Annotated in this window: 32 protein-coding genes and 2 pseudogenes (2 of these 34 only partly in view); 12 read left to right on the forward strand and 22 right to left on the reverse strand. The window is 71.6% G+C overall.

Translation table 11 applies throughout. From position 1 onward, the window contains the following. From ACIA79_RS04810 to ACIA79_RS04830, 5 genes are all read left to right on the forward strand, one after another. Window positions 1–65, forward strand: the end of a protein-coding gene (locus ACIA79_RS04810; RefSeq protein ID WP_399426706.1) for a DUF3000 domain-containing protein. The gene continues 592 nt to the left of window position 1, outside the view; only the last 65 of its 657 coding nucleotides appear in the window; the start codon falls outside the window, past its left edge; the stop codon is at window positions 63–65. A gap of 381 nt (window positions 66–446) precedes the next feature. Then, window positions 447–1,106 (forward strand): LuxR C-terminal-related transcriptional regulator, encoded by a 660-nt coding sequence (locus ACIA79_RS04815; RefSeq protein WP_399426707.1) that lies wholly within the window; start codon window positions 447–449, stop codon window positions 1,104–1,106. A gap of 78 nt (window positions 1,107–1,184) precedes the next feature. Beyond that, on the forward strand, window positions 1,185–2,480 hold the full coding sequence (locus ACIA79_RS04820) for an HRDC domain-containing protein (RefSeq protein WP_399426708.1): 1,296 nt from the start codon (window positions 1,185–1,187) through the stop codon (window positions 2,478–2,480). A 283-nt stretch (window positions 2,481–2,763) separates the two neighbouring features. Beyond that, window positions 2,764–3,984, forward strand: coding sequence for a thiolase family protein (locus tag ACIA79_RS04825; protein ID WP_399426709.1), 1,221 nt, complete (start codon window positions 2,764–2,766; stop codon window positions 3,982–3,984). Beyond that, a complete protein-coding gene (locus ACIA79_RS04830) occupies window positions 3,981–6,110 on the forward strand; it encodes a 3-hydroxyacyl-CoA dehydrogenase NAD-binding domain-containing protein (protein ID WP_399426710.1) in 2,130 nt (709 codons plus the stop codon). The genes ACIA79_RS04825 and ACIA79_RS04830 overlap by 4 nt, the downstream gene beginning before the upstream one ends. 145 nt (window positions 6,111–6,255) lie before the next feature. Here the strand turns inward: ACIA79_RS04830 and ACIA79_RS04835 are convergent, their stop codons facing one another. Further along, a complete protein-coding gene (locus tag ACIA79_RS04835) occupies window positions 6,256–7,368 on the reverse strand; it encodes a hypothetical protein (protein WP_399426711.1) in 1,113 nt (370 codons plus the stop codon). Window positions 7,369–7,480: 112 nt separating this feature from the next. Between ACIA79_RS04835 and ACIA79_RS04840 the strand changes: the two genes are divergently transcribed. Then, window positions 7,481–7,873: an NTP pyrophosphohydrolase gene (locus ACIA79_RS04840; RefSeq protein ID WP_399426712.1), complete on the forward strand. Its 393-nt coding sequence runs from the start codon at window positions 7,481–7,483 to the stop codon at window positions 7,871–7,873. A gap of 13 nt (window positions 7,874–7,886) precedes the next feature. Here ACIA79_RS04840 and ACIA79_RS04845 read toward each other — a convergent pair whose 3' ends face one another. The 9 genes from ACIA79_RS04845 to ngcE all read right to left on the reverse strand — a co-directional run bounded on the left by ACIA79_RS04845 (window position 7,887) and on the right by ngcE (window position 20,040). After that, complete coding sequence (locus ACIA79_RS04845) at window positions 7,887–9,407, reverse strand: amino acid permease (protein WP_399426713.1); 1,521 nt, start codon at window positions 9,405–9,407, stop codon at window positions 7,887–7,889. Between the two features lie 157 nt (window positions 9,408–9,564). Then, entirely contained in the window at window positions 9,565–11,475 is a 1,911-nt protein-coding gene (dxs, locus tag ACIA79_RS04850; protein ID WP_399426714.1) for a 1-deoxy-D-xylulose-5-phosphate synthase, read from the reverse strand. A gap of 185 nt (window positions 11,476–11,660) precedes the next feature. Continuing rightward, complete coding sequence (locus ACIA79_RS04855; RefSeq protein WP_399426715.1) at window positions 11,661–12,944, reverse strand: sugar ABC transporter permease; 1,284 nt, start codon at window positions 12,942–12,944, stop codon at window positions 11,661–11,663. Next, entirely contained in the window at window positions 12,941–13,735 is a 795-nt protein-coding gene (locus ACIA79_RS04860) for an ATP-binding cassette domain-containing protein (protein ID WP_399426716.1), read from the reverse strand. Before ACIA79_RS04860 ends, ACIA79_RS04855 begins: the two co-directional genes overlap by 4 nt. A gap of 250 nt (window positions 13,736–13,985) precedes the next feature. Next, the gene (locus tag ACIA79_RS04865; RefSeq protein WP_399426717.1) at window positions 13,986–15,086 is read right to left on the reverse strand and encodes a substrate-binding domain-containing protein; all 1,101 of its coding nucleotides are present in this window, start codon (window positions 15,084–15,086) and stop codon (window positions 13,986–13,988) included. Between the two features lie 121 nt (window positions 15,087–15,207). After that, the gene (locus ACIA79_RS04870) at window positions 15,208–16,407 is read right to left on the reverse strand and encodes an ROK family protein (protein WP_399426718.1); all 1,200 of its coding nucleotides are present in this window, start codon (window positions 16,405–16,407) and stop codon (window positions 15,208–15,210) included. A gap of 226 nt (window positions 16,408–16,633) precedes the next feature. Next, on the reverse strand, window positions 16,634–17,581 hold the full coding sequence (locus ACIA79_RS04875; protein WP_399426719.1) for a carbohydrate ABC transporter permease: 948 nt from the start codon (window positions 17,579–17,581) through the stop codon (window positions 16,634–16,636). 12 nt (window positions 17,582–17,593) lie between these two features. Next, window positions 17,594–18,517, reverse strand: coding sequence for a carbohydrate ABC transporter permease (locus tag ACIA79_RS04880; protein ID WP_399426720.1), 924 nt, complete (start codon window positions 18,515–18,517; stop codon window positions 17,594–17,596). Between the two features lie 74 nt (window positions 18,518–18,591). Continuing rightward, on the reverse strand, window positions 18,592–20,040 hold the full coding sequence (ngcE, locus tag ACIA79_RS04885) for an N-acetylglucosamine/diacetylchitobiose ABC transporter substrate-binding protein (protein ID WP_399426721.1): 1,449 nt from the start codon (window positions 20,038–20,040) through the stop codon (window positions 18,592–18,594). 396 nt (window positions 20,041–20,436) lie between these two features. Between ngcE and ACIA79_RS04890 the strand changes: the two genes are divergently transcribed. Continuing rightward, window positions 20,437–24,261, forward strand: a complete 3,825-nt coding sequence (locus ACIA79_RS04890; RefSeq protein WP_399426722.1) for a GH92 family glycosyl hydrolase — start codon at window positions 20,437–20,439, stop codon at window positions 24,259–24,261. Between the two features lie 67 nt (window positions 24,262–24,328). Here the strand turns inward: ACIA79_RS04890 and acnA are convergent, their stop codons facing one another. Next, complete coding sequence (acnA, locus tag ACIA79_RS04895; RefSeq protein WP_399426723.1) at window positions 24,329–27,046, reverse strand: aconitate hydratase AcnA; 2,718 nt, start codon at window positions 27,044–27,046, stop codon at window positions 24,329–24,331. A 533-nt stretch (window positions 27,047–27,579) separates the two neighbouring features. Here acnA and ACIA79_RS04900 point away from each other — a divergent pair. The 3 genes from ACIA79_RS04900 (at window position 27,580) to ACIA79_RS04910 (ending at window position 30,548) form a co-directional block, all read left to right on the forward strand. Beyond that, window positions 27,580–28,314: a dienelactone hydrolase family protein gene (locus ACIA79_RS04900; RefSeq protein ID WP_399426724.1), complete on the forward strand. Its 735-nt coding sequence runs from the start codon at window positions 27,580–27,582 to the stop codon at window positions 28,312–28,314. Window positions 28,315–28,611: 297 nt separating this feature from the next. After that, window positions 28,612–28,968 (forward strand): VOC family protein, encoded by a 357-nt coding sequence (locus ACIA79_RS04905; protein WP_399426725.1) that lies wholly within the window; start codon window positions 28,612–28,614, stop codon window positions 28,966–28,968. 50 nt (window positions 28,969–29,018) lie between these two features. Further along, complete coding sequence (locus ACIA79_RS04910; RefSeq protein ID WP_391816140.1) at window positions 29,019–30,548, forward strand: helix-turn-helix domain-containing protein; 1,530 nt, start codon at window positions 29,019–29,021, stop codon at window positions 30,546–30,548. A gap of 474 nt (window positions 30,549–31,022) precedes the next feature. Here ACIA79_RS04910 and ACIA79_RS04915 read toward each other — a convergent pair whose 3' ends face one another. Beyond that, window positions 31,023–31,313: a hypothetical protein gene (locus tag ACIA79_RS04915; protein WP_399426726.1), complete on the reverse strand. Its 291-nt coding sequence runs from the start codon at window positions 31,311–31,313 to the stop codon at window positions 31,023–31,025. 727 nt (window positions 31,314–32,040) lie between these two features. Here ACIA79_RS04915 and ACIA79_RS04920 point away from each other — a divergent pair. Further along, window positions 32,041–32,815 (forward strand): annotated as a pseudogene (locus ACIA79_RS04920) (transposase family protein). A gap of 403 nt (window positions 32,816–33,218) precedes the next feature. On the opposite strand, the gene ACIA79_RS04925 reads toward ACIA79_RS04920, so the two are convergent. Further along, complete coding sequence (locus ACIA79_RS04925) at window positions 33,219–33,410, reverse strand: DUF397 domain-containing protein (protein ID WP_399426727.1); 192 nt, start codon at window positions 33,408–33,410, stop codon at window positions 33,219–33,221. Then, window positions 33,407–34,288, reverse strand: a complete 882-nt coding sequence (locus ACIA79_RS04930) for a Scr1 family TA system antitoxin-like transcriptional regulator (protein WP_399426728.1) — start codon at window positions 34,286–34,288, stop codon at window positions 33,407–33,409. The genes ACIA79_RS04925 and ACIA79_RS04930 overlap by 4 nt, the downstream gene beginning before the upstream one ends. A gap of 157 nt (window positions 34,289–34,445) precedes the next feature. Between ACIA79_RS04930 and ACIA79_RS04935 the strand changes: the two genes are divergently transcribed. Then, window positions 34,446–34,892 carry an ATP-binding protein gene (locus ACIA79_RS04935; protein ID WP_399426729.1) on the forward strand — a complete coding sequence of 149 codons (447 nt, stop codon included), beginning with the start codon at window positions 34,446–34,448 and terminating at the stop codon, window positions 34,890–34,892. A gap of 20 nt (window positions 34,893–34,912) precedes the next feature. On the opposite strand, the gene ACIA79_RS04940 is transcribed toward ACIA79_RS04935, so the two are convergent. From ACIA79_RS04940 to ACIA79_RS04975, 8 genes and pseudogenes are all read right to left on the reverse strand, one after another. After that, on the reverse strand, window positions 34,913–35,668 hold the full coding sequence (locus ACIA79_RS04940) for a thioesterase II family protein (protein WP_399426730.1): 756 nt from the start codon (window positions 35,666–35,668) through the stop codon (window positions 34,913–34,915). A gap of 13 nt (window positions 35,669–35,681) precedes the next feature. Continuing rightward, window positions 35,682–36,467 carry a thioesterase II family protein gene (locus tag ACIA79_RS04945; RefSeq protein ID WP_399426731.1) on the reverse strand — a complete coding sequence of 262 codons (786 nt, stop codon included), beginning with the start codon at window positions 36,465–36,467 and terminating at the stop codon, window positions 35,682–35,684. 163 nt (window positions 36,468–36,630) lie between these two features. Further along, window positions 36,631–44,844, reverse strand: a complete 8,214-nt coding sequence (locus tag ACIA79_RS04950) for a type I polyketide synthase (RefSeq protein WP_399426732.1) — start codon at window positions 44,842–44,844, stop codon at window positions 36,631–36,633. 51 nt (window positions 44,845–44,895) lie between these two features. Further along, on the reverse strand, window positions 44,896–45,777 hold the full coding sequence (locus ACIA79_RS04955) for an SDR family oxidoreductase (protein ID WP_399426733.1): 882 nt from the start codon (window positions 45,775–45,777) through the stop codon (window positions 44,896–44,898). A 63-nt stretch (window positions 45,778–45,840) separates the two neighbouring features. Beyond that, complete coding sequence (locus ACIA79_RS04960; protein WP_399426734.1) at window positions 45,841–47,055, reverse strand: aminotransferase class I/II-fold pyridoxal phosphate-dependent enzyme; 1,215 nt, start codon at window positions 47,053–47,055, stop codon at window positions 45,841–45,843. A 66-nt stretch (window positions 47,056–47,121) separates the two neighbouring features. Beyond that, entirely contained in the window at window positions 47,122–47,700 is a 579-nt protein-coding gene (locus ACIA79_RS04965) for a DUF2867 domain-containing protein (RefSeq protein ID WP_399426735.1), read from the reverse strand. Beyond that, entirely contained in the window at window positions 47,697–49,007 is a 1,311-nt protein-coding gene (locus tag ACIA79_RS04970; RefSeq protein ID WP_399426736.1) for a cytochrome P450, read from the reverse strand. The genes ACIA79_RS04965 and ACIA79_RS04970 overlap by 4 nt, the downstream gene beginning before the upstream one ends. Window positions 49,008–49,180: 173 nt before the next feature. Continuing rightward, window positions 49,181–57,671, reverse strand: a pseudogene (locus ACIA79_RS04975) (SDR family NAD(P)-dependent oxidoreductase) (its annotated part continues 3,665 nt past the right edge of the window); the annotation flags it as partial.

A 57,671-nucleotide genomic window follows, 5' to 3' on the forward strand; every position in this document is an offset into this window, starting at 1 on the left:
GACCGCTGGACGCGGGCGCCGGGGTGGTCTCCCTCCCCCAGCGCCGGGGTCCGCAGCACCCGTAACCTCACCAACACGGCCCGGCACGACACGACACGACACGGCACTGCGCTGCACCGCACCGGACCGCTGTCGCACGGACTCGTGCGGCGGCGGGCCGCTGTCGGGGGTTCCGCGCGTCCGTGGCCGCCCGGGCGGGGGATCCGTACGCCTGACCCCTGTACGGACGAGCGGCTCCGGAGCGCGGGGGCGCGCCGGGGCTATCGGAAGGGGGCGCTCGTAGGATGATCGATCACCCGTCCGAATTGCCCCAATTGTTACTCACCAAATCGTGATCTTCCCCTAAAGGCGGGCGGAAGGGCTGCCGAATAGGTCTGTGACCCTTCAAACACGGTTCGCCCGGCTTCTTCCCCGAGCCGGTGTCCCGCACCTTCCCAGGAGGCCTGGTGTCCGTTCTCCTCGAGCAGCCCGCAAGCCTGGTCGCCTACCGCCCGAACAAACCGACGGCCATGGTCGTCGTGGCCGACCCGCGCGTCCGCTCCACCGTGACCCGCCATTTGTGGGCCCTCGGAGTGCGTGACGTCATCGAGGCGTCGTCCATCGCGGAGGCCCGCCCCCGCATCGGCAACCCGCGCGACATCTGCGTTGCCGATGTCCACCTGCCCGACGGTTCCGGGCTGACCCTGCTGTCCGAGACCCGCGCCGCCGGCTGGCCCAATGGCCTGGCCCTCTCGGCGGCGGACGACATCGGCGCCGTACGCAACGCCCTCGCCGGTGGCGTCAAGGGCTACGTCGTCACCGGTACGCGCACCAACATCGGCCACCCCACCCGTCCCGGCGCCGCACCCATCGGCGCCGCCGCCCGGCTGCACCGCCGTCCCCCCGGCGCCCCGAGCCACCCGGGCGGCTACCGCGAGCTCTCCGGCCGTGAGGTCGAGGTGCTGCGGCTGGTGGCGGAGGGCCAGTCGAACAAGGCCATCGGCGTCTCGATGGGCCTGTCGGCCCTGACCGTCAAGAGCCACCTCGCCCGCATCGCCCGCAAGCTCGGCACCGGTGACCGGGCGGGCATGGTCGCCGTCGCCCTTCGTACAGGAATCATCCACTGACCGGTTTGCATGACATCGGCGCCCGCCGACGGAACGTTCCGTCGGCGGGCGCTTGCCGTTCACAGATACCCTTGACAGGTGACCGACGCCCAAGAGACCGCAGCAGAGACAGCACTGCGCACCGCCGGGGGCGGCCCTCCGGACGACGGCGTCGCAGACGGCGTCATCGACGGGACGCCGATCCCCTTGCTGGAGCCCCGCGAGGGCGTACCGCCCGTGGTGGCCGACGAGCATGCCCTCGCCGAGGTGATCGCCGCCTTCGCGGCGGGCACCGGACCCGTCGCCGTGGACGCGGAGCGCGCCTCCGGCTACCGCTACGGGCAGCGCGCCTATCTGGTGCAGCTGCGCCGGGAGGGTGCGGGTACGGCACTGATCGACCCGGTCGGCTGCCCGGACCTGTCCGCGCTCGGCGACGCCCTCGCCGGCACCGAGTGGATCCTGCACGCCGCAACCCAGGACCTGCCGTGCCTGCGGGAAATAGGCATGGTGCCGACCCGGCTGTTCGACACCGAGCTGGCAGGACGCCTCGCGGGCTTCCCGCGCGTCGGGCTCGGCGCGATGGTCGAGTCGGTGCTGGGGTACGCCCTGGAGAAGGGGCACTCCGCGGTGGACTGGTCCACCCGCCCGCTGCCCGATCCGTGGCTCCGGTACGCCGCGCTGGACGTCGAGCTGCTCGTCGACCTGCGTGACGCACTGGAGAAGGACCTCGACCGGCAGGGCAAGCTGGACTGGGCCCACCAGGAGTTCGACGCCATAGCCTCCGCCCCGCCGCCCCCGCCCCGCAAGGACCCCTGGCGCCGTACGTCCGGGATGCACAAGGTGCGCAGGCGCCGGCAGATGGCCGTCGTGCGGGAGCTGTGGACCGCCCGCGACCGGATCGCCCAGCGGCGCGACGTGTCGCCGGGCAAGGTCCTCAGCGACGCCGCGATCGTCGAGGCGGCCCTCGCCCTGCCGGCGAACGTGCACGCGCTGACCGCGCTGCCCGGGTTCGGGCACCGCATGGGCCGCCGCCAGCTGGAGCAGTGGCAGGCGGCCGTCGACCGCGCCAAGGCGCTGCCGGACGCCGAGCTGCCCCAGCCGGGGCAGCCGCTGCAGGGTCCGCCGCCGCCGCGTGCGTGGGCGGACAAGGACCCGGTGGCCGCGGCCCGGCTCTCGGCCGCCCGGACGGCGGTCTCGGCGCTCGCCGAGTCGCTGAACCTGCCGCAGGAGAACCTGATCACGCCGGACACCGTGCGGCGGGTGTGCTGGGAGCCGCCGAAGGAGGTCACGCCGGAGACGGTGGCAGGCGCGCTCGCCGGGTTCGGGGCGCGGCCCTGGCAGATCGAGCAGGTCGCGCCGGTGCTCGCGGCCGCGCTGGCCTCGGCGCCGTCCTGACCGCAGTCCTGTATCGCAGCCTGACCGCGGTCCGCGGAGGATCCCATTCCGGAACCCCCGGCCTTCCCGGCCGGGGGTTCGGCCGTCCCCGGGGCGGGGACGAGAAGGCCGTGACCGGCTGCGCCGCCCCGTCCGGGGGTGCGCCACGGGTGTGACCTTCAACGCTCCGGGCGGGGGGACTGGGCAGTCTGGTTACCCGTAAGTAGCATGTGGGCAAGCAAGCACGCGCTTAGCCGCGCGTCGCAGCAGTGCAGTGCCATCCCGCACCTGGAGGAGAGCCATCGTGCCTCGTACCGTCAGGGACGTCGTCTTCGTCGACGGCGTCCGCACCCCGTTCGGCAAGGCGGGCCCGAAGGGCATCTACCACGAGACCCGCGCCGACGATCTCGTCGTGAAGGCGATCCGGGAGCTGCTGCGCCGCAACCCGGGCCTCGACCCCGCCAAGATCGACGAGGTCGCCATCGCCGCGACCACCCAGATCGGCGACCAGGGTCTGACCCTCGGGCGCACGGCCGGCATCCTGGCGGGCCTGCCGCAGTCGGTGCCCGGCTACTCGATCGACCGCATGTGCGCGGGCGCCCTGACCGCGGTGACCTCGGTCGCCGGCTCCATCGCCTTCGGCGCGTACGACGCCGTCATCGCGGGCGGTGTCGAGCACATGGGCCGCCACCCGATGGGCGAGGGCGTCGACCCGAACCCGCGGTTCGTCAGCGAGAAGCTGGTCGACGAGTCGGCCCTGTTCATGGGCATGACCGCCGAGAACCTGCACGACCGGTACCCGCACATCACCAAGCTCCGCGCCGACGAGTACGCCGTGCGCTCCCAGGAGAAGGCCGCCAAGGCGTACGCCAACGGCAAGATCCAGGCCGACCTGGTGCCGATCTCGGTACGTCGCACCAACGCCGAGGCCGGCGAGACCGGCTGGGGCCTGGTCACCGCCGACGAGCCGATGCGCCCGGGCACGACCCTGGAGTCGCTGGCGAACCTGAAGACGCCGTTCCGCGTCCACGGCAACGTCACCGCCGGCAACGCCGCGGGCCTCAACGACGGCGCCACCGCGTCGATCATCGCGTCCGAGGACTTCGCCCGCGAGAACGACCTGCCGGTCAAGATGCGCCTCGTCTCGTACGCCTTCGCCGGCGTCGAGCCGGAGGTCATGGGCTACGGTCCGATCCCCGCGACCGAGAAGGCGCTGGCCAAGGCCGGGCTCTCGATCGAGGACATCAACCTCTTCGAGATCAACGAGGCGTTCGCCGTCCAGGTCCTGGCCTTCCTGGACCACTACGGCATCGCCGACGACGACGCGCGCGTCAACCAGTACGGCGGCGCCATCGCGTTCGGCCACCCGCTGGCCTCCTCCGGCGTCCGCCTGATGACGCAGCTGGCGCGCCAGTTCGAGGAGCAGCCCGAGGTCCGGTACGGCCTCACCACCATGTGCGTCGGCTTCGGCATGGGCGCCACGGTCATCTGGGAGAACCCCCACTTCGACGGAGGCAGCAAGTGAGCACCACCGCTGAGCTTTTGAAGGGTGCGGCCGAGCTGTTCCCGGACGAGGTCGTCACCAGCGCCCACGTGCGGCACTTCGACCTGCCGTTCGGCGCGGGCCGGTTCGCGCTGATCACGCTGGACAACGGCTTCGACCACACCAAGCCGACCACCTTCGGCCCGCAGTCGCTGGCGAACCTCAACACCGCCATCGACCAGGTCGAGAAGGAGGCGGCCGAGGGCACCATCGTCGGTGTCGGCATCACCGGCAAGCCGTTCATCTTCGCCGTCGGCGCCGACCTCAAGGGCGTGGAGCTGCTCAAGCGCCACGAGGACGCGCTGGCCATCGGCAAGGGCGGCCACGACGTCTTCAAGCGGCTGTCGTCGCTGGGCGTGCCGACCTTCGCGTACTACAACGGCGCGGCGATGGGCGGCGGTGTCGAGGTCGGTCTGCACTGCACCTACCGCACCGTGTCGGCGGCCCTGCCGGCGTTCTCGCTGCCGGAGGTCTTCCTGGGCCTGGTCCCGGGCTGGGGCGGCTGCACCATCCTGCCGAACCTGATCGGCGCCGACCGCGCGGTCTCGGTCATCATCGAGAATTCGCTCAACCAGAACAAGCAGCTCAAGGGCGCTCAGGTCTACGAGCTCGGGATCGCCGACGCGATCTTCGAGGGCGCGGACTTCCTGGAGCAGTCGCTGCTGTGGACGGCCTCCGTCCTCAAGGGCGAGATCGTGGTCGAGCGCGCCGACGTCGACCGCGGCGAGGCCTGGGACCAGGCCGTCGCCCGCGGCCGCTTCATCGCCGACTCCAAGGTGCACGGCGCGGCCCCGGCCGCGTACCGCGCCCTGGACATCATCGAGGCGTCCAAGGACGGCGACCTGCAGAAGGGCTTCGACGCCGAGGACACCGCGCTCGCGGACCTCATCATGGGCGGCGAGCTGCGCTCCGGCATCTACGCCTTCAACCTGGTCCAGAAGCGTGCCAAGCGCCCGGCCGGCGCCCCGGACAAGAGCCTGGCCCGCCCGGTCACCAAGGTCGGCGTGGTCGGCGCCGGTCTGATGGCCTCCCAGCTCGCGCTGCTGTTCCTGCGCCGCCTGGAGGTGCCGGTCGTCCTGACCGACATCGACCAGGAGCGCGTCGACAAGGGTGTGGGCTACGTCCACGCCGAGATCGACAAGCTGCTCGGCAAGGGCCGCATCAACCAGGACAAGGCCAACCGTCTCAAGGGCCTGGTCTCCGGTGTGCTGGACAAGGCCGAGGGCTTCGCCGACGCGGACTTCATCATCGAGGCCGTGTTCGAGGAGATGTCGGTCAAGCAGAAGGTGTTCGCGGAGGTCGAGGCGGTCGCCCCGGCGCACGCGATCCTCGCCACCAACACCTCCTCGCTGTCGGTGTCGGAGATGGCCTCCAAGCTCCAGCACCCGGAGCGCGTGGTCGGCTTCCACTTCTTCAACCCGGTCGCGATCCTGCCGCTGCTGGAGATCGTCCGCGGTGAGCAGACCGACGACGCGTCCCTGGCCACGGCCTTCGGCGTCGCGAAGAAGCTGAAGAAGACCGCCGTGCTGACGAAGGACGCCCCGGCGTTCGTCGTGAACCGCATCCTCACCCGCTTCATGGGCGAGATCCAGAACGTCATCGACGAGGGAACCCCGGTCGAGACCGCGGAGAAGGCCATCGAGCCGCTCGGCCTGCCGATGTCGCCGCTGGTGCTGCTGGAGCTGGTCGGCCCCGCGATCGGTCTGCACGTCTCCGAGACCCTGAACCGCGCCTTCCCGGAGCGCTTCAAGGTCTCCCCCAACCTCAAGGCGGTCGTCGAGGCCGGCAAGCGCGGCTTCTACGTCTACGACTCGGGCAAGCCCGAGCTGGACCCCGAGGTCGCGGCGCTGCTGAAGCAGGGCGACGTCGTCCTGACGGAGCAGCAGGTGCGGGACCGCGTCCTGGACGCGGTGGCGCAGGAGATCGGCCTGATGCTGGACGAGGGCGTCGTCGCCGAGGCGCAGGACATCGACCTGTGCCTGATCACGGGCGCCGGCTGGCCCTTCCACCTGGGCGGCATCACGCCGTACCTGGACCGCGAGGGCGTCTCGGAGCGCGTCAACGGCAAGCGTTTCCTGGCCCAGGGCGTGGCGAGCGTCCCGGCGTAACCGCGCACGGAGCGGCCCGACTGCCCCGCACCGCCGTCCGGCGGTGCGGGGCAGTCGTCGTACACGGGCGGGCACGGAGAAACGCCGGAGGGGCTGACACGCGGTCAGCCCCTCCGGCGTTCGGCGGATCTTGCGGACCCGAGACTCAGACGCGGCGCCAGGCCTCCAGGGCAAGGCCCGGCTCGGGCTTCTGGCGGGTGATGCGCAGGGCGCCGTCCGTGCCGATGGCGGCGATCACGACGCGGCCCTGCGCGTCCAGGTTCATCGCCGGGGCGCCCAGCACGGGGTCGCCGGTGGTGGACCAGTGGGCGCCGGACTCCTCGGCACCGGTGGGGCAGGCCGCGACGGAGAGGCGGCCGTCCCGGCCGCGTACGGCGAGGACCGTGCAGTCGTGGCCGTCGATGACCGTGCGCACGGCGGCGGGCGGGCCACCGGCCGGGGTGAGGCCCAGCGCGACCGTGTCGCCGCCGGGGCGGTGCACGACCAGCTCGCCGGTCGTGGCGTCCGTACCGTACAGGCTCAGCCGGTCCGGGCCGGTCTCCAGCGGCGTCACCGAGCCGCCGGCCAGGCCCACCGGGTAGGCGTCGGACGGCTCCAGCGCGCCGGCCGGCTCGGGCTGCGCCCAGTGCCGGACGGCGCCGGGGCCGACGGCGAGCACGTGGACCCTGCCGGACGCGCTGGTGAGGGCCGTGAGGGACTCGTGGGAGCCGTCGCCGGCCAGCTCGACCCAGGCGCCCCACCTGCCGTCGCGCTGCTCGGCGCGCACGCTGATGCGGCCGCCCGGGTTGAGCGGGAGCACGTACAGGGAGCCGTTGTGGTCGACGGTGGCGGCGGGCTGTCCCAGGCTGCCGCCGTGCTCGACGTCGGCGAAGGGGCAGCCGAGCGGGTGCCACGGCGTGGTGCGGCGGCCCGACTGGTACTGGGTGGCGTGCGCGAGGCCGACGTCGATCAGGCCGTCGTCGCGGACCGCGCGGCGCTGCGCGACCAGGTGCACGTAGCCGTTGGGCCCCTGGCCGAGGGCGAAGTGCTGGGCCTCGGGCATCTCGAAGAACAGCGGCTGCGACCACTCGGGGCCGCCGGGGCGGCGTTCGGTCCAGCACAGCATGCCGCCGTCGGCCGCGGCGTACGCGCCGAGCCGGCCGTCCTTGCCGATGAGCAGCCAGCCGCTGGTCGCGGGGGCGTGTGCGGGGTGTGTGACCGGGGCCGGGAGAAGAGCCGTCGCCTTCTTCTTGGACCTGCGCAGGGGCCGCAATGCCATGCCTCGAGGGGACCCTTCCCTGACCGTGGTTCCGGTGGTGTCCGGACACCTCACGGACTGACCGTAGTTGGACCGACGATAACACTTCCCCCGCAGGTGAGAGGCTGGGCCCATGACCTCTGCACGCAGCGTACTGGTGGTGGTCGACGCGGCCAACGTGGTGGGTTCGGTCCCCGACGGCTGGTGGCGCGACCGCCGGGCCGCCGCCGAGCGGCTGCGGGACCGGCTCGTGGCGTTCGCGGCCGCCGGCGTGGCCGGCCACGCGGGGCCGGTCGAGATGGTGCTCGTCGTGGAGGGGCGGGCGCGGGGCGTGGAGCCGGTGCCCGGGGTGGGGGTGGTGGCGGCGCCCGGAAGCGGTGACGACCTCGTCGTCGAGCTGGTCCGCGAGGCGCGGGACACGGCCGGCCGGCCGTGCCTGGTGGTCACGGCCGACCGGGAGCTGCGGCGGCGGGTGGCGGAGCTGGGCGCCGATTGCGCCGGGCCGAGTGCCGTACGGGGCCTTTAGGAGCCCCGCGGGGCTACGGGGTGTCCCGTGTGCCGAGCGATGCCGTGCGGCGGCCCAGCCGGCTGTGGGAGCGGCCGTAGAGGAAGTACACGACGATGCCGGCCAGCATCCAGACGGCGAAGCGGAACCACGTCTCACCCGGCAGGTTGAGCATCAGCCACACCGAGGCGGCCACCGACAGGATCGGGACGACCGGCACCCAGGGGGTGCGGAAGGCGCGGTGCAGGTCGGGGCGGGTGCGCCGCAGAATGATCACGCCGATCGCGACGACCACGAAGGCGAAGAGAGTGCCGATGTTCACCAGGGTCGCCAGCTCGTCGATGCTGGTGAAGCCGGAGACGAAGGCGATGAGCACGCCGAGCAGGATGGTCGGGCGGTACGGGGTGCGGAACTTCGGGTGCGTGACGGAGAAGAACCGCGGCAGCAGCCCGTCGCGGCTCATCGCGAAGAACACCCGGGTCTGGCCGAGGAGCAGGATGAGGCACACGGTCGTGAGGCCGACCGCCGCGCCGAAGCTGATGACACCGGCGTAGAAGGGGTGCCCGACGGACTTGAACGCGTCGGCGAGCGGGGCGCTGGTCGACAGCCGCGTGTAGTGCTGCATACCGGTGACGACCAGCGCGACCGCCACGTACAGCACGGTGCAGATGAGCAGTGAGCCGAGGATGCCGCGCGGCATGTCGCGCTGCGGCAGTTTGGTCTCCTCGGCGGCGGTGGCGACGACGTCGAAGCCGATGAAGGCGAAGAAGACGACGGACGCGGCGGTGAAGATGCCCATGACGCCGAAGTTGGTGGGCTCGTACCCGAAGATCGTCGAGACCAGTGCGGCGTCCCAGCCGGACACGGTCTCGGGGGTCACCTTCTTGGGGATGAACGGCGAGTAGTTGTCGCCCACGACGAAGAACAGGCCCGCGATGATCACGATCATGACCACCGTCACCTTGATCGCCACGACGAGCGCGGTGATGCGGGCCGACAGCTTCATGCCGACGACGAGGACCGCGGTGAGCACCAGGACCAGGAGGAAGGCCAGCAGGTCGAAGGTGCCCCCTGCCACGTCCGGCCCCTGGAGCCAGGCCGGCAGGTGCCAGCCGACGTTGTCCATCAGTGAGCGGACGTAGCCGGACCAGCCGACGGCCACGACGGCCGTGCCGAGGGCGAACTCCAGGACCAGGTCCCAGCCGATGATCCAGGCCGGCAGCTCGCCGAGGGAGGCGTACGCGAAGGTGTACGCCGAGCCGGCCACGGGGACGGTGGAGGCGAACTCCGCGTAGCACAGGGCGGCCAGCGCGCAGACGATGCCCGCGGCGACGAACGCCAGCGCGGTCGCGGGGCCCGCGTTCTCCTTCGCCACCTTGCCGGTGAGGACGAAGATGCCGGTGCCGATGATGACACCGACGCCGAAGACCGTCAGGTCCCAGGCGGAGAGTGACTTCTTGAGAGCGTGCTCCGGCTCCTCGGTGTCCTGGATCGACTGCTCGACGCTCTTCGCCCGGAACAATCCGGCATCGCGTGACTGCTGGCCAGTGCTCACCGGCGTACCTCCGTACCCATCGGCCTCTACGGCCATGATCGAGAGAGGTGTGGGGTGGCGCCCGCCCGCAGGCTGCTATTCACACGAAAGGACCGGCCGGAAACCCCTGGGGTACTCCGACCGGCCCTATGCGGTGCGCCGCGGCGGCGCCGCGCCGTCAGTCGCGGGCGGGCTCGATCTCCGCGTCGTAGCGGCCGTCCAGCGTGGCGACCAGACCGGTGACCTGACGGGCGATGTCGGGAGCGGTCAGACCGATCTCGGCCATGACCTCCGCGCGCGAGGCGTGGTCCAGGAACCGCGGCGGGATGCCGAAGTCGCGCAGCGGTACGTCGACGCCCGCGTCGCGCAGGGCCTGGGCGACCGCGGAGCCGACACCGCCGACCCGGCCGTTGTCCTCGACGGTGACGACGACGCGGTGCTGCTCGGCGAGCGGCGCCAGCGCCTCGTCGACCGGCTTGACCCACCGCGGGTCGACGACGGTGGTGGAGATGCCCTGCTGGTCGAGCAGGCCGGCGATCTCCAGGCACATGGGCGCGAGGGCACCGACCGAGACCAGCAGCACATCGGGCGTGTCGGTGCCCGCCTTGCGCAGGACGTCCATGCCGCCGACGCGGCCCACGGCCTGGACGGCCGGGCCGACCGCGCCCTTGGAGTAGCGCACGACGGTCGGTGCGTCGTCGACCTCGACGGCCTCGCGCAGCTGGGCGCGGACCTGGTCGGCGTCGCGCGGGGCGGCGATCCGCAGGCCGGGCACGACCTGGAGGATCGACATGTCCCACATGCCGTTGTGGGAGGCGCCGTCGGTGCCGGTGATCCCGGCGCGGTCCAGGACGAAGGTCACGCCGCACTTGTGCAGGGCGACGTCCATGAGGACCTGGTCGAAGGCGCGGTTGAGGAAGGTGGCGTAGACGGCGACGACCGGGTGGAGGCCGCCGGTGGCGAGCCCGGCGGCGGAGACCGCGGCGTGCTGCTCGGCGATGCCGACGTCGTACACCCGGTCGGGGAAGGCCTTGGCGAACCTGTCCAGGCCGACCGGCTGCAGCATCGCCGCCGTGATGGCGACGATGTCCTCGCGCTCGCGGCCGAGCTCGACCATCTCGTCGGCGAACACCGACGTCCAGTCGGCGCCGGAGGTGGAGATCGGCAGGCCGGTGTCCGGGTGGATCTTGCCGACGGCGTGGAAGCGGTCGGCCTCGTCCTGGAGGGCCGGCTGGTAGCCGCGGCCCTTCTCGGTGAGGCAGTGCACGATGACCGGGCCGCCGAACCGCTTGGCGCGGGACAGCGCGGACTCCAGGGCCTCGATGTCGTGGCCGTCGATCGGGCCGACGTACTTCAGCCCGAGGTCCTCGAACATGCCCTGCGGGGCGATGAAGTCCTTCAGGCCCTTCTTGGCACCGTGCAGCGTCTCGTACAGCGGCTTCCCGACGACCGGGGTGCGGTCGAGGATCTCCTTCGTACGGGCGAGGAAGCGCTCGTAGCCGTCGGTGGTGCGCAGCGTGGCGAGGTGGTTGGCGAGGCCGCCGATCGTCGGGGCGTAGGAGCGCTCGTTGTCGTTGACGACGATGACGAGCGGGCGGTCCTTGGCCTCGGCGATGTTGTTGAGGGCCTCCCAGGCCATGCCGCCGGTGAGCGCGCCGTCGCCGATGACCGCGACGACGTGGTCGTCCCGGCCCAGGACCTCGTTGGCCTTGGCGAGGCCGTCGGCCCAGCCGAGGACGGTGGAGGCGTGGCTGTTCTCGATGACGTCGTGCTCGGACTCGGCGCGCGCCGGGTAGCCGGACAGGCCGCCCTTCATCTTCAGCCTGGAGAAGTCCTGCCGGCCGGTGAGCAGCTTGTGGACGTAGGACTGGTGGCCGGTGTCCCAGAGGATCTTGTCCTTGGGGGACTCGAAGACCCGGTGCAGGGCGATGGTCAGCTCGACCACGCCCAGGTTGGGACCGAGGTGGCCGCCGGTCTTGGACACGGCGTCCACGAGGAAGGACCGGATCTCCGCGGCCAGCTGGTCCAGCTGCTCCGGGGCGAGCCGGTCGAGATCGCGCGGGCCCGTGATACGGGTCAGCAGAGCCACCCGTGCCTCCTTGCGTGTTGAGCTGGTCGAGCTGCCGATTTGGTCGAGTCTAATGTTCCGCCCCTGATCGTCATCATCGGGCGGTGGGGTCTTCGTCAGGGTGTACGTCACGCCAATGGCGCAGACGCAGCAGCGCCCGGCACCGGTTGAGCGGTGCCGGGCACTGCGGGTGTGACGTGTGCGACCTACGCGCGGCCTGCGGTCTTCTGCGTACGGCGGGAGACCGAGTCGATCACGACGGCGGCCAGGAGGACCGCGCCGGTGATCATGTACTGGATCTCGGACGCCATGCCGAGCATGTTCAGGCCCTGCTGGATCGACTGGATGACGATCATGCCGAGCAGCGCGGACCAGACCTTGCCGCGGCCGCCGAAGAGGCTGGTGCCGCCGATGACGGCCGCCGCGATGACGAGCATCAGCGTGTTGCCGCCGCCGAGGCTCTTGGTGGCGCCGCCGGAGAGGCTGGCCACGAAGAGCCCGCCGAAGGCGGCGAGCAGGCCGGAGAGGCCGAAGACGGTGATGCGGACGCGGTCGACGTTGATGCCGGCGCGGCGCGCCGCCTCCGCGTTGCCGCCGACCGCGAAGACCTGGCGGCCGAAGGTGGTGCGGCGGGCGACGAAGTCGGCGACGACCAGGACGATCAGGAAGAGCACCAGGGCGAGCGGCAGGCCGCGGGCGCCGGCGGGCTCGTTCAGGACGTACGCGACGACGAAGCAGAGCACCGCGACGACGGCCGTGCGCAGGACGACCTCGCTGGCGGGGCGTGCGGGCAGGCGGGCGGCCTTGCGGCGCTTGCTGTCCAGCAGCAGCGAGGCGGCGTACGCGAGGACGGCCACCAGGGCGAGGCCGTAGGCGGCGGCCTTGTCCTCGAAGTAGTAGCCGGTGAGGTGCTCGACGACGGAGCCGGTCGGCGCGTTGATGGAGCCTTCCTTGCCCATCAGCCAGATCTGCAGGCCGCTCCAGCCGAGGAAGCCGGCGAGGGTGACGACGAAGGCCGGCACGCCGATCTTGGCGAAGAAGAAGCCGTGGAGCAGGCCCAGTCCGAGGCCGCACAGGACGGCGATGGCGACGGAGAGCCAGTCGTTCATGCCGTTGCTGACGTTGAGCACGGCCCACACCGCGGCGCCGACGCCCGCGACGGAGCCGACCGAGAGGTCGATCTCGCCGAGGATCAGGACGAAGACGATGCCGACCGCCATGATGCCGAGGCCGGAGGTGTAGACGGCGATGTTGGCGACGGAGCTCGCGGACAGGAAGTTGCTGTTCTGCGCCTGGAAGACGATCGCGATGACGATCAGGCCGATGAAGACCGGGAGGGAGCCCAGCTCACCGCCGCGGACCTTGCGGGTGAACTCGGTCCAGTAGCCCTTCAGGCCCTCCTCGCGGACGAGCAGGCGCGGGTCGACGGCCGGGATCGGGACGGCGGAGCCCTCGGCCGGGGGTTGCGGGGTCTTGGTGAGGTCGCTCACTTCGCGTCCTCCTTCGTGGCCGTACGCGCCTGCCGGCGGGTCACGGCGTTGTCCGTGGCGCCGGTGATCGCGGCGATGATCTCTTCGTGCGTGGTGTCCTTGACGTTGAAGACACCGTTGTTGCGGCCCAGCCGCAGGACGGCGACGCGGTCGGCGACGGCGCGCACATCGGCCATGTTGTGGCTGATGAGGATGACGCCGTGGCCACGCTCGCGCAGCCGCTCGACCAGATCGAGGACCTGGGCGGTCTGCTCGACGCCGAGGGCGGCGGTCGGCTCGTCCAGGATGACGATCTTGGGGTCGCCGATCAGGGCGCGGGCGATGGCCACGACCTGCCGCTGGCCGCCGGAGAGGGCGGCGACGGGGATGCGGACGCTGGGGATGCGGATGGACAGGGTGTCCAGCAGTTCCTTGGCGCGCTTCTCCATGGCGATCTCGTCCAGGACGGAGCCGTGGCGCAGCTCGTTGCCGAGGAAGAGGTTGGCGACGACGTCGAGGTTGTCGCAGAGGGCGAGGTCCTGGTAGACGGTCGCGACGCCCAGGTCCTGGGCGTCGTTCGGCCGGGTGACGCGGACGGGCCGGCCCTCCCACACGATGGCGCCTTCGTCGATGGGGTGGACCCCCGAGATCGTCTTGACGAGCGTCGACTTGCCGGCGCCGTTGTCGCCGACCAGGGCGACCACCTCACCGGCGTGGATCTCCAGGTCTACGTCGGTGAGCGCCTGGACGGCGCCGAACCGCTTGGAGACTCCGCGCAACGCCAGCACGGGCGTAGCGGACACGTGAATCATCTCCTTCGCCGCCTGTCCGGCGGGGATGGTGGTGCGTTGAGCAAAGGGGTGCGAGGGCCGGGCCGTCGGCCGGGCCGCGGGGCCCGGCCGGGGCACTCGGGGCGCACGGCCGCCGAGGAGCCCCGGGTCCGGGGGAGTCCGGCGCCCCGCCCCCGTTGCTTGCGGGGCGTGGAGGGGGCGGGCGCCGGACCGGTGCAGGGGGGCCGCGGTGCGGGCCCTCACCTGTGGGGGGGGTGCGCGATGCCGGCGGCTACTTGATGCCGGCCGCCTCGCAGGCCGCCTTGTACTCGGCGGTGCAGATGTCCGCGGGGCTGTAGACCTTGTCGGCGATGATCGTGGAGCCGATGTTGTCCTTGGTCACGATCTCGGCGTCGTAGAGCTTGGCCGGGATGTCCTTGAACTCACCGGTGAGGCTGGTGACCTTCGTGGAGACCAGGTCGTCGATCTTGTCGCCCTTGAGGAGGCGGACGGCGATCTCCGCGGTGGTCTCGGCCTCCGGCTTGATCTGCTTGTAGATCGTGAAGGCCTGGTCGCCCTTCAGGATGCGCTGCAGACCGGCGAGCTCGGCGTCCTGGCCGCCGACCGGGACCTTGATGCCCTGCTTGCTGAGGGCGGTGATGATGCCGCCGGCCATGCCGTCGTTGGCGGAGTAGACGCCCTGGAAGCCGTCCTTGCCCAGGGAGTCGATGGCGGCGCCCATCTTCTTGTTGGCCTCGTCGGGCGACCAGTCCGGGATGTCCTGCTCGTAGACGACCTTCTTGACCTGCTTGTCGAGGACGCTGTGCGCGCCCTTCTTGAACAGCGGGGCGTTGGGGTCGGTCGGCGAGCCGTTGATCATGACGACGTTGGCGTCCTTGGCCTTGGCGCCGAGCGCCTTGACCAGGCCCTCGCCCTGCAGGCGGCCGATCTTCTCGTTGTCGTACGACACGTACGCGGAGATCGGACCCTCGGCGAGGCGGTCGTACGCGACGACCTTGACGCCCTTCTTCTCGGCCTGCTGGACCCAGGACTTGGTGGCCTTGTAGTCGACCGCGTCGAGGATGATCACCTTGACGCCCTGCGTGACGAGGGCGTCGAACTGCTTCTTCTGGGTCTCGGTGTCCTGCGCGGCGTTGTTGTACTTGACCTCGCAGTCCGAGCAGAGCTGCTTGATCTTCGCCTCGATGATCGGGCGGTCGAACGTCTCGTAACGGGTCGTCTTGTTCTCCGGCAGCAGCAGACCGATGGTCTTGCTGTCGCCACCACTCCCGCCGGCGTTCTCACCGTCGCCCGCCTTGCCGCACGCAGCGAGGGTCGCGGCCATGGAGACCGCGGCGGTGCCTATGACGAAGCGTCGCGTCATTGCGTTCATGTGGGTTGCCTCCCTGACGAGGCCGCGACGTTGCGGCCGAGGTGGCTGTGAGTCAACTCGGCCGACTCGCCGTCGTCAAGGAGTAAATTGACAACGAGATGACAACGGTGCCATCCGTTATCTAAGTGAACGCAGGCGTGGAGGCGGGGACGGCGCTCTCCAGCAGGGTCGAATCGCCCATCTCACTCAATACCAGGGCGAGCGCTCCGAGCACTTCGGCCCGCCCGCCGAGGGCCCCCGGAGCCACCGAGAGCTGCCGGGCGGCGCTGGGGATCGCGTACCGCGACACCGACTCGCGGATCGGGGCCAGCACCAGCTCACCGGCCTCCGCGAGGTCGCCGCCCAGCACGACCCGGCTGGGGTTGAGGAGGTTGCACAGGTTGGCGACACCGCTGCCGATGTGGCGGCCGACGTCCGCGATCACCCGGCGGCAGCCGGGGTCGCCCTCCCGGGCGAGCTGCACGACCCGCTCCATGGTGAGGTCGGGCCCGTGCCCGGGCTGGAGCAGGGGCAGGACGTACCGCGCGGCGGTGAAGGTCTCCAGGCAGCCGCGGTTGCCGCAGCGGCACACGGGGCCGGACTCGTCCAGCGTGATGTGGCCGATCTCGCCGGCGGTGCCGCCGGGGCCCCGGTAGATCTGCCCGTCGATCACCAGCCCTGCGCCCACACCGCTCGCGACCTTGATGTACGCGAGGTCCTTGACCCCGCGGCCGCCGCCCCAGACGAGCTCGCCGAGGGCGCCGAGGTTGGCGTCGTTGTCGACGTACACCGGGACGCCCAGGCGGCGGGAGAGCTCCTCGCTGGGGTTGATGCCGGTCCAGCCCGGCAGGATCGACGTGGAGCCCAGGGTGCCGGAGGAGACGTCGATGGGGCCGGGCACGCCCAGGCCGACGCCGACCACCTTGTCGCGGCCGATGCCGGTCGTCTCGATCAGCCGTTTGACCAGGTGTTCCGCCCGGTCGAAGCCCTCGGCGGAGGAGGCGTCCACGTCCAGCGGCTCGGACTCCTCGGCGAGCACCTGGTGGGCCAGGTTGCCGACGGCCACGCGCAGGTGGGTGTGGCCGAAGTCCACGCCGATGACGATGCCGGCGTCCCCGCTGAGCGAGACGCTCCGGGCCCGGCGGCCGCCCGCGGAGGTGGGGGTCACCTCGACGGTGCCGCCGTCCTTCAGCTCCCGGACGATGTTGGAGACCGTGGCCGCGGAGAGGCCGGTGGTCCTGGCGATCTCCGCCTGGGTGAGGGAGCCGGCCATGCGCACGGCACGTACGACCCGCTCGAGGTTGGCCCGATGCAGAGATGTCTGCGACCCCGGAGTCTCCATCGACTCTCTCACTCCTGCCGTTTTCTCCAACATGTGAACTCTAAGCTGAGCCTTTTGGGTTGCTCCCCGTCAAGACCTTGAGCGTTGCGGGCCTCTGATGAGCGACCAAGATGCGGAGAAAGCGGGCATAAGCCCTTTTTAACCGCGAAACCGCCCGGCGGCGGGGGTGACCCTGCCGCCGGGCGGTTTCGTTTCGTGAGCGGATCGTCGCCGCGTGCCCGTTCCGTTACTTCAGCGCACCGGCCGTGAGGCCAGCCTGCACCTGCCGCTGGAAGACCGCGTAGACGACGAGCACCGGCAGCATCGCGATCATCATGCCGGCCATCAGGGCACCCCAGTCGTTCTCGTACCCCTGCTGCAGGGCGATCATCGCCAGGCCCTGGGTGAGGACGTACTTGTCCTCCTGCTGGTTCAGCACCATCGGCAGCAGGTACTGGTTCCACTGCCCGAGGAAGTTGAAGATGCCGATGCTGATGAGACCGGGTTTGGCCATCGGCAGCATGACCTGGAAGAACGTCCGGGTGTGCGAGGCTCCGTCGATCATGGCCGCCTCCGCCACCGAGGTCGGCAGCGTACGGAAGAACGCCGTCATGAAGAAGACGGTGAACGGCAGCGAATAGGCGATGTACACCAGGATCAGCCCGTGGTACGTCGCCAGCAGCGAGCTGCCCGGGAAGTCCCGCAGCACGAAGAACAGGGGGATCACCAGCATGAAGACGGGGAAGGACATGCCCGCCACGAACAGGTAGTAGACGAACCGGTTGCCGGGGAAGGTGAAGCGGGCCAGGACGTACGCGGCCATCGAGCCGAGCACCATCGTGCCGATGACCGAACCGCCCACCACGATCGCGGTGTTCACGAAGTACTGGCCCATGTTCGCGTCGTTCCACGCGTTGGACCAGTTCTCCCAGTGCAGGGTGGCCGGCAGGCCCCAGGGATCGGACAGGATGCCGTTGCTGTCCTTGAAGGCGCTCCACAGCACCCACAGCAGCGGCACGCCGACCATCAGCGCCCACACCGCGAGGATGCCGTGGGAGAAGACGTTGAGCACACCGCCCGCGGCGCCGCGGCCGCCCGCAGGCCGGGGCGTGCGGGCGAGGGGGCCGGGCGCGGCGGGCCCGCCGTCGTCCCGCTTCGCCACGACGGGGGTCTTGTCGATCTCTTCGGTCGTCATCCGCCGTACCCCCTAGTACTCGATCCGCTCACGGCGCGCGAAGCGCATCGTGAGCACTGCGAACGCCATCGTGACCACGAGCATCGCGACACCCATGGCGGAGGCGTAACCGAACTGGCTGTCGCGGAAGGCCGTCAGGTACAGCCTCAGCGGCATGACGTCCGTGGCGCCGTCCGGGCCGCCCATGTTCACCGACATGATCTGGACCAGGGCGAAGGCGTCCAGGGCGATGATGCCCATGTACACCCACCCGGTCTGGACGGTGTCCCACAGCAGCGGGAGCGTGATCCGGAAGAAGGTGTGGAAGCGGCCGGCTCCGTCGAGCAGGGCCGCTTCGTAGATGTCCCGCGGGATGGAGGCCATCGCCGCGGAGAACAGCACCACGTAGAAGCCGACGTGGCCCCAGACCATCACCGCGCTGATGCACCACAGGGCGAGGCTCTTCTCCCCCAGCCACGCGTTCTGCAAGGAGTCCAGGCCGATGGCGCCCAGCAGGGAGTTCAGCATGCCGTCGTCCGGATCGGGGTTGTAGATGTTGAACCAGATGACGGCGATGATCGTGATGGAGATGACCTGCGGGAAGAAGAAGACGAACTTGTAGAAGGCGGAGCCGGTCACCCCGGTGACGACCGCGTTCTTCCGGCGCGGGCCGCCCACGTTGAGCATGAACGCGAAGAAGAGGCCGAGGCCCAGCGTGACCACCGGCACCAGCGCGAGCATGTAGATGTTGTGGCGCAGGGCGTTCCAGAAATCGTCGCTTTCCCAGAGCTTGGCGAAATTGTCCACACCGACGAATCGCGCACTGCCGACGAGCCCGGACCAGTCGGTCATGGAGATCTGGAAGGCCTGCACGAAGGGCGACAGGACGAAAAGGCCGTAGATCAGCAGAGGCAGGGCCAGGAAGCCCACGATGAATCGGTATTTGCCGTGTTGCACGGTGCTCCCCGGCCCTTCCCTCGTTCTGGCGTGACGGCGTGCGACGACGTCGGATCGGCTGCGGACCGAGCCGGTCAGGCGGACCGCTTGAACTTGGTGACGGAGCTGTCCTTGGCCACCTTGTCGCATTCCGCCTGGGTCTTCTTGATCCATTCGGCAGCTTTGAGCTCGCCCGTGAGCAGCTGGCCGGTCAGACCGCCGATCTTCTCGTCGGTGAGGGCCGGGTACCACTCCTGGAGCTGAAGGCTGATCAGGTTCTCGCCCGCCTCCTTGAACACCTTGCTGGCGGAGGCGAGGCCCGGCGAGAGGGTCATGCCCGCGGTGGCGTCCATGACACAAGTGAGCGACTTGACCTTGGTGGCGAAGTTCTGGGCGTGCTTCCGGGAGAGCATGATGCGCAGCAGCTCCATGCCTCCGGCCGGGTTGCGGCCCTTCGCGGCGACGATGTACGGCTCGCTCGGCTCGCCGCGCAGGGTGCCGTGCGGCATCTTGTCGCCGGTGCCCTCGAAGAGGGCGCCGACGGCCATGCCGAAGTCCTTCGGCGTGGTGGGGGCGGCCTCGTTCTCCACCCAGGAGCCGTTGGGGATGAAGACGGCCTTGCCCTTGTTCCAGGCGGTCTGGGACTGGATGTGGGTCAGGCCCTGGCTGCCCGGGAGGAAGTACTTCTTGGCCGCGAGCTCCTCGTAGTGCTCGACGACCTCCTTGACCGCGTCGTTCGACGTCCAGGCGCCCGGCTCCAGGTTGTCGATCGCGATCCACTTCTCCATGCCGCCGATCTTGGCGATCTGGGCGAAGAGGTTGAAGTGGACGTAGTAGGGATACTTTCCGGCGTACGTCCAGGGGGCGATGCCGGCCTTCTTGATCTCGCCGCAGAGGGTGACCATCTCGGAGAGCGTCCTGGGGTACGTCCAGCCCTTGTCGTCCAGCAGCTTTTGGGAGTACCAGGTCCCGTAGATGGTGAAGGCGTAGTAGAGCACGTCGAACGCGTCGCCGTGCCTGCCCTTCTCGATGGTGCTGGGGTGGATGGTGTCCCGGACCTTCCTGGCCGGGTCATCGAGGGAGGGCGCGTCGAGCAGCGCGGAGAGCTCCTGGAGCTGGCCCTGGGTGGACAGCTTGTTCATGTCGAGGTGGTCGGCGCCGGAGTTGTCGATGACGTCCGGCGGGTTGCCGCCGGCGAAGCGGGGCGTCAGCTTGGGACCGACCTGCTGGGTGCCGGTGTGCTTGACCTCGGCTCCGTAGGTGGCCTTGTAGTCGGCCTCCGCGTCCTTCGCGTACTGGTCGCCCAGGCCGCCCTTGAAGATGAACGCCTCCAGGGGGGCGCCCTTGGCCACGCCGAGCGGGTTCTTCGCGGTCTTCTCGCCGCCGGGGGCCTTCGTCTCCTTCTCGCTGGTGCCGCCGCCGGTGGCGCAGGCGGAGAGGAAGCCGGCCGTCGGTACGGTGACCAGGCCGAGTGCGGCGGACCGCTTGATCAGATCACGGCGGCCGATGCCGTCGTTGCCGTTGCGGGCGGAGGTGGATCCCATGCTCAAGTCCTCGCCTTCTCCAGGACTCATGCGGTGGACCGGTCGCCCGTACTGCTCGCCCGCAGGCGAAGGGCCCCGCCACCGCGGTCAGGTGCAGCTTGGGTCGTGTCGCAGATGCTTGGGTCGCCGACAGGTATAGTCCACTTTTCGTCAACCGGGCAAGATCGAAAGCAACTTTGGCCGGCCTTCTTTCCCGAGTTGAGACCTCACGGAAAGGCCGGAGGTCCTGATCCGCATTTACGCGCCGTCAGGTGCGGCAGAACGACTGAATTCCGCCTTCCGCCGCGGCCAACACCCTTGACACCACTCGCCACTTACTTCCTACTGGTGCCTGCGCAGCTCACCTGACAACGTTGTCCACCACGCTTCGGCGCGAGGCAGGAGGCAGGACGCGGCATGCACCTCCGATCGAGAAAACGGCACAGACACCTCCGTACGGCCGCCCTTGTGGCGGCCGCTTCCCTGACCGTGACGGCCGCGCTGACCGCCGCCCCGTCGGCCGCACTGGCCCTCGCCCGCCAACCCGAACCGGTGGAGCGGCGGTTCAGCTCCTCCTTCGAGGCCGGCGAGGCGCCGCCCACCTGGCGCAACACCGTCGACCTGGACGCCGCGGGAGAGCGTCGGGCGTCCGGCGTCGACGGCGGCTTCGCCGCCGGAATACCGGGCAACGTCACCGAGAAGGTGACCGAGCTGCGGGCGAGCGGGGAGAATTCCGCCGCCGGGGAGACCAAGGAGAACCTGGTCGACCTCCAGCCCGGCACCAAGTGGCTCACGTTCTCCCCCACCGCCTGGGTCGAGTTCGACCTGGAGGAGCCGGTGGCGGTCGCCACGTACGCGCTGACCTCCGCCAACGACCACGCGCCCCGCGACCCGGCGGACTGGACGCTCAAGGGCTCGGCCGACGGCACCCGGTGGACCGTCCTGGACACCCGCGCCGGCCAGTCGTTCACGCGGCGCTTCGAGACCAGGACGTACGACCTGGAGCGGGCCGCCTCCTACCGGCACTACCGGCTGGAGATCACCCGGAACAACGGCGCCGCCGACATCACCCAGCTCGCCGACGTGCAGTTCTCCGACGGCGACACCTCCACGCCCGTGCCGCCCGACATGCGCAGTCATGCCGACCGGGGCCCGGTCGGCTCCCCCACCGCCAAGGCCGCCGCCGGGTTCACCGGCAAGCGGGCGCTGCGCTACGCCGGGACCCACCGGGCGGCCGGGCGGGCCTACTCGTACAACAAGGTCTTCGACGTCGACGTGCGCGTCGGGCGCGACACCGAGCTGTCGTACCGCGTCTTCCCCTCGATGGCGGAGACCGACCTGAACTACCCGGCGACGCACGTCGCCGTGGACCTGGCCTTCACCGACGGCACCCGCCTCAGCGAGCTGGGCGCGGTCGACCGCCATGGCGGGGCCCTGTCCCCGCAGGGCCAGGGCGCCGCCAAGCGGCTCTACGTCAACCAGTGGAACCACGTGTCCTCCTCGATCGGCACCGTGGCCGCCGGGAGGACCGTCGACCGGATCCTGGTGGCGTACGACGCGCCCCGGGGCCCGGGGAAGTTCCAGGGCTGGATCGACGACATCACGCTGGAGCCGAAGACCCCCGAGCGGCCGGCCGCCCACGTCTCCGACTACGCCTCCACCGTGCGCGGCACCAACTCCAGCTCCTCCTTCTCGCGCGGCAACACCTTCCCGGCGACCGCCGTACCCCATGGCTTCAACTTCTGGACGCCGGTGACCCACGCAGGCTCCAAGAGCTGGCTGTACGAGTACGCGCGCGGCAACAACGCCGACAACCTGCCCGTCCTCCAGGCGTTCAGCGCCAGCCACGAGCCCAGCCCGTGGATGGGCGACCGGCAGACCTTCCAGCTGATGCCCTCCGCCGCGGCCGGCACCCCGCCCACCGGGCGGAGCGAGCGGGCGCTGCCCTTCCGCCACGAGAAGGAGACGGCGAGACCGCACCACTACGCAGTCACCTTCGAGAACGGGCTGAAGGCCGAGATCGCCCCGACGGACCACGCGGCGATGATGCGGTTCACCTACCCGGGCGCCGACGCGTCGGTCGTCTTCGACAACGTCACCGACGAGGGCGGGCTGACCCTCGACCCTGCGACCGGCTCCTTCACCGGCTTCTCCGACGTCAGGAGCGGTCTGTCCACGGGCGCGACGCGGATGTTCGTGTACGGCGTCTTCGACGCGCCCGTCACCGGCTCCGCGTCGGCCGGTGTCAAGGGCCATCTGCGCTTCGACGCGGGCGCCGACCGCACGGTGACGCTGCGCATGGCGACGTCCCTGATCAGCGTCGAGCAGGCGCGGCGGAACCTGGCCGCCGAGATCCCACCGGGCACGGGCTTCGAGCGGGTGCGCGCACGGGCGCAGGCCGCGTGGGACCGGATCCTCGGCCGCGTCCGGGTGGAGGGCGCGACGCGCGACCAGCTCGTGACGCTGTACTCCAACCTCTACCGGCTGTACCTGTACCCGAACTCCGGCTTCGAGCGCGTCGACGGCAAGGACCGGTACGCGAGCCCGTTCTCCCCGCCGACCGGTCCCGACACGCCGGTGCACACCGGCGCGAAGGTCGTCGACGGCCGGGTGTACGTCAACAACGGCTTCTGGGACACCTACCGCACGACCTGGCCCGCGTACTCCTTCCTCACCCCGCGACGGGCGGGCGGCCTGGTGGACGGCTTCGTCCAGCAGTACAAGGACGGGGGCTGGATCTCCCGGTGGTCCTCCCCCGGCTACGCCGACCTGATGACGGGCACGTCGTCGGACGTGGCGTTCGCCGACGCGTACGTCAAGGGCGTGGACTTCGACGCGGAGGCGGCGTACGAGGCGGCGCTGAAGAACGCGACGGTGGTGCCGCCGAGCCGGGGCGTGGGCCGCAAGGGCATGGAGACCTCGCCCTTCCTCGGGTACGCGTCGACCGAGACCCACGAGGGCCTGTCCTGGTCGCTGGAGGGCTACCTCAACGACTACGGCCTGTCGAAGATGGCGGACGCGCTCTTCGAGAAGACCGGCAAGGCGCGCTACAAGGAGGAGTCCGCCTACTTCCTCGACCGGGCACGCCAGTACGTCACGCTCTTCGACAAGGAGGCGGGCTTCTTCCAGGGGCGGAACCTCCGGGGCGCGTGGCGGGTCCCGTCGGCCTCGTACGACCCGCGCGTCTGGGGCTACGACTACACCGAGACGAACGGCTGGGGTTACGCCTTCACCGCGCCCCAGGACAGCCGGGGTCTGGCCAATCTGTACGGCGGCCGTGCGGGGCTGGCGAAGAAGCTGGACACCTACTTCGCGACGCCCGAGACCGCGTCACCGGAGTTCACCGGCTCCTACGGCAGCGTCATCCACGAGATGACGGAGGCGCGGGACGTGCGGATGGGCATGTACGGGCACTCCAACCAGGTCGCGCACCACGTGACGTACATGTACAACGCGGCCGCGCAGCCCTGGAAGACGCAGGAGAAGGTGCGCGAGGTGCTGTCCCGGCTGTACACGGGCAGCGAGATCGGGCAGGGCTACCACGGCGACGAGGACAACGGCGAGCAGTCCGCCTGGTGGCTGTTCTCGGCGCTCGGCTTCTACCCGCTGGTCGTGGGCGGCGGGGAGTACGCGATCGGCTCGCCGCTGTTCACCGAGGCGACGGTGCGGATGGACAACGGCCGCACGCTGGTGGTGCGGGCGCCGGAGAACAGCGCCCGGAACGTCTACGTGCAGGGGCTGAGGGTCAACGGCAAGCGGTGGACGTCGACCGCGCTGCCGCACGCGCTGATCGCGCGCGGCGGGGTGCTCGAGTTCGAGATGGGCCCGAGGCCGTCGGCGTGGGGCACGGGCAAGGGCGCGGCGCCGGTGTCCATCACGCGGGACGACCGGGTGCCGTCACCGCGGCGGGACGCGCTGGCGGGCGCCGGCGAGCTGTCCGACGACACGTCGGCGACGGCGGCCTCGCTCTCCGCGGCGGTGGACCTGCCCGTGCCCGCCGGCACCCGCGCCGTGCAGTACACACTGACCTCGGCGGCGCGGGGCGCCGCCCCTTCGGGGTGGGTGCTCCAGGGGTCGCGGGACGGCACCGTGTGGCGGGACCTCGACCGGCGGTCGGGCGAGTCGTTCGCGTGGGACCGGCAGACGCGGGTGTTCACGGTGGCGCGGCCGGGGACGTACGAGCGGTACCGGCTGGTGCCCGCGGGCGCCGCGACGCTGGCGGAGGTGGAGCTGCTGCGCTGAGGCGTACGCGGAAGGGCCGCACCCCGTCGGCGGACGGGGTGCGGCCCTGGTGCCGTGCGGCCGACCCTTAGTTGCGGATCAGGTTGCGCAGCACGTACTGCATGATGCCGCCGTTGCGGTAGTAGTCGGCCTCACCGGGGGTGTCGATGCGGACGACCGCGTCGAACTCGACGCCCGTGTCGGTGGTGACCTTGACCGTGCGCGGCGTGCGGCCCTCGTTGAGCTCGGTGACGCCGGCGATGGAGAAGGTCTCCTCACCGGTCAGGCCGAGCGACTGGGCGGACGCGCCCTCGGGGAACTGCAGCGGCAGGACGCCCATGCCGATGAGGTTCGAGCGGTGGATGCGCTCGTACGACTCGGCGATGACGGCCTTGACGCCGAGGAGCGCGGTGCCCTTGGCGGCCCAGTCGCGGGACGAGCCGGAGCCGTACTCCTTGCCCGCGAGGACGACGAGCGGGATGCCCTGCTCGATGTAGTTGCGGGAGGCGTCGTAGATGAAGGAGACCGGGCCGCCGTCCTGCGTGAAGTCACGCGTGTAGCCGCCCTCGGTGCCCGGCGCGATCTGGTTGCGCAGGCGGATGTTGGCGAACGTACCGCGGATCATGACCTCGTGGTTGCCGCGGCGCGAGCCGTAGCTGTTGAAGTCGCGGCGCTCGACGCCGTGCTCCGTGAGGTACTGGCCGGCCGGGGTGTCGGCCTTGATGGCACCGGCCGGGGAGATGTGGTCGGTGGTGACCGAGTCGCCCAGCTTCGCCAGGACGCGGGCGCCCGTGATGTCCTCGACCGGGGTGGTCTCCATCGTCATGCCCTCGAAGTACGGGGGCTTGCGGACGTAGGTGGACTGCGGGTCCCACTCGAAGGTGTTGCCGGTCGGGATCGGCAGCGCCTGCCACTGGGCGTCGCCCGCGAAGACGTCCTGGTAGGACTTGGCGAACATGTCCTCGCCGATGGCGCCCGCGACGACGTCGTTCACCTCGGCCTCGGAGGGCCAGATGTCCTTGAGGTAGACCGGGTTGCCGTCCTGGTCGGTGCCCAGGGCGTCCTTGGTGATGTCCACCTTCATGGAGCCCGCGAGGGCGTACGCGACGACCAGCGGCGGGGAGGCCAGGTAGTTCATCTTGACGTCGGGGTTGATCCGGCCCTCGAAGTTGCGGTTGCCGGAGAGGACCGACGTCACGGCGAGGTCGTGCTCGTTGACGGCCTTGGAGACCTCCTCCGGCAGCGGGCCGGAGTTGCCGATGCAGGTGGTGCAGCCGTAGCCGACGAGGTTGAAGCCGACCTTGTCGAGGTACGGGGTGAGGCCCGCCTTGTCGAAGTAGTCGGTGACGACCTTGGAGCCCGGGGCGAGGGTGGTCTTGACCCACGGCTTGCGGGTCAGGCCCTTCTCGACCGCCTTCTTGGCCACCAGCGCGGCGGCGACCATGACGTACGGGTTCGAGGTGTTGGTGCAGGAGGTGATCGCGGCGACGGTGACGGCGCCGTGGTCGATCTCGTACGTCGAGCCGTCGGGGGCGGTCACCGGTACCGGCTTCGACGGGGCGCCGTTCGGCGTGTTGGCCGGGGCGTCGGAGGCCGGGAAGGACTCCTTGCCCGCCTCGTCGACGTCGTCCACGTAGTTGCGGACGTCCTGGGCGAACTGCTGGGCGGCGTTGGCGAGGACGATGCGGTCCTGCGGGCGCTTCGGGCCGGCGATGGAGGGGACGACCGTGGAGAGGTCGAGCTCCAGCTTCTCGGAGAAGTCCGGCTCGGCGGCCGGGTCCAGCCAGAGGCCCTGCTCCTTGGCGTACGCCTCGACCAGCGCGACCTGCTGCTCGGAGCGGCCCGTGAGCTTGAGGTAGTTCAGGGTCTCGTCGTCGATCGGGAAGATCGCGGCGGTGGAGCCGAACTCGGGCGACATGTTGCCGATGGTGGCGCGGTTCGCGAGGGAGGTGGCGGCGACGCCCTCACCGTAGAACTCGACGAACTTGCCGACGACGCCGTGCTTGCGCAGCATCTCGGTGATGGTGAGCACCAGGTCCGTGGCGGTGGTGCCGGTGGGCAGCTCGCCGGTGAGCTTGAAGCCGACGACGCGCGGGATGAGCATGGAGACCGGCTGGCCGAGCATGGCGGCCTCGGCCTCGATGCCGCCGACGCCCCAGCCGAGCACACCGAGGCCGTTGACCATGGTGGTGTGGGAGTCGGTGCCGACGAGGGTGTCGGGGTACGCCTGGCCGCCCCGGACCATGACCGTGCGAGCCAGGTGCTCGATGTTCACCTGGTGGACGATGCCGGTGCCGGGCGGGACGACCTTGAACTCGTCGAAGGCGGTCTGGCCCCAGCGCAGGAACTGGTAGCGCTCCTTGTTGCGGCCGTACTCCAGCTCGACGTTCTGGCCGAAGGCTTCCGCCGTGCCGAACTTGTCCGCGATGACGGAGTGGTCGATGACCAGCTCGGCCGGGGCGAGCGGGTTGATCTTCGCCGGGTCGCCGCCGAGCTCCTTGACGGCCTCGCGCATGGTGGCGAGGTCGACGACGCACGGCACACCGGTGAAGTCCTGCATGATCACGCGGGCGGGCGTGAACTGGATCTCCTGGCTCGGCTGAGCCTGCGAGTCCCAGCCGCCGAGGGCCCGGATGTGGTCGGCGGTGATGTTCGCGCCGTCCTCGGTGCGGAGCAGGTTCTCCAGGAGGACCTTGAGGCTGTAGGGGAGGCGCGCGGAGCCCTCGACCTTGTCCAGCCTGAAGATCTCGTACGACTCGTCGCCCACGCGCAGCGTGCTGCGGGCGTCGAAGCTGTTCGCCGACACGACAGTCTCCTTCATCAATGTGCGCGTTCTTACCGCATCCTGCCGCGTGGGCTCCTCGCCGATCCGCTAAGGTAAGACTTAGTTAGGTAACCCTTACCGGCTGGCGCGGCTGCGGTGCGTCTTTCGGCAGATATCTCGATGTCGAGATAACTCTAGTACATGACCGCTGCCCGGTCATGTCCCGGCACCCCGTGACCTCCCTCATCCCCTCGGGGCTTCGCTCGGCGGACCCCGTCGTCCGGCCGTCCGACGCGGAACGCCGGCGCCGCGCCGTGCGCCTCCGGTCGTACGACGGCCCCGGTCAGAGGACCGGAAAAACGACGGGACCGCTCCGCAGGGGTGGGCTAGGCTGACCGGCCATGCAGACCGGGACGGCATCACGCCACACACGGATCGGCGACCCGGTGCTCTCCTGAGCGCCGTGCGGGCCGGTGCGGGCCCGCTGTCCGACCGAGGATCCCGCGCTGCCGCACGGGCTCCGCCTCCGTCGTGTTGATCACAGGCTCGACCCATCAACCACGACAGGAGAACCCATGCCCACCAGGACACTGCACATTCCCACCGCGGACGGCCGGGCGGACGCCTTCGCCGCCTTCCCCGACCACGGCGGGCGGCACCCGGGGGTGCTGATGTACGCGGACGGCTTCGGCATCCGGCCGGTGCTGCGGGACATGGCCCGCGAACTGGCCGGGCACGGGTACTACGTACTCGTCCCCAACGTCTTCCACCGGCACGGCCCGGCACCGCTGTTCGACCTTCCCGAGCACATCGGCGCGGAGGCCCGGCCCGCGCTCATGGCCCGGCTGATGCCCTTGATCGAGGCGCACACCGCCGAACGCGCACGGCGCGACGCCGACGCCTACCTCGGGTTCCTCACGAGCCGGCCGGAGGTCGCCGCCGGACCGGTCGCGGTGACCGGCTACTGCATCGGAGGCCTCCTGGCGCTGCGCACCGCGGTGGCCCACCCCGGCCGGGTGGCCGCCCTCGCCGCGTTCCACGGCCCCGTGGGCGCCGACGGGCCCGAGACCCTGGCCAGGATCACCGCCCGGGTCCACTTCGGCCACGCCGAGAGCGACCTGACGCCCGAGGCCCTCGGCGAGCTCAACCGGGCCCTGGACGCCGGGAAGGCCGACTACACCTCCGAGATCTACCCCGGCACCCAGCACGGGTTCACCATGTCCGACACCGACGCCTTCGATCCCGCCGGACTGCAGCGCCACTGGGACCGCCTGCTGCCCCTCCTCGACCGCGCGCTGCCGCGGGGCTGAGGCTCCGGCGCGGACGGCGGCGGGACGCACGCGGCTGCGGCCGGACGGGCGGGCCGCTGCGCGGGGGTCGGTGGACCGGGGTCGGCCGGGCCGACCGGGGCCGGTCGACCGGTTCCGGCCGGCGTCGGTCGGGGTCGGTCGGGGTCGGTCGGGGTCGGCACTGCGGCCCGCCGGGGTCGGTCGGCCTGGGCCGGCCGGGGTGGATCGGGGCCGACCGAGGTCCGGTATGTGCTCTTTCGTCCCCATACGGGTGCGCTCCGGTGGCGCGGTCCCGTGCCGCGCCGTGAGCATCGGAGCATGTTCAGTGGCGCGCACGTCATCCTCTACACGCGGGACGCCGACGCGGACCGGGCGTTCCTGCGGGACGTGCTGGGGTTCGACCACGTCGACGCGGGGCGCGGATGGCTCATCTTCAAGTTGCCGCCCGCCGAGGTCGCCGTCCACCCGTCGGGGGACGAGGAGCGCCACGAGTTCTACCTGATATGCGACGACATTGAGGGCGCGCTGCGCGAGCTGACGGACCGTGGGGCCGAGGTGGCCCAGCCGGTGAGCGACCAGGGGTGGGGGCTGCTCGCCTCGCTGCGACTGCCGAGCGGTGCCGAATTGCCCCTCTATGAACCACGCCACCCCACAGCGCACACTCTGTCACCCTGATGGCCTACCCCACCGGGAGCCCCATCTCATATCTGAGATAACCTGCCGCCATGGCAGACGATTACCTCGTACGCATCGGCAAGCTCATCCGCGACGCCCGTCAACACCGTGGCTGGACGCAGACGCAGCTGGCCGAGGCACTGGCCACAAGCCAGAGCGCCGTCAACCGCATCGAGCGCGGCAACCAGAACATCAGTCTTGAGATGATCGCGCGCATCGGCGAGGCGCTCGACAGCGAAATCGTGTCGCTCGGATACTCCGGGCCCATGCATCTGCGGGTGGTCGGCGGCCGCCGGCTGTCCGGCTCCCTGGACGTCAAGACCAGCAAGAACGCCTGCGTGGCGCTCCTGTGCGCCTCCCTGCTCAACAAGGGCCGCACGGTGCTGCGGCGGGTCGCCCGCATCGAGGAGGTCTACCGCCTCCTGGAGGTGCTCAACTCCATCGGCGTGCGCACCCGCTGGATCAACGACGGGACGGACCTGGAGATCGTCCCGCCCGCCCACCTGGACATGGAGGCCATCGACGCGGACGCCGCGCGCCGCACCCGGTCCATCATCATGTTCCTCGGCCCGCTGCTGCACCGGCTGCGGCAGTTCAAACTCCCGTACGCGGGCGGGTGCGACCTCGGCACCCGCACCATCGAGCCGCACATGATCGCGCTGCGCCGCTTCGGGCTGGACATCACCGCCACCGAGGGGCTGTACCACGCGCAGGTCGACCGGGACGTCGCGCCCGACCGCCCGATCGTGCTGACCGAGCGCGGCGACACGGTGACCGAGAACGCGCTGCTGGCGGCCGCCCGCCACGACGGCGTCACCGTGATTCGCAACGCCTCCTCCAACTACATGGTCCAGGACCTGTGCTTCTTCCTGGAGGCCCTGGGCGTACGGGTGGAGGGCATCGGCACGACGACGCTCACCGTGCACGGCGTGCCGGCCATCGACGTGGACGTCGACTACTCGCCCTCCGAGGACCCGGTCGAGGCGATGAGCCTGCTGGCCGCCGCGGTCGTCACGGAGTCGGAGCTGACCATCCGCCGGGTGCCGATCGAGTTCCTGGAGATCGAGCTCGCGGTGCTGGAGGAAATGGGCCTCGACCACGACCGCAGCGCCGAGTACACCGCGGACAACGGCCGTACGCGGCTGGTGGACCTGACCGTGCGTCCCTCCAAGCTGGAGGCGCCGATCGACAAGATCCACCCGATGCCGTTCCCGGGCCTGAACATCGACAACGTGCCCTTCTTCGCGGCCATCGCGGCGACGGCCCAGGGCCAGACCCTCATCCACGACTGGGTCTACGACAACCGCGCCATCTACCTGACCGACCTCAACCGCCTCGGCGGCCGCCTCCAGCTCCTGGACCCGCACCGCGTGCTCGTCGAGGGCCCGACCCGCTGGCGCGCCGCCGAGATGATGTGCCCGCCGGCCCTGCGCCCGGCCGTGGTGGTGCTGCTGGCGATGATGGCGGCGGAGGGGACGTCCGTGCTGCGCAACGTCTACGTCATCAACCGGGGGTACGAGGACCTCGCGGAGCGGCTGAACTCGGTGGGGGCGCAGATCGAGATCTTCCGCGACATCTGAGCGCCGCCGGACAAGGCGCCGTCACTCCCATGCCGGCCCGCACGGACGCGGGGCGGGGGAGTGACGGCGCCTTCGAGAATCTTCTGGGCTTTTGGCGGGGCCCGAAGGCTTCCGCGCTGCGTACTTGAAGAGTCGGGCAGGGTTGGTTTCTCGGCTCGCTGCCCAGCCGGCATGCGCCCAGGCGACGAACGAGCACCGCGACCTCGCGCTGGTCGCCGTCGGGGTCCAGTCCGGGCGGAGTTCGGCGGCCACGTGGACGCATCCGGGAAGTGGTGCTGGATGAAGCTGCCGCGGCGTAGCTACGGCTGACTGAGCCGTTCGCCCGCGCGGAGGTGAACGGCAAACGCCGGTTATCCGTCAGATCCCACCAAGAATCCACCAGAAATGCGACCACGGGCTTCAGCTTGTCCGACGCGCCAGGCGGGACACCGACGCATTAGTGTGCCCGCCACCTAGGCGGCGGGCACACTAAGGTCATACTGTCCTTGTTAGAGAGACATGTAGCCTTTCTTCTACATCATTAACAAACTCATTTCCGCCGTAGGGCGGTAGAGATCGCCTCCACCATCGCGAATCATTGGGCCTGATCAGCGGCCCCCGCGCAATGAGTGAGCGGAAAGTGGAATCACTCTCTACAACAGCTGCCGTGAAGTCTGCAAATTCTACTGCCGATCGAGCTTCCTCATCTTCGAGCACGAGGTCAAGCAAGTCCCTAACGGAGATGTCATGCAGGTACTCGCTGTAATCCATCTCGTAGCCCTCCACGCACTCCTCCACGAAAATCCGCCATCCACCACAAGATCGCCAAGGGTCGCGTGGTGAGCTCCATCCAGCCATGGAGGCCACCCGAACGAAAGCCGAGCTCAGCGTTCCTCCACTTGGAGAGGTCATTTGAACTGCTCCTTGAAGTATTGCATCGGGTCCATGTGCGGGCGAAAGAAGGTGGAAATGGTGCCAGAACTATTCATGTAGCCGAAGTATCCGGTGCTCTGGTCGATCCTATAGAATCCACCTGATTCAGACGGAAGCGTCACAGACCCCCTCGGGCCGGCTCCCGACATGAATGACCGGGCGGTATGCCTGTAGTCGTCGAATCCACCCTGACCGCGAAATTCTGGCATGTTGGGCGGCAAGGCGGTCGGGCCAGTCACCTTCCCCTTCCTGTTTCTCTTCACTCCCAGCACATGCTTCTCATAGTGACCCCACGCGGACAGTTGACTGTTGAAGTCGGGCCGAGCGGCGACTGCCGTTGCTGATTTTCTTCCACTTGGTCGATGAGTGATTACCGCCGCGAGTACACCAGGAACGAGATAGCCATCGGAATCGACCCGATACCCTTGGCTTTCTACCCATATGTCATATTGCGCCCCATAGTTGCACCCGGGAGCGCCTGCTCCGCCGCCTGTTCGACAGTCACTGTCGAAGATCCACCCGAAAAGCTCTGACGTGTAAAGCGTGTTGCAGAAGGCTGCGGTTCGGGCATTTTCCCTGTATGGGTGGGGTGCTGAGGGCTGAGCCGTTGTGGGTGGAGACGTTCACGGGTCTGCGGATGCGGCAGTTCGAGCGGTTGGTGAAGGTCGTGCGGGAACGGGGCGGGAACGGTCCTGGCGGCGGCCGGCCGTGGTGCCTGCCGCTGGCGGACCGGGTGCTGCTGGTGGCTGTGTACTACCGCACGAACCTCACCATGCGGCAGCTCGCACCGCTGTTCGGTGTCTCGCCGGCGACGGTGTGCCGGGTGATCCAGCGGCTGCGGCCGCTGCTCGCAATCGAGCCGGCCACCCGCCCTGACGACGCCGTCGAGCGTTTGTGGATCGTGGACGGCACCCTGATCCCGCTCCGCGACCGCACGGTCGGTGCCTCCTCACGCAACTACCGGTTCTCGGCGAACGTGCAGGTCGTCATCGATGCCGACACCAAGCTGGTCATCGCGGCGGCCCGGCCTGTACCGGGCGGGCAATACCGCGGACGCGAAGGCCTGGCGGGACTCCGGCCTGGCCGCCGTCTGCGAGGGCGTGACCGTGCTGGGGGACGGCGCGTACATCAACACCGGCCTGGTGATCCCGCACCGCAAACGCCCGGGCCGGGCCCTGCTGTCGGGCGAGGAGGAGGACAACGCCGAGCACCGACGGGTGCGGGCCCGTGTCGAGCATGCCTTCGCCCGGATGAAGCACTACAAGATCCTCCGCGACTGCCGTCAGCGCGGCAGCGGACTCCACCACGCGGTCCAGGCCGTCGCCCACCTGCACAACCTCGCCCTCGCCGCATGACCAGACCGGCACCCAACCCAGCCCTGGCCTGCCCGGACACAACCTTCTGCAACACGCTTTAGGCGAAATAGGCAGAGCCAACGTCACCTCGCCCCACGATCGTTCCACGGGGCAGGTTTTCTGCATGCGTCAACTTGCTTGTTGGTTTCGAGAAGTTGCAAAGCGGGTGTATCGCAGCCTGGGAGTCTGACGCGATAGCCGTAAGGGGCAGGCGGGTGATCGATCCACCAAGGGGCGGCCTCACAAGATCGGCGCGGGCAACACGACTGCCCCCGCTCCGGAAAGGTGTACATCCGCCACCCGGGTCCCCGTCTGCGCAACACCCTGACCTGACGGCTCCGTCCCCAGGAGGGTGCGCCGTCCGCCGCGCTGCGTCGCGTACGGCGGACGGCGCACCTCGGGCTCAGCGCTCCGACGCGAACCGCACGAACCGCTGCCAGCCGTCGCGGCCCACTGCGAAGGCCGAGCGGCTCACGTCCTTGGAATCCCGTACGTGGACAGCCTGTTCGGCGATCGCGACCTCCACGCAACTGTCGCCCTGGCTGCCGCTGTAGCTGGACTTGAACCAGGCGAGTCCCGTCGTACCCCTGCTCATAGCTCTCCTCGCAGTCGCTCCAGCAGGTCCCGGGAATCCTTCGGGCTCAGGGCCTGCGAGCGCAGTGTTTCATAGCGGTGGCAGAGCACACTCACCTGTTTCGGGTCGGAAATGAGCCGCCCGTTCTCCTGGCCCTCGGAGTAGCCGAGCCGCCGGCCCTCCGGTGTCTCCAGCACCTGCACCGGCCCATCCAGACACGCGTGCAGTCCCGCGTCGAGCGGCACCACCTGGAGCGTCACATTGCGCGGGGCGCTCCGCTCCAGCACGTGGTCCAGCAGCCCGCGCATCGCCTCCGTATCCCCGAACCGCCGCCGGAACACATGCTCCTCCACGATGAAACTGAACGGCACGTTGGGCTTCTCCCGCATCATCCGCTGCCGCTCCATCCGCGCGATCAGCTGCGCCTCCAGCTCCTCGTCGGTCCGCAGCGGGATCGTGCCCTCGAACACCGCCCTCGCGTACGCCTCCGACTGCAACAGTCCGGGCACCAGCCGGCACTCGTAGGTGCACAGGCTCACCGCCTCCCGCTCCAGCCGTGCCCATCGCCGGAACCACGCCGCGAGGCCCACCTCGCCCCGGCTGAGATGGCGGGCGGCTCTGCGCAGCGCACCCGTGTTGCCCAGCGCTTCCTCCGCACGTTCGACGAACGCCCCGTCCGGCATCCGGCGGCCCAGCTCCACCGACTCCACGGTGTGCCTGGAGTACTGGACGGCGACGGCGAGCTCACCCCGGCTGAGGCCCGCGTGTTCGCGCAACGCCTGGACGACCGCGCCGAACGTCCGCAGACTGTCCGAGGGGTGGGGTTCCCGCTCCCCCTCCCCCGCCGGAACCGTCCGTGAGCCGTCTCCCGTGGCCGCCTCCGCTTCGGCGATGTCCATCCGCCGCCCCTCTCTCCCGCCGCTCAAGCCCGCATACGTGCGGCACTCAGCGTGACGGCCCGGCAGGCGTACCGTCCACTCCGTGTGCCCGTACGCTGACCGAGCGTACGCGGCGCGACGCTCGCGTCCCGCCGCCCGAGGACGTCACGCTGGCGCCATGAACCAACCCGCTCCCCCGTTCACCACCTCGCCTTTCACCTTCACGCAGCTGCTCTCCTCCACGCGGCGCGGCGCCCGGCTCGCCCGGCTGCTCGGCGTGAGCCAACTGCGGTCCTGGGGCGCCCCGGAGGACCTCACGGAACGTGCCGAGATCGTCGTGGCGGAGCTGGCCGCCAACGCCGTCCTCCACGGCCACCTGCCCGGTCGCAGCTTCCGGCTGACCCTCGGGTTCGAGGAATCGCCGGGCCGGCTTCGCATCGACGTCACCGACGCGCGCGGGGACCGGTGGCCGATGGTGCGTCCCGCGAGCGCCGTGACCGACACAGTGCTTCACGCCGGCGGGCGCGGTCTCTCGCTCGTGGCCGCGATCGCGGACCACTGGGAGACGCTCCCCTACCCGCCCAGTGGCAAGACCGTGCGGGCGGAGCTGACCGGCCCCTCATGAATCCCCGACCCCGCACGGCATCAGCGCACGAGCGTCTCGCGGATGCGGTCGATCACCGACACGGCGTGTTCGTTGAGGTAGAAGTGGCCGCCGGGGAACTCGTGCAGGGTGAAGTCGCCTGCCGTGTGGTCCGCCCACGCGTCGGCCTCCGCCCGGGTGACCTCCGGGTCGGCGATGCCCGTCAGCACCGTCACCGGGCAGCGCAGCAGCGGCGTACCGGGGCGCTTGCGGTAGGTCTCGGCGGCCTTGTAGTCGCCGCGGAACGCCGGCAGCAGGCGGCGCAGCAGCTTGTCGTCCGCCAGCACCTCCGGGCTGGTGCCGCGGAGGGACCTGACGGTGGCCAGGAGCGCCTCGTCGTCGTCGAGGTGGACCGCCTCGTGCCCGCGGTGGCAGGACGGCGCCCGCCGGCCGGAGGCGAACAGCTTCACCGGCTCGACGCCTTCGGCTTCGAGCCGCAGGGCGACCTCGTAGGCGAGGGTGGCTCCGAGGCTGTGGCCGAATAGCGCCAGCGGACGGTCCGCCCAGGGCCGCAGCTCCTCGGTCACGAAGTCGGCGAGCGCGGTCACGTCGTCGACCGGGGTCTCGGTACGGCGGTCCTGGCGGCCCGGGTACTGCACGGCCAGCACGTCGACGGCCGGCGACAGCGACCGGGACAGCGGGTAGTAGTACGTGGCCGACCCGCCCGCGTGCGGGAAGCACACCAGGCGCGCCGGAGCCGCGTCGGCCGGGTGGTAGCGCCGCAGCCAGGCACCGGTCTGCACCGTCGCTTCGGTCATGGTCTCCTCCTTCTCAGTGGGTGGCCACGGGCCGGGCGAAGGCGGTGAGGCAGTCGCGGACGGCCGCGCCGACCGCGCCCCACTGATCGCTGAGGTAGAAGTGGCCGCCGGTGAAGAGCCGCAGTTCGAATGCGGCGTGGGTGTGGTTCTCCCAGGCCCGTACCTGTTCCACGGTGGCGGCCGTGTCCTGGCGGCCGGTCATCGCCGTGATCGGGCAGGAGAGTTCGTCCCCCTCCTGGTGGCGGTAGGTCTCGATCGCGCGGTAGTCGCCGCGCAGCGAGGGCAGGATCATGCGGACGACCTCCTCGTCCTCCAGGAGGCCGGCCGCGGTCCCGCTCTGCCGCCGCAGCTCGTCGATCAGGGCGGCGTCGCCGCGCTGGTGGATGTTCCGCGCGGGGACGGGCAGGCACGGCGCGCGGCGGCCCGAGACGATCAGCCCGAGGGGCCTGTGCTCCTCCTGCCGCTGCATACGGCGGATGACCTCGTAGGCGACGACCGCGCCCATGCTGTGCCCGAAGAACACCAGGGGCCGGTCCGTCCAGGCCTGGATCTCGTCGTGCACGCGGTCGGCGAGTTCGGCGATGGTCACGCACGCCGGTTCGGCGCGGCGGTCCTGGCGGCCCGGGTACTGCACGGCCACCACGTCGGCGGCCGCGCCCACCTCGGCCGCCAGGGGGTGGTAGAAGGACGCCGCGCCGCCGGCGTGCGGGAAGCACACCAGGCGGACGGGCGCGTCCTGCTGCGGCACCGGGCCGGCTTCCCGTATCCACAGGCCGTCGCGTCGACGTGTTCGTTCCATGGGTCCGCTTCCTCTCGTTCGGGTGGCCGGGTCGGCTCACCGTGGTTCTGGCCGGGCCGGGAGGCCCGTTCACGTCCCGGCCGTGAACGGGCCGCTCGCCGGACGGGGACCGGCTCACGCGTACCGGCCTCCGCCGCCCGTCGGTTCAGTCGGTTCAGTCGGTTCAGTCGGACAGCAGCGTCCGCTGGATCAGCTCGTCGAGGTCGAGGTCGTCGATCTCCTGGTCCAGTTCGTCCGTGGCCGTCGCCTCGTCGTCCGGACCGCCGGGCGCGGGCCCGGTCCCGCCGAACAGGCGGTCCAGCAGGTGCCCCGCCAGCGCCGCCGGTGTCGGGTAGTTGAAGATGACCGTCGCCGGGATCTCCACGCCGGTGTCCTTCTTGACGTGGTTGCGGAACTCCACCCCGCTCAGGGAGTCGAACCCGATCTCCTGGAACGACATCCGGGCGTTGAGGTGGTCCGCGGACGGGTAGCCGAGGACGAGGGCCGAGGTGGCCAGCAGCAGCTCCTGGATCCGCTCCGTCCGTTCCTCCCGCGACAGGTCGGCCAACTGGAGCGCGAGCGCCGGCCCGCCGCTCTCCTCGGTCCTGCGGCGCCGCGGGGTGACCATCCCGCGGTACAGGGTGTGCACGGTCTCCTGCTCCCGCAGCCCCGCCCGGTCCAGCACGGCCGGCACCGCCAGCGGTGTGTCCAGGCCCAGCGCGGTGTCGAACAGCGCGGTCCCGGTCGCGGCGGGGATGGGCACGAACCCGGCACGCCGGAACCGCGAGAGGTCGGCCTCGCCGAGCTCACCGGCCATGCCGAGCTCCCACGGGCCCCAGGCGAGCGAGACCGCGGGCAGACCGGAGGCGCGGCGGTGGGCGGCCAGGGCGTCCAGGAACACGTTGGCGGAGGCGTAGTTCGCCTGGCCGGCCGTGCCGAACGTACCGGCGACCGAGGAGTACAGGACGAACGCCGCCAGGTCCTGGTCCTTCGTCAGCTCGTGCAGGTGCCACGCCGCGTCGGCCTTCGGTGCGAAGACCCGGTCGACCTGCTCCGGCGTCATGGCCTGCACGCTGCTGTCCTCCAGCACGCCCGCCAGGTGCACGACCGCGGTCAGCGGCGCCCGGGCCGGGATCCGTGCGAGCTCCGCGGCCAGCGCGCCGCGGTCGGACACGTCGCAGGCGGCCTGCACGACCTCGGCCCCGAGCGCGGTGAGCTCCTCGGCCAGTTCGCCGGCCCCCGGCGCCGCCGGGCCGCGCCGGCTGAGCAGCAGCAGGCGCCGCACTCCGTGCGCGGTCACCAGGTGCCGGGCGAACAACGCGCCCAGGCCGCCGGTGGCGCCGGTGAGGAGCACCGTGCCGCCGGTCCACTCGGGGCGTTCGGCGGCGGCCGCCGGGGCGGCGGCCAGGCGCGGCACGTACGCCACCCCGTGACGGATCGCCACCTGCGGCTCGGACGGGTCCAGTGCCTCCAGGACGGCCGGCGGCACCTCGTCGCCGTCGATGTCCACCAGGACGAACCGGTCCGGGTGCTCGGCCTGGACGGACCGCATCAGGCCCCACACCGGTGCGAGTGCCAGGTCCGGCGCCTCGTCCGGGCGGACGGCGACCGCGCCGCGGGTGACGATGACCCGCCGGGTCCCGTCGTCGAGCCAGGTCCGCACCCGGCCGAGCAGCTCGCGCGCGGTGGCCCGGGCCGACGCGGGCAGGTCCGCGCCCGCACTCGCGGTGACGTGGACGACCTCGGCGTCCGCCCGGCCCGCGCCGCCCGTGTGCGCGAGCGGCGTCCAGTCCAGCGTGAACAGGGAGTCGGCCGCGGCGACCGCGGCCAGCTGGTCCGCGGACGCGGGCATCAGGGCCAGCGACCCGACCGACAGGACCGGCGTGCCGTCCGGCCTGGTGATCAGCAGCGACACCTCGTTGACCCCGGTCAGCGCCGCCCGCACCCGGAGCTCGGCACCGCCGTTCTCGTGGAACGACACCCCGGACCAGGCGTACGGCAGCAGTGTCTGCTTCCGGTCCGGCCCGGCGAGCAGAGCGAGGACCGGGTGCAGGGCCGCGTCGAACAGCGCGGGGTGCAGGGCGAATCCGGACGAGGCGTGCGGTACGTCGTCGGGGAGCCGGATCTCGCCGTAGACCTCGTCGCCGGAGCGCCACAGGCCGCGCAGGCCCCGGAACGCGGGCCCGTATCCGTATCCGCGGTCCACGAGCTCGAGGTAGAAGCCGTCCAGTCCGACCGGGTCGGCGCCCGGCGGCGGCCAGGCGTCCGGCGCGGGGGCCGGTGCGGGGGCCGGATCGGCGGCGAGGGCGCCGACGGCGTGCCGGGTCCACGACCGCGACCCCGCCGGCCGCGCGTGGATGCCGATCTCCCGCCGGCCCGTGTCGTCCGCCGCGCCGACGGTGACCTGCAGTTCGACCGCGTCGCCGGTGAGGGTCAGCGGCGTCTGCAGGGTGAGTTCCTCGATCCGGCCGCATCCGGCCGTCTCCACGGCCTGCTGGGCCATGTCGACGTAGGCCGTGCCGGGGAACACCGCGCCGCCGAAGATGCGGTGGTCGCCCAGCCAGGTGTCGGTGGCCGGTGCGAGGTGTCCGCTCAGGACGATCTGGTCCCCCACGGCGACGTCGGTGGCCGCCGCGAGGAACGGGTGGCGGACCGCGGTGAGCCCGGCGCCGGTGACGTCGCCGCCCGGCGGCCGGGGCCGCACCCAGTACCGCTGCCGTTCGAAGGCGTAGGTGGGCAGTTCGGCGTGGTGTCCGGTGACGCCGACGGCCGCGAGGTAGGCCCGCCAGTCCACGGCGACGCCCGTGACGTGCAGTCGGGCGAGCGCCTCGGCCAGCGCGCGGGGCTCCGGCCGCGACCGGCGCGCCATCGGCACCGCGGTCGCCTCCGGCGCGATCCCGGCGAGGGTCTCGCGGGCCATGGCGGACAGCACGGCGTCCGGTCCGACCTCGACGAACACCGACGCCCCGGCCGCCACCGCGGCGCGCACGCCGTCGGCGAAGCGCACCGCCTCGCGCACGTGGCGCACCCAGTACTCCGGCCGCTCCAGCTCGCCGTCCGCGAGGGCGCCGGTGACGTTGGAGACGACGGGCAGGCGCGGTGCCGCGTACGACACCGACCGTGCCACCTCCTCGAACTCCGCCAGCATCGGCTCCATCAGCGGTGAGTGGAAGGCGTGCGAGACCCGGAGGCGCTGGGTCTTGTACCCCTCGCCGGAGAACTTCGCCTGGAGGGTCAGGACGGTGTCCTCGTCGCCGGAGATCACCGTCGAGTGCGGGCCGTTCACCGCGGCGACGCGGACCAGGTCCGTCCGGCCCTCGATCGCCTCGCGGATCTCGTCCTCGCGCGCCTGGACGGCGACCATGGCCCCGCCGCGGGGCAGTGCCTGCATCAGCCGGCCGCGCGCGGCCACGAGCCGGGCCGCGTCGGCGAGGGAGAACACGCCCGCCACGTGCGCGGCGGCCAGCTCGCCGATGGAGTGGCCCACCAGGACGGACGGCACCACACCGAGCGACTCCAGCAGGCGGAACGCCGCCACCTCGAAGGCGAACAGCGCCGGCTGCGTCATCGCGGTCTCGTCGAGCAGCGCGGCCAGGTCCGAGCCGGGTTCGGCGGCGACCACCTCGTCGATCGCGTGGTCCAGCAGCGGTGCGAAAGCGGCGCAGGCGGCGTGCCACGCCTCGGCGAACACGGGGAACCGCCGCACCAGTTCGCGGCTCATGCCGAGGCGCTGGCTGCCCTGTCCGGAGAACAGGACGCCGACGTCCGGCTCGCCGCCGGCGGCGCCGGTGATCAGGCCCGCCGCACGCTGCTCCGAGGCCAGCGCGTCCAGGCCGGCGAGCAGTTCGGCCCGGCCGGTGCCGAGTACGACCGCTCGGTGGTCCAGGACCGCGCGACCGGTGGCGAGGGTGGCCGCGATGTCGCCGACGCGGGGGGCCCGTTCGCCACGGACCGCGTCGCGCAGCCGTACCGCCTGGGCCGTCAGGGCCGGGGCCGTGCGCGCCGACACCAGCCAGGGCACGACCGCCGCGGGCACCGTGCCGTCGTCGGCCGGCGCGTCGTCACCGGCCGGCTCGTCACCGGCCGGCTGGTCCGGGTCTCCCTGTTCGAGGATGACGTGGGCGTTGGTGCCGCTGATCCCGAAGGAGGACACGCCCGCCCTGCGGGGCCGGTCGGCGTCGGGCCACGCGCGCTGCTCGTGCAGCAGCTCCACCGCGCCGCCGGACCAGTCGACGTGCGGCGTCGGTGTGCCGGCGTGCAGCGTACGGGGCAGTACGCCGTGGCGCATGGCCATGGTCATCTTGATGACGCCGGCCACCCCCGCGGCGGCCTGGGTGTGCCCGATGTTCGACTTGAGGGAGCCCAGCCACAGCGGTCCGCCGGTCCGTTCGCGGCCGTACGTCGCGAGCAGTGCCTGCGCCTCGATCGGGTCGCCGAGGCGGGTGCCGGTGCCGTGCGCCTCGACCGCGTCGACGTCCGCCGCGGACAGACCGGCACCGGCCAGCGCCTGCCGGATCACGCGCTCCTGGGAGGGACCGTTCGGCGCGGTGAGCCCGTTGCTCCCGCCGTCCTGGTTGACGGCGCTGCCGCGCAGGACGGCCAGCACCCGGCGGCCGTTGCGCCGCGCGTCGGACAGCCGCTCCAGCACCAGCACGCCGACGCCCTCGGACCAGCCGGTGCCGTCGGCGGCGTCGGAGAACGCCTTGCACCGGCCGTCGCCCGCGAGTCCGCCCTGCCGGGCGAACTCGACGAACATGCCGGGCGTGGACATGATCGTCACGCCTCCGGCCAGCGCGAGGGAGCTCTCGCCGGACCGCAGGGACTGCCCCGCCATGTGCAGGGCCACCAGCGACGACGAGCACGCGGTGTCGACGCTCACGGCCGGGCCCTCGAGGCCGAGGGTGTAGGCGACGCGGCCGGAGAGCACGCTGGCCGCGCCTCCGGTCAGGGCGTGTCCGGCCAGCTCCTCCGGAACCTCGGACAGGCGCGGCAGGTAGTCCTGGCTCATGGCGCCCAGGAAGACACCGGTCCGGCTGCGGCGCAGCGCGGCCGGGTCCTGCCCGGCGTGCTCCAGCGCCTCCCATGCCGTCTCCAGCACCAGTCGCTGCTGCGGGTCCATGGACAGCGCCTCGCGCGGGCTGATGCGGAAGAAGCCCGCGTCGAAGTCCCCGGCGTCCGGCAGGAAGCCGCCGACCCGGGCGTAGTCCGTGCCGGACTGCGGCCATCCCCGGTCGTCCGGGAAGGGCGTGATGGCGTCGGTGCCGTCGGTCACCAGCCGCCAGAGGTCGTCGGGGGACGTCACGCCGCCGGGGTACCGGCAGGCCATGCCGATGATCGCGATCGGCTCGTCGGATCCGGTGGCCCCGGCGTCCTCGTGCGCGTGCTCCCCCGGTCGCGCCCCGGACAGCCGCTCACCGAGGTGCCGCACCACCGCGCCCGGGGTCGGGTGGTCGTAGATCAGGGAGGCCGGCAGTTCCAGCCCGGCCGCCCGGCTCAGCCGGCCGCTCAGCTCCACCGCGGTCACCGAGTCGAAGCCGAGTTCGCGGAACGTGCGGCCGCTGCCGACCGCTGCGGCGTCGGCCAGTCCGAGGACGGCCGCCGTGTGGGAGCGGACCATCGCTCTGAGGTCCTGTCCGGCAAGCCGGCCGGGTGCGGCGGCCGCGGACCGCGGCTCCGCCGCCGTGGACGCCGTGGGCGTGGCCGGGGTGGCGGGCTGCGGCGGTACGGGCTGCTCGGTGCGCTGTCCGGAGACCCAGAAGGACTGCCGCTGGAACGCGTAGGTGGGCAGCGGAACGCGGCCGGCTCCGTCGAACAGCGGCCGCAGGTCCACGGCGACGCCCTTGGCGTGCAGCTCGGCCATCGAGTGCAGCAGGCGTCGCGACTCGTTCTCGTGCCGGCGCAGGGTGCCCTGCACCACCACGCCGGGCACGGTGTTCTGGATGGACATGGTCAGCACCGGCTGCGGGCTGACCTCCACGAACACGCCGTGTCCCGCGTCGGCCAGCGCGGTGACGGTGTCGGCGAAACGTACCGGCTCACGGAGGTTGCGGTACCAGTACTCGGCGTCGAGCTCGGCCACGTCCACCCGGCCCGCCCGCACCGTGGAGTAGAACGCCACACCGCTGTCGGTCGTGGCGATGCCCTCGGCGATCGCGAGGATCTCGTCCCGGATGGACTCCACCTGGGCCGAGTGGGACGCGTAGTCGATCGGGATGACCCTGGTGCGGATGCCGCGGGCCTCGCAGTCGGCCTTGACCTGGCGCACCGCCGCGATCTCACCGGAGACGACCACCGCGTTGGGGCCGTTGACCGCTCCGATGGAGACCCCGTCCCGCCCGGCGATCTCGGCCGCGATCTCCTCGGCGGGCATCGCGAGCGACACCATCATCCCGCGACCGGAGATGCCCGCGTTGATGGCCCGGCTGCGCAGGGTCGCCAGCCGCAGCCCGTCGGCGAGGGAGATGATGCCCGCGGCGCAGGCCGCGGCGGCCTCGCCCTGGGAGTGGCCCACGACGGCGTCGGGCACCAGGCCGACCGAGCGCCACACCTCGGCGAGCGACATCATCACCGAGAACAGCGCGGGCTGCACCACGTCCATGCGCTCCAGCGCGGCCTCGTCGCCGAGTACGTCGCGCAGGGACCAGTCGACCATGTCGCCGAGCAGCCGCTCGCACTCGGCCATGCGGGCGGCGAACACGGGCGAGGAGTCCCACAGTTCCAGGGCCATGCCCACCCAGTGGGAGCCCTGTCCGGGGAAGACCCACACCACACCGGGCCCGGGGGTGCCGGAGCCCTCCACCACGTTGCCCGCCGGTTCGCCCGCCGCCAGCGCGGTCAGGCCGGCCAGCAGTTCGGTGCGGTCGGCGGCGACGACGACACCGCGGTCGGAGAGCACCGACCGTGTCGTGACGGTGGAGAAGCCGACGTCCGCCGGGTTCAGGTCCGCGTCGGCGGCCACCCGGTCGCGCAGCCGCGCGGCCTGGGCGCGCAACGCCTCCGGGGACTTGCCGGAGACCACGACCGGCACCGGGCGGGAGGGGTGTTCCGCCGCGGGTCCGGGGGCCGTCCCGGCCGCCGGCCCGGAGGGGGCGGCCGCGGCGGGCGGCGCGGCGACGACGACGTGGCAGTTGGTGCCGCCGACCCCGAAGGAGCTGACTCCCGCGACCCCCGGGTCGCCGTCCGGGCCCTGCGGCCAGGGACCGGTGCCGGTGTTGACCTCCAGGCCCCACCGCGTCATCGGGATCGCCGGGTTCGGCTCGGAGAAGTTGAGGCTGGCCGGGAGCGCGCCGTGCCCGATCGACAGGGCGACCTTGATCAGTCCGACGACACCGGCGGCGGCGTCCAGGTGCCCGATGTTCGTCTTCACCGATCCGACGAGGAGCGGTTGCCCGGAGTCCCGGCCCGCGCCGAGCACCGACCCCAGCGCGCCCGCCTCGATCGGGTCGCCCACCCGGGTGCCGGTGCCGTGCAGTTCGACGTACCGCACCTGCCGTGGATCGACGCCGGCCCTGGCGTACGCCTGCCGCAGCAGCGCCTGCTGCGCCCGGCCGCTGGGCACGGTCAGGCCCTCGTCGTCGCCGTCGTGGTTCACCGCGCTGCCGAGCAGCACACAGGCGATCGGGTCGCCGTCGGCCAGCGCGTCGTCGAGCCGCTTGAGGACGACGATGCCGGCGCCCTCGCCGCGGACGAACCCGTTGGCGCGGGAGTCGAACGTGTGGCTGCGGCCGTCGGGGGACAGTGCGCCCGCGCGGGCGAAGGCCAGGGTGTTCTCCGGCGCCAGGTTCAGGTGCGCGCCACCGGCCAGGGCCAGCCGGGCGGCCCCGGACAGCAGGCTCTCGCACGCCATGTGCACCGCGACCAGTGAGGACGACTGGCCGGTGTCCACGGCGAGGCTGGGTCCGTGGAACCCGAAGGCGTGGGAGAGCCGGTTGGCGATGAGCCCCCGGCTGAGCCCGGCCAGGGAGTGGTGGGAGACGGCGTCCGTTCCGTACCGCTGCACCAGTGACGCGTAGTCGTCGCCCGTGGCGCCGAGGAAGACGGCGGTGTCGCTGCCGCGCAGGTCCTCCGGCACCAGGGCCGCGTCCTCCAGCGCCTCCCAGCCGAGCTCCAGCACCAGGCGCTGGCGCGGGTCCGTGGCGACGGCCTCGCGCGGGGAGATGCCGAAGAACGCGGCGTCGAAGTCGGCCACCCGGTCCAGGAAGCCGCCCCTGCGGTACGGCGCCAGGTCGGGGACGTCGTACCACCGGTCCGCGGGAGCATCGGTGATGGCGTCCACCCCGTCGCGCAGCAGGCGCCAGAAGCCCTGGACATCACCGGCCCCCGGAACCCGGCACGACATGCCGACCACGGCGACGGCGCGGTCCCCCGGGCCATCGGTCCTTCGCTCGCCCTGTTTCACTGTCTCCCTCTCCTGTATCCCGCGCGGTCGGCCATCGCCACGCATGAACTTCTACGGTGTGCGGACGTCGCCCGCGGCTGTGTGTCCGGCCGGCCGGTCCCGGCGTACCTTGCGGACGGTGCGGTCGACGAACCACTCGAGCGCGCCGGGCAGCATCACGGAGACGGCCGAGCCCACCCGGTTCACCGTGCCGGGCACCATCCGGGTCTTGCGTCGTTCGATCAGGCGGACGATCCCGGCCGCCACCTGCTCGGGCGGCATCAGCTTCATGGCCTTGGAGAACTCCTTGGTCTCCACCGGCAGCCGCGGCCGTTCGTACGCGTAGTGCGGGGTGTCCACGTCGGGCGGGCAGATGTAGCCGACGTGGACGTCGTACGGGTTGAGCTCGGCACGCAGCGCCTCCAGCAGGCCGCGCACGGCGAACTTCGCCGGGCTGACGGCCGTGTAGCCGAAGGTGCCGGCGATCCCGACGACCGCGGACACGCCGATGACGGTGCCGCGCCGGCGTTCGATCATCGACGGCACGACCGCCCGGACGGGCCACAGCGTGCCGAAGTAGTCGGTCTCCATGACCTCGCGGAAGGCACTGTCGTGCAGGTCCTGGAAGTAGCCGGCCTCCGTGATGCCCGCCGAGGTGACCAGGATGTCGCACGGTCCCTGCCGGGCGGTCAGCTCCGCGATCGCCTTCTCCACCGCGGCCCGGTCGGTGACGTCCGCCACCGCGGTGGCCACGTGGGCGCCGCCCCCGGCGAGCTGCGCCGCGGCCTCCTCCAGCCGTGACGCCGTCCGCGCGATCAGCGACACGCGGGCGCCCCTGGCGGCCAGCAGCCGGGCCGTGGCCAGGCCGATCCCGCTGGACCCGCCCGTCACGACGGCGTGCGTACCGGGACCTATGGCCCGGGCGGACCGCCCTTCGGCCTTGTTCCCCTTCATCTGTGCAGACCTCTCCCAACCAGTGAGGACGAGCGTGGACATCCGGTGCGAACCCGGTGGTGGTCAGAAGAGCTTCTTGTCCCGCAGCTTCTTGGAGACCTCGATGAAGTGGTCGAGCTGCTCCTCGGTGTGCGAGGCGTTGATGATGATGCGCAGCACCGCCTGGGCGCGCCGCGCCGCCGGGTACACGTACGGGGGGACCCGGATGTCGTGGTCGAGGTAGGCCTGGAACAGCTGGAGGCACTTGTGCTCGTCGCCGACGACGAGCGAGGTGAAGCAGGTCTCGGTGTCCGTGATCGGCAGCTCCTCGTCGAGCAGCCGCTTGCGGAAGTCGGCGACCTTCGCCAGGTAGTTGTCGACGATCTCCGGCTCCTCGTGGGCGAGGAGCCGGGTGATGTAGGCGGTGCCCGCCGCCGCGGGGGCCAGCACACCGGCGGTGAAGGCGCTCGCCCCGGAGAGCAGTTCGAAGGAGGTGATGGCGTCCTTGGGGCCGGCGATCAGGCCGCCCTCCAGGCCGACGGCCTTCTTCAGCGACACCATGATGAAGGTGGAGCGGAGCAGCCCCTGGTACTCCTGGTGGAACTTCCGGTGCGGCGGCCCGTAGACCATGAAGCCGTTCGCGTCGTCCACGTACGAGAGCGCCCCGTACTTCTCGCAGACGTCGACGATCTCGTGCATCGGCGCGACCACGCCGTCGATCGAGTACACCGACTCGAAGACGACCACCACGCGCTTGCCGCGCAGCTTCTTCAGGATCGCTTCGAGGCTCTCCACCGAGTTGTGCTCGAAGGCGAACAGCCGCTCACCGAACTTCAGGTTCTCCGCGGACTTCCACAGCGACCAGTGCGCGTCCCGGTCGAAGACGAAGACGACGTCCCGATTGACCATCGAGAGGCCCTTCATGAGCGACTGGGTGCCCGCCATGGCGCTCATGAAGCCGATGTTGGCGAGTGTTCCGGTCGCGAAGCTGATCGCCGACTCCTTCTGGAGGTAGTCCGCGATCGTCCGCTCCATGTCGAGGTGCGGGGGCATGACGCCCTGGAGGATGCGGCTGCCGCCGGTGGCGAGGCCGTACTGCTGGGTGGCGTCGAGGAGGACCTTCATCACGTCCTCGCGGCGCTGGAGGTCCAGGAAGTTGACCGACGCGAGGTTCGTGATCATACGGTCGGTGCCGTGCACCGGCCCGGGTATCACTCCCGACACCGGCGGCTCGGCCATGCCGGCCGCCCGGATGCCGTCGGCGAACTTCTCGAAATTCCAGCCTGGCAGGGAAGTCATCGCGGGTGAAGCCTCGTTTCTTGTGGGTGCGGCCGGCGGGCCGTGTGCCGCCGGGCTGCCGGTACGTCAGGTGTAGTGCGGCCAGTTCTTCCCGACCGCACGGAGCAGCTGGGGGTAGACGAAGAGGCGGCGCAGGGGCTTGCCACCGGTTCTGTAGGCGTGTCCGAGCAGGCCGTTGGGTTTCCAGAGCGACGCCATCTGGGCGTAGTACGTGCCCTTGCCGTCCGGGACCCAGCCGATGTGCATCAGCGCGTGCACGGTCCGGTTGGCCAGCTCGGCCACGTACTCGGTGTCCGTCTGGTAGACGGCGGTGAAGGGGAGCGACACGAAGTCCGGGCCGCGCGGGCCGTCGCGGAGGTCCTCCGGGAGCCTGTCCCGGACGGACCTCACGCGATGTCCCACACCCTCCCTCTCCTGGTCCCACCCGAACGTCCGGCCGAGCGTCCAGCGGATCCTGAAGAGGTTGCGGATGACGAAGCCGGAGTTCTCCTCGTCGCCGTCGCCCGTGAACCCGCGGACGAAGCGGGCGAGTTCGTCCGGGCCGCCGGGTGTCGGCAATGCCCAGACGTCCTCCACCTCGAAGTCCTGGGCGAACTCGTGGATCCGCCAGGGCCTTCCGGTGTACTCGCTGTTCGGGATCCTCATCCGGTGGGCCGCGGCCTGTTCTTCCGCGGCCGGAGCTCCAGCTGGGCCCCGCGCTTCGGCGTCATGGTGACGGAGCGGCCGACCGGCACCTCCGGGGTCATGTCCGGCCGGTGCAGGTCGCAGGTGGTCAGCAGCTCGCGCAGCACCTCCTTCATCTCCACCATCGCGATCCGGTCGCCGAGGCAGCGGACGCGGCCGCCGCCGAACGGGATCCAGGTGGAGGTGCTGGGCTTGACGCCGAGGAACCGCTCGGGCCGGAACTCGTAGGGGTCGGGGTAGACCTTCGGGTCGTGGTGCACGAGGTAGGCGCTCGCCCAGAGCATGCAGCCCGGCTCGTAGCGCACCCCGCCGATCTCGATCGGCTTGACCACCTCGCGGGGGATGATGTGCGGGTTCGGGGGCCACCTGCGGAGCGACTCGATCACCGTGGCCGTGAGGTACTCGTCGCCGGCACCCTCGTCGATCTCCGCGAGGAGCCGCTGGAAGACGGCCGGTTCACGGGTCAGGTGCTCCAGCGACCAGCAGATGGCCGCGGCGGTCGTCTCGGTGCCGGCGACGAACATGGTCATGATCTCGTCGCGCAGCTCGACGGCACTCAGCGGAGAGCCGTCCTCCGTCGTCATGCCGAGCATCATGGCGAGCATGTCGTCGCCGGGCTCGCCCGAGTTCACGCGCTCGGCGATCGCCTGGGCGATCAGCTGGTCGCAGCGGTCCCGGTTCTTGAAGAAGCGGTCGAGGCCCAGCGGCCGGATCGCCCGGAGCAGGCGCACGCCGAGCGGTGACATCTCGTGCGTCTCGATCATCGTCGCGACGCTCGCGTTCAGCTTGAGCATCTCCCAGATGACCTCGAACAGCTCGTCCCAGCAGGACGGCACGTGCTTGCCGAAGACGACCTCGCGGATCACCTGGATGGTGAACTTGTGCACGTACGGGCGGAGCGCGACGGCCTTGCCGCGCGGCCAGCCCGCCACGGCCTCCTTGGCCATGCGCCGGACCGCTTCCTCCGTCCGCTGGTGCGCGCTGCCCCGCACCGACGGCATGATCCCCTTGCGCCGGGCGAGGTGCTCCTTCTCGTCCAGCCAGGCCAGCCCCGTCTGGCCGAAGAACTTCTCCAGCGAGGCGCTGCCCCGTCCCGTGTGCAGGACGTCGCTCGGGGCGAGGAACAGCTGCTTGACGTCCTCGGGGTCCGACAGCACGTAGAGCTTGAAGCCGGGGAAGACCTTCAGCTCGAACTGCTTCCCGTACTTGCGGCGGCAATCCATCATGTACTCGCCGGGCCTGCGGAACAGCTGTACGTACTGCATCATCGTGGTGGTCTTCGGTCCCCGGATGCTGGATGCGGGAACCACGGGCCTCTTCGGCCCGGTCTCGGTCGTGGTACTGCTGCGGGTGTCCATTCCGTTCCGGCCCCTCGTGGATTGGTGTGGTGTGCGCTCGGTGTCCGCCGCGGCACGCGGCTCGTCGGGGGTGGCGGCCCGCATCAGCCGCTCACCGGGACCCGGACGGCGGCCGCCAGGTCGCGCAGCGTCTCGAGCAGCCCCGTCTCGCGCAGGTCCTCGATCGGGATGGCGGCGAGCATCGCCCGGATCTCGTCCTCCTCCGACAGCGGGGCGCCTCCCGCCGCCGGTCCGCCCTCGCCGGCCTGCTGCGCCACCAGGGTCAGCAGGTGCTCCGCGATGAGCCGCGGCGCCGGGTGGTCGAACGCGAGTGTGCCGTCGAGCTGCAGTCCGGTGAGCTTGTTGAGCTGGGTGCTCAGCTCGACCGCGCTCAGCGAGTCGAAGCCCAGTTCCTGCAGGTCGCGCTCCGGGTCGATCGCGTCGGCCGAACCGTGGCCGAGCACCCCGGCCACCTGAGCCCGGACCAGGTCCAGCACGACGCCGTACCGGTCGTCCTCGGGGACGCCGGCGAGGCGCCGGGCGAGGGACTCGGTCGTCCGCGCGCGGCCGGAGGTCCGCACCAGGCCGCGCAGCAGTGCGGGCAGCAGCCCGGCCGACGACTGGTGGCGCAGCGCGGCCTGGTCCAGCTGGACCGGGACGAGCACCGGCCGGTCCAGCCCGAGCGCCTGGTCGAACAGCCACAGGCCGAGCTCGATGGAGAGCGGGCGCAGGCCCATCCCTTCCAGTCGCGCGAGGTCGGTCTCGCCCATCCTGGCGGCCATGCCGGTGGTGTCGGACCACAGGCCCCACGCCAGCGACACCGCCGGCAACCCGGCCGCACGCCGCCGCGCGGCGAGCGCGTCGAGCGCGGCGTTGGCCGCCGCGTAGTTCGCCTGGCCGGGGCTGCCGATCGCGGCCGCGGCCGAGGAGAACAGGACGAACGCGGACAGGTCCATGCCGGCGGTGAGCTCGTGCAGGTGCCACGCCGCGTCGACCTTGGGCCGCATGACCCGCTCGATCTGCTCCGCGGTGAGCGCCCCGACCACGCCGTCGTCCAGCACGCCGGCGGCGTGCACGACCGCGGCCAGCGGCTCGTCCAGCGACGCCAGCAGTCCGGCGACCTGCTCCCGGTCGGCGACGTCGCAGGCGACGGCCCGCACGCGGGCGCCGAGCTGCTCCAGCTCGGCCACCAGCTTGTCCGCGCCCTCGGCGGCAGCACCGCGCCTGCTGGCCAGCAGCAGGCTCCGGGCACCGTGCCGCTCCACCAGGTGCCGGGCGAACACCGCGCCCAGGCCGCTGGTGCCACCGGTCACCAGGACCGTTCCGTCGAACGCGGGCGTCGCGTCCGGCGCCGCCGAGACCCGTGCGAGGCGCGGTGCGCGCGCACGGCCGTCACGGACCGCGATCCGCGGCTCGTCGAGGCCGGCCAGCGCCGCCCAGTCCGGCTCCTCGGTGCCGTCCACGTCCACCACGACGAACTGGCCGGGGAACTCGGCCTGCGCGCTGTGCACCAGACCGCCCACCGCGGCCTGGGCGGCGTCCGGTGCCTCGTCGCCGACCGCGAGACCGCGGTGGGTCGCGACGATCAGCCGTGCGCCGGTCAGCCATTCCAGGGACAGCCACCGCTGGACCAGGCCGAGCGCGTCGGCCACGGCTTCCCGTACTGCGTGCGGCCCGTCGCCGGGCGGCGTGGCGATGGTGGCGACGACCGCCTCCGGAGCCTGCGCGCCGTCGGCGATCGCCTGCTCCAGCGCGTCGAGGTCGGCGAACTCCTCGCCGAGGACCACCACGTGTGCCGTGGCCGGGGCGGTCGTGACCTCGCTCCAGTCCTGCTCGAACAGCGCGTTGCGCCCGGCGCGGCCGCCGTCGGCGAGCTGTGACGGCTCCAGGGGACGCATGTACAGCCGGTCCATGCTGAGCACCGGCTCGCCGTGCTCGCCGGCGATGTCGACCCGGAGCGCGGTGCCTTCCTCGGTGCTGACGCGGGCCCTGACCCGGGAGGTCCCGGTGGTGCCCAGGCGTATGTGCGACCAGGAGAACGGCAGCAGCGCGGTCTGGTCGGCACCCCGCTGCAGCAGGCTGCCGTGCATGGCGGCGTCGAACAGGGCCGGGTGGATGCCGAACCCGTCGCCGCTGGTGTCGTCCGGGAGCGCCACCTCGGCGAACACCTCGTCGTCCGTGCGCCACACCGCCCTCACGCTCTGGAAGGCGGGCCCGTAGTCGTAGCCGAGGTCGGACATGCCCGCGTAGAGCTCGTCGACCGACGCCTCCTCGGCGCCCGGGGGCGGCCACGGGACGGCCCACTCGGCCGCGATGGGCTCGGCCTCGGGGGCCAGGAGGCCCCGCGCGTGGCAGATGGTCTCCGCCGGCTCGTCGTCACCGCCGTGCTCCGGGCGGGTGTAGAGGGCGACGTCGCGGCGGCCGTTGCCGTCCGCCGGTCCGACGGTGACCTGGACCTGCCGTACGACTCCGTCCTCCAGGAGCAGCGGTGCCTCGACCACCAGCTCGTCGAGGGCCGGGCAGCCGGTCCGGGCGCCCGCGGCCAGGGCCAGTTCGACCAGGGCCGTGCCGGGAACGATCGTCACTTCCTGCACGACGTGGTCCCGGGTCCACCGCTGGGTGTCGGTGGACAGGCGGCCGCTGAACAGCCATTCGTCACGGTTGCCCAGCCGGGTGGCCGCGGCGAGGACCGGGTGCCTGACCGGGCCGAGCCCGGCCGCCGCGACGTCACCGGTTCCCGCGCCGGTGGTGAGCCAGTACCGCTCGCGCTGGAAGGCGTAGGTGGGCAGGTCGACGCGGCGCGCGCCGGTCCCCGCGTAGTACGCTGCCCAGTCCACCTGTACGCCCGCGTTGTGCGCCTGTCCGAGGAACCCGGCGAAGGTCTCGGCCTCCGGGTGCTTGGCGCGCAGCGCGGTCAGGAACGCCGCGTCGTCGCGCCGGTCCAGGGTCTGGCGGGCCATCGCGGTCAGCACCGCGTCGGGGCCCAGCTCCAGGAAGCGGCGTACGCCCAGGTCCCACAGCGTCCGCACGCCGTCGGCGAACCGCACGGCCTGCCGCACGTGGCGGACCCAGTACGCGGCGTCGAAGGCCGGCACCGGCTGCCCGGTCACGTTCGACACCACGGGGATGCGCGGCTCGTGGAACTCCAGCTCCCGGGCCACCGCCTCGAACTCCGCCAGCATCGGTTCCATGCGCGGGGAGTGGAAGGCGTGCGAGACCCGCAGCCGCGTGGTCTTGCGCCCCTCCCACAGCGGCAGCCACTCCTCCACGGCGTCGGCGTCGCCGGAGACCACCACCGCACGCGGCCCGTTCACCGCCGCGATCTCCAGCCGTTCCCCGAACCCGGCGAGCGACTCCGCGACCTCGGCCTCATCGGCCTGCACCGCGACCATCGCGCCGCCCTCCGGCAGCGCGCCCATCAGCCGGCCGCGCGCCACCACCAGGGCGACCGCGTCGCCCAGGGACAGAGCCCCGGCCACATGGGCGGCGGCGATCTCACCGACCGAATGGCCGATGAGGTGGTCGGGGCGGACGCCCAGCGACTCCACGAGCCGGAACAGCGCCACCTCGACGGCGAACAGCGCCACCTGCGTGTACTCCGTCGCGTCGAGCACATCGCCGTCGGCGGCGAGCAGCTCCCGCAGCGACCGGCCCAGCAGCGGGTCGGCCTCCGCGCACACCGCGTCCAGAGCCGCGGCGAACACCGGGTACGCCTCTGCCAGTTCCAGCCCCATCCGGGCCCGCTGCGACCCCTGACCGGTGAACAGGAACGCGGTCTTCCCCGCGATCGGGCGGCCCTCGACGACCCGGGCCGCGGACTCGGCGCCGGCGAGCGCGGCCAGCGCGCCCAGCAGTTCCTCGCGGTCGGCGGCCACCACGGCCGCCCGGTGGTCCAGCGACGCCCTCGACGTCACGGCCGAGAACGCCACGTCCGCGACGGACAGCTCGGGCCGTGCTTCCAGGTGCGTACGCAGCCGCTCGGCCTGCGCCCGCAGTGCGGCACCCGTGCGGGCCGACACCAGGACGGGCACCGCGCCCGCCGGCCGCTCCGCCGGGGAGTGCGCCGCCTCGTGCGCGGGGGCCTCTTCGAGGATGACGTGCGTGTTGGTGCCGCTGACGCCGAACGACGACACACCGGCGCGCCGCGGCCGGCCGGCGGCGGGCCACTCCCGCGCCTCGGTCAGCAGCTCGACCGCGCCCGACACCCAGTCGACGTGCGGCGACGGTTCGTCGGCGTGCAGCGTGGGCGGCAGCACACCGTGCCGCAGCGCCATCACCATCTTGATGACACCGGCCACGCCGGCCGCCGCGGAGCTGTGGCCGATGTTCGACTTGACCGATCCCAGCCACAGCGGGTCGGTCGCACGCTCCTGGCCGTAGGTCGCCAGCAGCGCCTGCGCCTCGATCGGGTCGCCCAGCGTCGTACCCGTGCCGTGGCCCTCGACCGCGTCCACCTCGGCCGGCGAGAGGCCGGCGTTGGCGAGGGCCGCCCGGATCACCCGCTCCTGGGAGGGGCCGTTCGGCGCGGTGAGGCCGTTGCTCGCACCGTCCTGGTTGACGGCCGAGCCGCGCACCACGGCGAGGATCTCGTGGCCGTTGCGGCGCGCGTCGGACAGCCGCTCCACCACGAGCAGACCGAGGCCGTCGGCGAAGCCGGTGCCGTCCGCGTCCGCCGAGTAGGCCTTGCACCGGCCGTCGGGGGCGAGGCCCCGCTGCCGGCTGAAGTCGACCAGCAGGTGCGGCGCGGTCATGACCGACACGCCGCCGACCAGCGCCAGCGAGCACTCACCCGAGCGCAGCGCCTGCGACGCCAGGTGCAGGGCGACCATCGACGACGAGCACGCCGTGTCGACGGAGACGGCGGGCCCTTCCAGGCCCAGGCTGTAGGCGACGCGCCCGGACACCACGCTGGTGGTGGTGCCGGTCAGGAAGTAGCCGTCCATCTCCGGCAGCTTCGCCGCGCCGTAGTCCGAGGTGACCGCGCCCGTGAACACCCCGGTGTCGCTGCCGCGCAGGGACGTGGGGTCGATCCCGGCGCTCTCGATCGCCTCCCAGGCCGCCTCCAGCAGCAGCCGCTGCTGCGGGTCCATGGCGAGGGCCTCGCGCGGGCTGATGCCGAAGAACTCCGCGTCGAAGTCGCCCACCCCGTCGATGAAGCCGCCACCGCGGGTGTACAGGGTCCCCGGCTGGTCCGGGTCCGGGTCGTACAGCCGCTCCAGGTCCCAGCCCCGGTCACCGGGCAGCGCGGAGATCGCGTCCCGGCCGGACACGACGAGCTCCCACAGGTCGTCCGGGGACGCCACGCCGCCGGGGTAGCGGCAGCTCATGCCCACGATGGCCAACGGCTCGCCGGCGTCCGCCGCCTGCGTGCGCGTCCGTACCACCGGGCGGGGTGCCTCGACGGTCCCGAGCTCGGCGAGCAGCATCCGCGCGACCGCCGTCGGGTTCGGGTGGTCGAACACCAGGGTCGCGGGGAGCCGGAGACCGGTGACCTGGGTGAGCCGGTTGCGCAGTTCGACGCCGCTGAGCGAGTCGAAACCGAGGTCCTTGAACGCCCGGCCGTCCTCGATCGCGTCGGCCGAGGCGTGTCCCAGCACGGACGCGACCTGCGTCCGCACCAGGTCGAGCACGACCTGCTCGCGGTCCGCCCCGGCGACTCCGGCGAGCCGCTGGGCGAGCGACCCGCCCGCCGTCTGCCGGCGGGCCGGCGCGCGGACCAGTCCGCGCAGCAGGGCCGGCAGCAAGCCGTCGCGGGCGCGCGCCCGCAGGGCGGCCAGGTCGAGCCGCACCGGCGCCGGCAGTGCCGTGCCCGTGGCGAGGCTCCGGTCGAACAGGGCGAGCCCCAGTTCGGCGGGCATCGCACCGACGCCCATCTGCTGCAGCCGTGTCCGCTCGGTGTCCTCGAGGTGGCCGGTCATACCGGTCGCGTCGGCCCACAGCCCCCACGCCAACGACACCGCCGGCAACCCGGCCGCACGCCGCTGATGCGCCAGAGCATCCAGCGCGGCATTGGCCGCCGCGTAATTGCCCTGCCCCGGACTGCCGATCAACGCCGCGACCGAGGAGAACAGCACGAACGCCGACAGATCCATACCCGCCGTCAGCTCGTGCAGATGCAGCGCCGCGTCCACCTTCGGCCGCATCACCCGCTCCACCTGCTCCGCCGACAGCGACTCCACCACACCGTCGTCCAGCACACCCGCCGCATGCACCACACCCGTCAGCGGACGCTCCAACGACCCCAGCAACCGCGCCACCTGCTCACGGTCGGCGACGTCGCAGGCGACGACCCGCACCTCGGCGCCGAGCGCCTCCAGTCCGGCCGTCAGCTCCGCGGCCCCCTCGGCCGCGGGACCGCGCCGGCTCACCAGCAGCAGGCGCTTCGCCCCCCGCTCGGCGACCAGGTGCCGTGCGAGCAGCGCACCCAGACCACCCGTGCCACCCGTGACGAGGACCGTGCCCTCCGGGTCGAGCGGCGCCGGAACCGTGAGGACGACCTTGCCGGTGTTGTGGCCCTCCCGCAGGAAGCGGAAGGCCCCGCCGGCGTCGCGGACGTCCCAGGCGCGGACCGGGGCGTGGCTGAGCGCGCCCTGCTCGAACAGCGCGACGATCGCGGTCAGCATCTCCTGCAGCCGGTCCATGCCGGCGTCGAACAGGTCGAACGACCGGTACCGCACTCCGGCGTGCGCGGTGGCCACGGCCTCCGGGTCGCGCACGTCCGCCTTGCCCATCTCGATGAACCGGCCGCCGTGCGGCAGCAGGTCGAGCGACGCGTCGACGAACTCGCCCGTGAGCGCGTTGAGCACCACGTCCAGGCCGCCGGTCGCCTCCAGGAACGCGTCCCGGAAGCCGAGGTCGCGCGACGAGGCGATCCGCTCCTCCGGTACGCCGAGGGCACGCACCGCACTCCACTTGTGCGGGCTCGCGGTGGCGTAGACCTCGGCACCGAGGTGGGTGGCCAGCTGTACGGCGGCCATGCCGACCCCGCCCGCCGCGGAGTGCACCAGCACCCGGTCCCCCGTACCCACACCGGCCAGGTCGACCAGGCCGTGGTAGGCGGCGAGGTGGACCACCGGCACCGCGGCCGCTTCGGTGTACGACCAGCCGGCCGGCATCGGCACGACCATCCTGCGGTCGGTGACGGCCAGCGGGCCGAAGCCCTCCGGGACGAAGCCGAACACCCGGTCGCCGGGTGCCAGGTCGGTCACGTCGGCCCCGACGTCGAGCACGACGCCGGCGGCCTCGCTGCCCAGCGGCGCCTCGTCCGGGTACAGGCCGAGCGCGATCAGCACGTCCCGGAAGTTCAGGCCGGCGGCGCGCACGCCGACGCGGATCTCGCCCGCGCCGAGCGGCCTGCCGCCCTCCGACGGGGTGATCGCCAGGTCGTCCAGCGAGCCCTTCCGGCCGGTGGACAGCCGCCACGCGTCGCCGGACGGTCCCTCGGGCGCCCGGCCGAGCCGCGGCGCGAGCACCCGCCCGTGGCGCAGCGCGAGCTGCGGCTCGTCCGTGCCCACGAGCGCCGCCCAGTCCGGCGCGTCGTCGGTGCCGGCGCCGGCGCCGGTGTCCACCACGACGAACCGTCCGGGGTGCTCGGACTGGGCGCTGCGCACCAGGCCCCACACCGGGGCCTGCGCCACGTCCGCCGGCTCGTCGCCGACGGCGATGCCGCCGCGGGTCACCACGACCAGCCGCGCGTCGGCCAGCCGATCGCTGCCGAGCCACCGCTGCACCAGCGCCAGGGCCCGTACGGCGGAGTCGCGCGCCGCGTCCGCGGCGGCGCCCACGGGCGCCGCCACCTCGGCGACGACCACGTCCGGTGCGCTCCCGCCCTCGGCGAGCGCCTGCTCCAGGGCGTCGAGGTCCGCGAACTCCTCGCCGAGCACGGTGACCCGGCCGGTCGTCGCCGCCACGGTGACCTCGGCCCAGTCCATCCGGAACAGCGGGTCACCGGTTCCCGTGGCGCTCTCCAGCTGCGCGGGGTCGACCGCGCGGAAGACGAGCTTGTCCATGTGCAGCACCGGCTCGCCGTACGCGCCGACGACCTCCACGCGCAGCGCCGAGTCACCGGCCGGGGAGAGCCGCACCCGGGCGCTGGTCGATCCGCCGTCACCGAGGCGGACGCCGGACCAGGAGAACGGCAGGACGACCGCGTTGCCCGGCCCCTTCTCCAGCAGGCCGCCGTGCAGCGCGGCGTCGAGCAGTCCCGGGTGGACGCCGAAGCCGCCGTCGTCGACGCCGTCCGGCAGCGCGACTTCCGCGTAGACCTCGTGGCCCAGGCGCCATACGGCCCGCACGCACTGGAACAGCGGTCCGTAGTCGTAGCCCAGGTCCGTCATGCCCGCGTAGAGGGCGTCCACCGAAGCGGCCTCGGCACCCGTCGGCGGCCACACCTGTGCCCACTCGGCGGCCGGGGGCGCGGGGACCGTATCGGGGGCGAGCCAGCCGCGTCCGTGGCAGATCGCCTGCTGCGCCTCGTACTCGTCGGTCTCCCGGCGCGAGTAGACCGCCACCTCGCGGCGGCCGTCGGCGTCGGCCTGGCCGATGGTGATCTGTACCTGGCGCGCCGTGTCGTCGGCGAGCACCAGTGGCGCCTCC

It is taken from the genome of Streptomyces sp. NPDC051310 (genome assembly GCF_044455245.1).
In the GTDB taxonomy this organism is placed as follows: Bacteria; Actinomycetota; Actinomycetes; order Streptomycetales; family Streptomycetaceae; genus Streptomyces.

Bases quoted from the DNA above. Each gene is read 5' to 3' on its own strand.
- ACIA79_RS04835 (WP_399426711.1), bottom strand. From the start codon at position 7,368: ATGGCATTGCGGCCCCTGCGCAGGTCCAAGAAGAAGGCGACGGCTCTT.
- ACIA79_RS04840 (WP_399426712.1), top strand. From the start codon at position 7,481: ATGACCTCTGCACGCAGCGTACTGGTGGTGGTCGACGCGGCCAACGTG.
- ACIA79_RS04860 (WP_399426716.1), bottom strand. From the start codon at position 13,735: ATGATTCACGTGTCCGCTACGCCCGTGCTGGCGTTGCGCGGAGTCTCC.
- ACIA79_RS04865 (WP_399426717.1), bottom strand. From the start codon at position 15,086: ATGAACGCAATGACGCGACGCTTCGTCATAGGCACCGCCGCGGTCTCC.
- ACIA79_RS04870 (WP_399426718.1), bottom strand. From the start codon at position 16,407: ATGGAGACTCCGGGGTCGCAGACATCTCTGCATCGGGCCAACCTCGAG.
- ACIA79_RS04875 (WP_399426719.1), bottom strand. From the start codon at position 17,581: ATGACGACCGAAGAGATCGACAAGACCCCCGTCGTGGCGAAGCGGGAC.
- ngcE (WP_399426721.1), bottom strand. From the start codon at position 20,040: ATGGGATCCACCTCCGCCCGCAACGGCAACGACGGCATCGGCCGCCGT.
- ACIA79_RS04890 (WP_399426722.1), top strand. From the start codon at position 20,437: ATGCACCTCCGATCGAGAAAACGGCACAGACACCTCCGTACGGCCGCC.
- ACIA79_RS04900 (WP_399426724.1), top strand. From the start codon at position 27,580: ATGCCCACCAGGACACTGCACATTCCCACCGCGGACGGCCGGGCGGAC.
- ACIA79_RS04905 (WP_399426725.1), top strand. From the start codon at position 28,612: ATGTTCAGTGGCGCGCACGTCATCCTCTACACGCGGGACGCCGACGCG.
- ACIA79_RS04910 (WP_391816140.1), top strand. From the start codon at position 29,019: ATGGCAGACGATTACCTCGTACGCATCGGCAAGCTCATCCGCGACGCC.
- ACIA79_RS04925 (WP_399426727.1), bottom strand. From the start codon at position 33,410: ATGAGCAGGGGTACGACGGGACTCGCCTGGTTCAAGTCCAGCTACAGC.
- ACIA79_RS04930 (WP_399426728.1), bottom strand. From the start codon at position 34,288: ATGGACATCGCCGAAGCGGAGGCGGCCACGGGAGACGGCTCACGGACG.
- ACIA79_RS04935 (WP_399426729.1), top strand. From the start codon at position 34,446: ATGAACCAACCCGCTCCCCCGTTCACCACCTCGCCTTTCACCTTCACG.
- ACIA79_RS04940 (WP_399426730.1), bottom strand. From the start codon at position 35,668: ATGACCGAAGCGACGGTGCAGACCGGTGCCTGGCTGCGGCGCTACCAC.
- ACIA79_RS04945 (WP_399426731.1), bottom strand. From the start codon at position 36,467: ATGGAACGAACACGTCGACGCGACGGCCTGTGGATACGGGAAGCCGGC.
- ACIA79_RS04955 (WP_399426733.1), bottom strand. From the start codon at position 45,777: ATGAAGGGGAACAAGGCCGAAGGGCGGTCCGCCCGGGCCATAGGTCCC.
- ACIA79_RS04960 (WP_399426734.1), bottom strand. From the start codon at position 47,055: ATGACTTCCCTGCCAGGCTGGAATTTCGAGAAGTTCGCCGACGGCATC.
- ACIA79_RS04965 (WP_399426735.1), bottom strand. From the start codon at position 47,700: ATGAGGATCCCGAACAGCGAGTACACCGGAAGGCCCTGGCGGATCCAC.
- ACIA79_RS04970 (WP_399426736.1), bottom strand. From the start codon at position 49,007: ATGATGCAGTACGTACAGCTGTTCCGCAGGCCCGGCGAGTACATGATG.